This is a genomic window from Oceanobacillus sp. FSL W7-1293, from assembly GCF_037969815.1.
Taxonomy (GTDB): domain Bacteria; phylum Bacillota; class Bacilli; order Bacillales; family Amphibacillaceae; genus Oceanobacillus; species Oceanobacillus oncorhynchi.
The window spans coordinates 3506674-3564344 of sequence record NZ_CP150212.1 but is presented as its reverse complement, the minus strand read 5'-3'; the positions used below and the strand labels follow the sequence as shown (position 1 = coordinate 3564344).

58 protein-coding genes and 1 riboswitch (2 of these 59 only partly in view) are annotated in these 57671 nt (G+C 39.5%); of the genes, 48 read left to right on the top strand and 10 right to left on the bottom strand.

Annotated features, from left to right (window positions below; all coding sequences use genetic code 11):
- From cysI to MKY65_RS17335, 18 genes are all read left to right on the top strand, one after another.
- Nucleotides 1-679, top strand: partial view of an assimilatory sulfite reductase (NADPH) hemoprotein subunit gene (gene cysI, locus MKY65_RS17420; protein ID WP_339179026.1) — the end only. 1055 nt of this gene lie to the left of the window's left edge; 679 of the gene's 1734 nt are visible here — the last part of the coding sequence; the start codon falls outside the window, past its left edge; it ends in the stop codon at nucleotides 677-679.
- A 135-nt stretch (nucleotides 680-814) separates the two neighbouring features.
- On the top strand, nucleotides 815-2305 hold the full coding sequence (cobA, locus tag MKY65_RS17415) for a uroporphyrinogen-III C-methyltransferase (RefSeq protein ID WP_339179023.1): 1491 nt from the start codon (nucleotides 815-817) through the stop codon (nucleotides 2303-2305).
- An 86-nt stretch (nucleotides 2306-2391) separates the two neighbouring features.
- On the top strand, nucleotides 2392-3168 hold the full coding sequence (locus tag MKY65_RS17410) for a sirohydrochlorin chelatase (RefSeq protein WP_339179022.1): 777 nt from the start codon (nucleotides 2392-2394) through the stop codon (nucleotides 3166-3168).
- Nucleotides 3168-3782, top strand: a complete 615-nt coding sequence (locus MKY65_RS17405) for a bifunctional precorrin-2 dehydrogenase/sirohydrochlorin ferrochelatase (protein ID WP_339179020.1) — start codon at nucleotides 3168-3170, stop codon at nucleotides 3780-3782. Before MKY65_RS17410 ends, MKY65_RS17405 begins: the two co-directional genes overlap by 1 nt.
- 194 nt (nucleotides 3783-3976) lie before the next feature.
- On the top strand, nucleotides 3977-5854 hold the full coding sequence (locus MKY65_RS17400) for an anaerobic ribonucleoside triphosphate reductase (RefSeq protein WP_339179017.1): 1878 nt from the start codon (nucleotides 3977-3979) through the stop codon (nucleotides 5852-5854).
- Nucleotides 5851-6321, top strand: coding sequence for an anaerobic ribonucleoside-triphosphate reductase activating protein (nrdG, locus tag MKY65_RS17395; RefSeq protein WP_339179015.1), 471 nt, complete (start codon nucleotides 5851-5853; stop codon nucleotides 6319-6321). Before MKY65_RS17400 ends, nrdG begins: the two co-directional genes overlap by 4 nt.
- Nucleotides 6322-6705: 384 nt before the next feature.
- Nucleotides 6706-9342, top strand: a complete 2637-nt coding sequence (locus tag MKY65_RS17390; protein ID WP_339179012.1) for a cation-translocating P-type ATPase — start codon at nucleotides 6706-6708, stop codon at nucleotides 9340-9342.
- 226 nt (nucleotides 9343-9568) lie between these two features.
- Entirely contained in the window at nucleotides 9569-11881 is a 2313-nt protein-coding gene (locus MKY65_RS17385; RefSeq protein WP_339179010.1) for a polyprenyl synthetase family protein, read from the top strand.
- A 1018-nt stretch (nucleotides 11882-12899) separates the two neighbouring features.
- A complete protein-coding gene (locus tag MKY65_RS17380; protein ID WP_339179009.1) occupies nucleotides 12900-14513 on the top strand; it encodes an ATP-binding protein in 1614 nt (537 codons plus the stop codon).
- Entirely contained in the window at nucleotides 14510-15208 is a 699-nt protein-coding gene (locus MKY65_RS17375) for a response regulator (RefSeq protein WP_339179007.1), read from the top strand. Before MKY65_RS17380 ends, MKY65_RS17375 begins: the two co-directional genes overlap by 4 nt.
- Before the next feature lie 95 nt (nucleotides 15209-15303).
- The gene (locus MKY65_RS17370) at nucleotides 15304-17004 is read left to right on the top strand and encodes an SLC13 family permease (protein ID WP_339179005.1); all 1701 of its coding nucleotides are present in this window, start codon (nucleotides 15304-15306) and stop codon (nucleotides 17002-17004) included.
- Between the two features lie 670 nt (nucleotides 17005-17674).
- Complete coding sequence (locus MKY65_RS17365) at nucleotides 17675-18004, top strand: helix-turn-helix domain-containing protein (protein WP_339179002.1); 330 nt, start codon at nucleotides 17675-17677, stop codon at nucleotides 18002-18004.
- A gap of 183 nt (nucleotides 18005-18187) precedes the next feature.
- Entirely contained in the window at nucleotides 18188-19024 is an 837-nt protein-coding gene (locus MKY65_RS17360) for an ABC transporter ATP-binding protein (RefSeq protein ID WP_339179000.1), read from the top strand.
- Between the two features lie 47 nt (nucleotides 19025-19071).
- Nucleotides 19072-19776 carry a hypothetical protein gene (locus MKY65_RS17355; RefSeq protein ID WP_339178999.1) on the top strand — a complete coding sequence of 235 codons (705 nt, stop codon included), beginning with the start codon at nucleotides 19072-19074 and terminating at the stop codon, nucleotides 19774-19776.
- A gap of 72 nt (nucleotides 19777-19848) precedes the next feature.
- On the top strand, nucleotides 19849-20157 hold the full coding sequence (locus MKY65_RS17350; protein ID WP_339178997.1) for a hypothetical protein: 309 nt from the start codon (nucleotides 19849-19851) through the stop codon (nucleotides 20155-20157).
- 195 nt (nucleotides 20158-20352) lie between these two features.
- Nucleotides 20353-22254: a heavy metal translocating P-type ATPase gene (locus MKY65_RS17345; RefSeq protein ID WP_339178995.1), complete on the top strand. Its 1902-nt coding sequence runs from the start codon at nucleotides 20353-20355 to the stop codon at nucleotides 22252-22254.
- 32 nt (nucleotides 22255-22286) lie between these two features.
- Complete coding sequence (locus MKY65_RS17340) at nucleotides 22287-22514, top strand: cation transporter (protein WP_339178994.1); 228 nt, start codon at nucleotides 22287-22289, stop codon at nucleotides 22512-22514.
- Between the two features lie 72 nt (nucleotides 22515-22586).
- Nucleotides 22587-23252, top strand: a complete 666-nt coding sequence (locus MKY65_RS17335; RefSeq protein WP_339178991.1) for a Crp/Fnr family transcriptional regulator — start codon at nucleotides 22587-22589, stop codon at nucleotides 23250-23252.
- A gap of 15 nt (nucleotides 23253-23267) precedes the next feature.
- Here MKY65_RS17335 and MKY65_RS17330 read toward each other — a convergent pair whose 3' ends face one another.
- From MKY65_RS17330 to MKY65_RS17320, 3 genes are all read right to left on the bottom strand, one after another.
- Nucleotides 23268-23834, bottom strand: coding sequence for a GNAT family protein (locus tag MKY65_RS17330; protein WP_339178989.1), 567 nt, complete (start codon nucleotides 23832-23834; stop codon nucleotides 23268-23270).
- A 141-nt stretch (nucleotides 23835-23975) separates the two neighbouring features.
- A complete protein-coding gene (locus tag MKY65_RS17325) occupies nucleotides 23976-24944 on the bottom strand; it encodes a bile acid:sodium symporter family protein (protein ID WP_339178987.1) in 969 nt (322 codons plus the stop codon).
- 343 nt (nucleotides 24945-25287) lie between these two features.
- Nucleotides 25288-26235: an NlpC/P60 family protein gene (locus MKY65_RS17320; protein ID WP_339178984.1), complete on the bottom strand. Its 948-nt coding sequence runs from the start codon at nucleotides 26233-26235 to the stop codon at nucleotides 25288-25290.
- A gap of 574 nt (nucleotides 26236-26809) precedes the next feature.
- Between MKY65_RS17320 and MKY65_RS17315 the strand changes: the two genes are divergently transcribed.
- From MKY65_RS17315 to MKY65_RS17245, 15 genes are all read left to right on the top strand, one after another.
- Entirely contained in the window at nucleotides 26810-27319 is a 510-nt protein-coding gene (locus MKY65_RS17315; RefSeq protein ID WP_339178982.1) for a hypothetical protein, read from the top strand.
- Between the two features lie 11 nt (nucleotides 27320-27330).
- On the top strand, nucleotides 27331-28359 hold the full coding sequence (locus MKY65_RS17310; RefSeq protein ID WP_339178981.1) for a TFIIB-type zinc ribbon-containing protein: 1029 nt from the start codon (nucleotides 27331-27333) through the stop codon (nucleotides 28357-28359).
- Nucleotides 28356-29141, top strand: coding sequence for a TPM domain-containing protein (locus MKY65_RS17305; protein ID WP_339178979.1), 786 nt, complete (start codon nucleotides 28356-28358; stop codon nucleotides 29139-29141). Before MKY65_RS17310 ends, MKY65_RS17305 begins: the two co-directional genes overlap by 4 nt.
- Before the next feature lie 48 nt (nucleotides 29142-29189).
- Nucleotides 29190-30236 carry an SPFH domain-containing protein gene (locus MKY65_RS17300; RefSeq protein ID WP_339185290.1) on the top strand — a complete coding sequence of 349 codons (1047 nt, stop codon included), beginning with the start codon at nucleotides 29190-29192 and terminating at the stop codon, nucleotides 30234-30236.
- A gap of 285 nt (nucleotides 30237-30521) precedes the next feature.
- Nucleotides 30522-31328, top strand: coding sequence for an AraC family transcriptional regulator (locus tag MKY65_RS17295; RefSeq protein ID WP_193063634.1), 807 nt, complete (start codon nucleotides 30522-30524; stop codon nucleotides 31326-31328).
- 271 nt (nucleotides 31329-31599) lie between these two features.
- Nucleotides 31600-32379 carry a TIM barrel protein gene (locus MKY65_RS17290; RefSeq protein ID WP_212928784.1) on the top strand — a complete coding sequence of 260 codons (780 nt, stop codon included), beginning with the start codon at nucleotides 31600-31602 and terminating at the stop codon, nucleotides 32377-32379.
- A 163-nt stretch (nucleotides 32380-32542) separates the two neighbouring features.
- The gene (locus MKY65_RS17285; protein WP_339185288.1) at nucleotides 32543-33244 is read left to right on the top strand and encodes a GntR family transcriptional regulator; all 702 of its coding nucleotides are present in this window, start codon (nucleotides 32543-32545) and stop codon (nucleotides 33242-33244) included.
- A gap of 14 nt (nucleotides 33245-33258) precedes the next feature.
- Entirely contained in the window at nucleotides 33259-33684 is a 426-nt protein-coding gene (locus MKY65_RS17280) for a PTS sugar transporter subunit IIA (protein WP_339178975.1), read from the top strand.
- Nucleotides 33685-33696: 12 nt separating this feature from the next.
- Nucleotides 33697-34479, top strand: coding sequence for a PTS sugar transporter subunit IIC (locus tag MKY65_RS17275; protein ID WP_193063640.1), 783 nt, complete (start codon nucleotides 33697-33699; stop codon nucleotides 34477-34479).
- Nucleotides 34472-35269 carry a PTS system mannose/fructose/sorbose family transporter subunit IID gene (locus MKY65_RS17270; protein ID WP_339178973.1) on the top strand — a complete coding sequence of 266 codons (798 nt, stop codon included), beginning with the start codon at nucleotides 34472-34474 and terminating at the stop codon, nucleotides 35267-35269. The genes MKY65_RS17275 and MKY65_RS17270 overlap by 8 nt, the downstream gene beginning before the upstream one ends.
- A gap of 12 nt (nucleotides 35270-35281) precedes the next feature.
- The gene (locus MKY65_RS17265) at nucleotides 35282-35773 is read left to right on the top strand and encodes a PTS sugar transporter subunit IIB (RefSeq protein ID WP_212928786.1); all 492 of its coding nucleotides are present in this window, start codon (nucleotides 35282-35284) and stop codon (nucleotides 35771-35773) included.
- Between the two features lie 18 nt (nucleotides 35774-35791).
- The gene (locus tag MKY65_RS17260) at nucleotides 35792-36508 is read left to right on the top strand and encodes an SIS domain-containing protein (RefSeq protein WP_339178969.1); all 717 of its coding nucleotides are present in this window, start codon (nucleotides 35792-35794) and stop codon (nucleotides 36506-36508) included.
- A 112-nt stretch (nucleotides 36509-36620) separates the two neighbouring features.
- Nucleotides 36621-37370 carry an SIS domain-containing protein gene (locus MKY65_RS17255; RefSeq protein ID WP_339178967.1) on the top strand — a complete coding sequence of 250 codons (750 nt, stop codon included), beginning with the start codon at nucleotides 36621-36623 and terminating at the stop codon, nucleotides 37368-37370.
- Between the two features lie 126 nt (nucleotides 37371-37496).
- Complete coding sequence (locus tag MKY65_RS17250; protein ID WP_339178965.1) at nucleotides 37497-38159, top strand: DUF6198 family protein; 663 nt, start codon at nucleotides 37497-37499, stop codon at nucleotides 38157-38159.
- A gap of 6 nt (nucleotides 38160-38165) precedes the next feature.
- On the top strand, nucleotides 38166-39164 hold the full coding sequence (locus tag MKY65_RS17245; RefSeq protein ID WP_339178962.1) for a hydroxyacid dehydrogenase: 999 nt from the start codon (nucleotides 38166-38168) through the stop codon (nucleotides 39162-39164).
- Nucleotides 39165-39267: 103 nt separating this feature from the next.
- Here the strand turns inward: MKY65_RS17245 and MKY65_RS17240 are convergent, their stop codons facing one another.
- Nucleotides 39268-40299, bottom strand: coding sequence for an aldose epimerase family protein (locus MKY65_RS17240; protein ID WP_339178960.1), 1032 nt, complete (start codon nucleotides 40297-40299; stop codon nucleotides 39268-39270).
- A gap of 484 nt (nucleotides 40300-40783) precedes the next feature.
- Here MKY65_RS17240 and MKY65_RS17235 point away from each other — a divergent pair, with 484 nt between their 5' ends.
- From MKY65_RS17235 to MKY65_RS17205, 7 genes are all read left to right on the top strand, one after another.
- Nucleotides 40784-41008 (top strand): hypothetical protein, encoded by a 225-nt coding sequence (locus tag MKY65_RS17235; RefSeq protein WP_339178958.1) that lies wholly within the window; start codon nucleotides 40784-40786, stop codon nucleotides 41006-41008.
- A gap of 89 nt (nucleotides 41009-41097) precedes the next feature.
- A complete protein-coding gene (locus tag MKY65_RS17230) occupies nucleotides 41098-42492 on the top strand; it encodes a bifunctional UDP-sugar hydrolase/5'-nucleotidase (protein WP_339178956.1) in 1395 nt (464 codons plus the stop codon).
- Nucleotides 42493-42622: 130 nt separating this feature from the next.
- Entirely contained in the window at nucleotides 42623-42931 is a 309-nt protein-coding gene (locus tag MKY65_RS17225) for a DUF1805 domain-containing protein (RefSeq protein ID WP_040979011.1), read from the top strand.
- 144 nt (nucleotides 42932-43075) lie between these two features.
- Entirely contained in the window at nucleotides 43076-43873 is a 798-nt protein-coding gene (gene yunB, locus MKY65_RS17220) for a sporulation protein YunB (protein ID WP_339178953.1), read from the top strand.
- Between the two features lie 63 nt (nucleotides 43874-43936).
- A riboswitch (Lysine riboswitch) is annotated at nucleotides 43937-44112 on the top strand.
- Between the two features lie 273 nt (nucleotides 44113-44385).
- Nucleotides 44386-45948, top strand: coding sequence for a Na+/H+ antiporter NhaC family protein (locus MKY65_RS17215; protein ID WP_339178950.1), 1563 nt, complete (start codon nucleotides 44386-44388; stop codon nucleotides 45946-45948).
- Between the two features lie 280 nt (nucleotides 45949-46228).
- Nucleotides 46229-47752, top strand: a complete 1524-nt coding sequence (locus tag MKY65_RS17210; RefSeq protein WP_339178947.1) for a sodium-dependent transporter — start codon at nucleotides 46229-46231, stop codon at nucleotides 47750-47752.
- Between the two features lie 14 nt (nucleotides 47753-47766).
- The gene (locus MKY65_RS17205; RefSeq protein WP_339178945.1) at nucleotides 47767-47868 is read left to right on the top strand and encodes a methionine/alanine import family NSS transporter small subunit; all 102 of its coding nucleotides are present in this window, start codon (nucleotides 47767-47769) and stop codon (nucleotides 47866-47868) included.
- Nucleotides 47869-47957: 89 nt separating this feature from the next.
- On the opposite strand, the gene MKY65_RS17200 is transcribed toward MKY65_RS17205, so the two are convergent.
- Together MKY65_RS17200 and MKY65_RS17195 are read right to left on the bottom strand one after the other, a co-directional pair.
- A complete protein-coding gene (locus tag MKY65_RS17200; protein WP_339178942.1) occupies nucleotides 47958-48878 on the bottom strand; it encodes a M23 family metallopeptidase in 921 nt (306 codons plus the stop codon).
- Between the two features lie 81 nt (nucleotides 48879-48959).
- Nucleotides 48960-49505 (bottom strand): YhcN/YlaJ family sporulation lipoprotein, encoded by a 546-nt coding sequence (locus MKY65_RS17195; protein ID WP_339178940.1) that lies wholly within the window; start codon nucleotides 49503-49505, stop codon nucleotides 48960-48962.
- Between the two features lie 144 nt (nucleotides 49506-49649).
- Between MKY65_RS17195 and MKY65_RS17190 the strand changes: the two genes are divergently transcribed.
- The gene (locus MKY65_RS17190) at nucleotides 49650-49925 is read left to right on the top strand and encodes a YutD family protein (RefSeq protein ID WP_339178937.1); all 276 of its coding nucleotides are present in this window, start codon (nucleotides 49650-49652) and stop codon (nucleotides 49923-49925) included.
- A 71-nt stretch (nucleotides 49926-49996) separates the two neighbouring features.
- On the opposite strand, the gene MKY65_RS17185 is transcribed toward MKY65_RS17190, so the two are convergent.
- Together MKY65_RS17185 and MKY65_RS17180 are read right to left on the bottom strand one after the other, a co-directional pair.
- Nucleotides 49997-50245 (bottom strand): hypothetical protein, encoded by a 249-nt coding sequence (locus tag MKY65_RS17185; RefSeq protein WP_339178934.1) that lies wholly within the window; start codon nucleotides 50243-50245, stop codon nucleotides 49997-49999.
- A 62-nt stretch (nucleotides 50246-50307) separates the two neighbouring features.
- Nucleotides 50308-51738, bottom strand: a complete 1431-nt coding sequence (locus tag MKY65_RS17180) for an amidase (RefSeq protein WP_339178931.1) — start codon at nucleotides 51736-51738, stop codon at nucleotides 50308-50310.
- A gap of 184 nt (nucleotides 51739-51922) precedes the next feature.
- Between MKY65_RS17180 and MKY65_RS17175 the strand changes: the two genes are divergently transcribed.
- The 3 genes from MKY65_RS17175 to MKY65_RS17165 all read left to right on the top strand — a co-directional run bounded on the left by MKY65_RS17175 (nucleotide 51923) and on the right by MKY65_RS17165 (nucleotide 53855).
- Nucleotides 51923-52360, top strand: coding sequence for a DUF86 domain-containing protein (locus MKY65_RS17175; protein WP_339178928.1), 438 nt, complete (start codon nucleotides 51923-51925; stop codon nucleotides 52358-52360).
- 30 nt (nucleotides 52361-52390) lie between these two features.
- Nucleotides 52391-53026, top strand: coding sequence for a methanogen output domain 1-containing protein (locus MKY65_RS17170; protein WP_339178926.1), 636 nt, complete (start codon nucleotides 52391-52393; stop codon nucleotides 53024-53026).
- 61 nt (nucleotides 53027-53087) lie between these two features.
- Complete coding sequence (locus MKY65_RS17165) at nucleotides 53088-53855, top strand: TIGR01457 family HAD-type hydrolase (RefSeq protein WP_339178923.1); 768 nt, start codon at nucleotides 53088-53090, stop codon at nucleotides 53853-53855.
- Nucleotides 53856-53923: 68 nt separating this feature from the next.
- On the opposite strand, the gene MKY65_RS17160 is transcribed toward MKY65_RS17165, so the two are convergent.
- Complete coding sequence (locus tag MKY65_RS17160) at nucleotides 53924-54442, bottom strand: phosphatidylglycerophosphatase A (RefSeq protein ID WP_042530643.1); 519 nt, start codon at nucleotides 54440-54442, stop codon at nucleotides 53924-53926.
- An 86-nt stretch (nucleotides 54443-54528) separates the two neighbouring features.
- Between MKY65_RS17160 and MKY65_RS17155 the strand changes: the two genes are divergently transcribed.
- Nucleotides 54529-55494 carry a hypothetical protein gene (locus MKY65_RS17155; protein WP_339178921.1) on the top strand — a complete coding sequence of 322 codons (966 nt, stop codon included), beginning with the start codon at nucleotides 54529-54531 and terminating at the stop codon, nucleotides 55492-55494.
- 43 nt (nucleotides 55495-55537) lie between these two features.
- On the top strand, nucleotides 55538-56503 hold the full coding sequence (locus tag MKY65_RS17150; protein ID WP_339178918.1) for a D-glycerate dehydrogenase: 966 nt from the start codon (nucleotides 55538-55540) through the stop codon (nucleotides 56501-56503).
- A gap of 77 nt (nucleotides 56504-56580) precedes the next feature.
- Here the strand turns inward: MKY65_RS17150 and MKY65_RS17145 are convergent, their stop codons facing one another.
- The gene (locus MKY65_RS17145; RefSeq protein WP_040979025.1) at nucleotides 56581-56805 is read right to left on the bottom strand and encodes a NifU family protein; all 225 of its coding nucleotides are present in this window, start codon (nucleotides 56803-56805) and stop codon (nucleotides 56581-56583) included.
- A 178-nt stretch (nucleotides 56806-56983) separates the two neighbouring features.
- On the opposite strand from MKY65_RS17145, the gene MKY65_RS17140 reads away from it, so the two are divergent.
- Together MKY65_RS17140 and dapF are read left to right on the top strand one after the other, a co-directional pair.
- Nucleotides 56984-57310, top strand: a complete 327-nt coding sequence (locus tag MKY65_RS17140) for a YuzD family protein (RefSeq protein ID WP_339178915.1) — start codon at nucleotides 56984-56986, stop codon at nucleotides 57308-57310.
- A gap of 20 nt (nucleotides 57311-57330) precedes the next feature.
- Nucleotides 57331-57671 carry the 5' portion of a diaminopimelate epimerase gene (gene dapF, locus MKY65_RS17135; RefSeq protein WP_339178913.1) on the top strand. 514 nt of this gene lie beyond the right edge of the window, so 341 of the gene's 855 nt are visible here — the first part of the coding sequence; it begins with the start codon at nucleotides 57331-57333; the stop codon falls past the right edge of the window.

Below are 57671 nucleotides of genomic sequence, written 5' to 3'. Positions count from 1 at the left end.
TGGCTGGGTGAAAGGGACGAAGAATCGCTGGAACTTTACGCTTTTTATTCAAAATGGACGTATTCAGGATAAAGAAGACTATCAGCTGATGACGGGACTGCGGGAAATTGCCAAAATTCATACCGGAGATTTTCGTTTAACTGCGAATCAAAACCTGGTGATTGGAAATGTCACCAGTCAGAAGAAAAAGGAGATCATCGCACTTATCGAGCAGTATGGACTGTCAGATGGAAAAGAGCAATCTGCATTACGCCGTAATTCCATGGCTTGTGTTGCTTTTCCGACCTGCGGCTTGGCGATGGCTGAATCAGAGCGTTATTTGCCTTCCTTGATTGAGAAACTGGAAACGCTGCTGGAAGAAGAAGGGCTTCGTGACGAAGAAATTGTCATTCGGATGTCTGGCTGCCCGAACGGATGCTCACGAGCAGCATTAGGAGAAATTGGCTTTATTGGGAAAGCCCCAGGAAAATATAATATGTATTTAGGAGCAGGATTTGCCGGACAGCGTTTAAGCAAGATTTACCGGGAAAGCATTGGAGAAAAAGAAATTTTAGAAACGCTGCAGCCGATTATCCGGCATTATGCAAAAGAACGTCTGGATGGCGAACACTTCGGTGATTTTGTAGTTCGAAAAGAGTATGTGAAGGCTGTTACTTCTGGAGTAAACTTTCATGATTAGTTGAAAACGTTAAAGAAGAGACAGGGCTGCGGTTATTGCCCTGCTCTTCTTTAACTTTAAGAAAAGCAGAGCTGTTGACTTGAATAGCCGATTTGATACGAAAAAGCTTAGAAATGGATGAAATGAGGGTGACGAATGATGACAAAACCAGGATGTGTGTATTTAGTCGGAGCTGGTCCTGGAGATATTGGGTTAGTGACTTTAAAAGGTTATACGTATTTGCAGCAGGCAGAAGTTGTTTTATACGATAGGCTGGTTAACCCTCTCTTACTGGAATATGCTTCGCCGCAAGCAGAATTTATATATTGTGGTAAAATGCCTAAAAAACATATACTGCGTCAGGAAGCGATTAATGATTTATTAGTAAAGCACGGCTTAGAAGGAAAGAACGTGGTACGTTTGAAAGGCGGCGACCCAAGCGTATTCGGCCGGGTGGGCGAAGAAGCAGCTGCACTGGAACAGGCCGGTGTGCCTTACGAGATTGTTCCAGGGATAACGGCGGGAATCGGAGCTGCTGCTTATGCAGGTGTCCCTGTTACACATCGTGAGCATAGCTTATCCTTTGCTGTTATTACAGGTCATGATAAGTCGCCTTCAGGTGAACCGCTGATTGACTGGCATGCTTTAGCGAACGGGATCGATACCATTGCGTTCTATATGGGATTGGGGAATCTACCTTATATTTCAGAACAGCTCATCTCGCATGGGCGGTCTTCTAATACGCCAGTCTTATTAATTCAATGGGGGACGACCGGAAAACAGAGAACGCTGCAGGGGAGTCTTGCAAACATTGTACAGAAAGCCAAAGCAGCACAGTTTAAAAATCCAGCTATCATTTTAGTAGGAGATGTAAGCACACTGAAAAAAGGAGAGAGCTGGTTTGAAAGCAAGCCGCTGTTTAGTCAGCATCTGCTGCTCGGTCGGGCAAATGAAGAGCCGAGTAAAATTGGACAGCATTTACGAGAAAAGGGGGCAGAAGTTTTTGAATTTCCGCGGATGCAAAAGAAAAAGCATCTGTTGAAAAAAGCCGATATTCCGGCAAACCGGGATCTTCTTTTTTTATCACCGGCAAGTGTGGACATTTTCTTCGAGTCCCTGCAGGCAAATAAAATCGATATTCGAAGGATTCAAGGCGAATTCTATGGAATTTCTAAAAAAACAGTAAAGGCCATAGAATCCTATCATTGTTTTGGAAAAGAAATAGCAGAACGGAGCCCCGACGCTTCCCCGCTGGTAATATTAGGAGACCCGGAAGGCTTCCATCGAAAAGAGCAGCGTTATCCATTCGTATTTGAGCCTGATTTCATTGCTACGCATAGCTTTATTCGTGTGCAGCAGACGGAGCAAACGTTCAGCCGTCTTCAGGAGGAGGAGCGGATCGAAACAATCATTTTTCCTAATGCGCGTTCTGTAAAAACAGTGACGGAAGGGTTTCAAGCTTGTGGAGAAACGCCAGAAAACATTAGTACCTATGCACGTGTGATTTGTTTTGGAGAAAAATCAAAGCAGGCTGCTGTCAACGCAGGTTATGCAGTTTCGGAGGTATTATCGGAACCAACCGAAGAAGCTCTGCAGGAAGTTCTTTTGCAAAAAGAAGCTCCGCTGGCTGCTGCGGCCTTTTCTTAAAGCTTATATCAGCTTTGCAATCAATAGCGTTCTTTAAATGGAAGTTTGCTAGACTTGAAAGAGAAATAGAGAAAGGGGAATACAGGATGCAGGCTATTTTATATATCGGGCATGGAAGCCGGGTACAACGAGGGAATGAAGAGCTGCTGGCTTTTGTAGACAGAGCAAAGAAAAAAAATCCGCAGATTCAGATACAGGAGGCCTGCTTTATCGAACTTGCTTCGCCGTCCATCCAAACGGGCATCGACAGCTGTGTCCGGCAGGGAGCAGCACAGATTGCAGTGGTACCGGTTCTATTGCTTGCAGCAGGGCATGCAAAGCTGGATATCCCAAAAGAAATAGAGCAGGCAGAAAAACGCTATCCAGACGTTACCTTTACCTATGGAAAGGTGATGGGAGTAGATCCGGCAATCATTGATTTACTTAGCAAACGTCTGGAAATGGGAGGATTGAAGCAAACCGGTAAGCCGCCTGTGTATGAAGAACGCGAACCTGCTTCTGTGTTACTTGTCGGGCGGGGCAGCAGTGATCCGGATGCCAATAGCGACCTTGCCAAAATGGCACGCTTATTATGGGAAGCAGCTCCGGTAAACGAAGTAAATACATGTTACCTGGCAGCAACCCGTCCTACATTGGATGAGGGGCTGGAGCAATTGCTTAAAAGTCCTAATTCGGTGGTGTATGTTGTTCCCTATTTGTTATTCTCCGGTGTATTAATGAGGGAGCTGCGCCAAAAGTTGGATGAACTCTCTGAACGGACAGATAAACAATTTATTCTTTGTCCGTATTTGGGTTTTGATGATCAGCTCGTTACAGTCCTAGTCGACCGGGTCGAAGCATTGCTGAAAGGAAAAGTCAGCTGATGCACATGCCGCTCTTTTTAGAGGTAAAGAATCAGACCGTCATTGCAGTCGGCGGAGGAGCTGTTGCAGCGAGAAAAGTACGTCATTTTTTAGATGCTGGAGCAGCTATCACCATCATCGCGCCAAAACTACATCCATTTTTGCAGCAGCTTTATCAAAAAGGAAAAATCAAGTGGCAGGAAAGAGAGGTTCACGAGGGAGAACAATTTGATTGTCTATTCCTTTTATTAATGACAGATAAGAAAGAACTGAATCTCTCCCTTTATGAAAACAAACAGGCGCAGCAGTTGGTTTATGTTGCCAATGATGCATGGAAAAGTGATGTGTCCTTTCCTGCTGTTCTTCAAAGGGGAGCGTTAAGCATTGCGTTGTCCACCGGCGGCGCGAGTCCAATTTACGCAAAACAGTTAAAAAATAAGCTGGCGGATCAGCTGCCAGCAGAAATAGAAGCTGATCTTATCTTTCTTGATCAGGCAAGAAAAAGAATCCTCCACCTGCCTTTCACACCGGAGCAAAAAAAGCAGATTCTGCAGAAAATCACAGAAGAAGGATTCCTGCGGCAGGATAATCGGCAGCAGCTTCTGGAAGGAATGCTTGAATCGGTTCAAAAATGACTTAAAAAATTCATAATCGGGATAGAGAATGAGAAGAAAAAGTGGTAAAAGTCATAAAATATCCATTTGAACTCCTTTCTAACCTCCTTTACTATTGAACTATATATAGTTTTACTTTGTTTTTAAACATACTATATATAGTTTTTTGGATGCGTTGAAACGTATTTGCAGAGACGAAGAAGGAGGAATAGGAGATGGCGGAAGTAATGACTGCTCCTGAAAGTACAGAAGCAGATTTAATGCAGGATTTTCAAGAGATTGTATCCAGCACCAATCAGGATTTAATACAGGAGAATGCCAATGTGGACGGGAAATCACCATGCGGGCAGATGAACAAGTTTGCCAGTGAAAGTGCAAAGCTTTATGCGAAGGAAAAGATGTTGAGCCGGGAAGCGAAGCAGGCAATGGAGGATAATTATATTCATATTCATGATTTAGATTATATGCCCACAGGGACAGCGACCTGCTGCCAAATTCCTTTAGGAAAATTGTTGGAAAAAGGGTTTAACACGGGGCATGGACATATGCGCTCCCCGCAAAGCATCATGAGTGCGATGGCATTAGCGGCAATCGTCTTTCAAAGCAATCAAAATCAGCAGCATGGTGGACAGAGCTTCCAGGCGTTTGATTATGATTTAGCCCCCTTTGTGAAGAAATCCTATCAAAAACGGCTGCATAGATTACAGCAATATCAGCTTCTCCTTGCTCCACAGGAATTGGAGAAGTTAGCTTGGGAGGAAACGGACCGGGAATGCTACCAGGCCTGTGAAGCGTTTATTCATAATTTGAACAGCCTCCATTCCAGAAGCGGCGGTCAGGTTCCATTTACGTCAATCAATTATGGAACAGATACAAGCAGAGAAGGAAGACTGATTATAAAAAATCTTCTTTTAGCTACACAGGCTGGTTTAGGAAAAGGGGAGACACCAATTTTTCCGATTCAAATTTTTAAAATGAAAAAAGACGTTAATTTTTATAAAGCGGATCCAAACTATGATTTGTATCAGCTGGCTCTGGAAACAACAGCAAAAAGGCTTTTTCCAAACTTCAGTTTTATCGATGCGCCATTCAACTTCGTTTATTATGAGGAAGGAAACCCGGATTCGGAAGTAGCTTATATGGGCTGCCGTACGCGTATTATGGCTAATCGTCATGGAGAAGAAAATAGTCTCGGGCGCGGCAATATCTCCTTTACCAGTATTAATTTAGTGAAAATAGCGCTGATCTCATCAACCGTCGAGGCATTTATGGCGAAATTAGAGGTCTATACGGAAATGGTCATTCGTCAATTGTATGAACGGTATGTATTTCAGGCGAATAAACTTGTGAATAACTTCACTTTTTTGCATGGAGAGGGCGTCTGGACAGGCAGTGACGAACTAAATCCAGAGGATACATTGGAAGAGGTATTGAAGCAGGGGAGTTTAAGTGTCGGTTTTATTGGCCTGGCGGAGTGTTTAAAAGCATTGACAGGCAAGCATCATGGAGAATCAGAACAGGCGCAGGAGCTGGGAGAAGAGATTGTTGCCTTTTTACGGAAGAAGTGTGACGAGGCTGCAGAAGATTATGATTTGAACTATTCGCTGATTGCAACACCGGCAGAAGGGCTGAGCGGCCGATTTGTGAAGCAGGATCGCAAGGATTTTGGGATGAGAGAAGGCATTACAGACAGAGATTATTATACAAATTCGTTTCATATCCCTGTGTACTATCCGATTCGAGCTGTGGAGAAAATAAAACGGGAAGCCATCTATCACCCGTATACCAATGCCGGTCATATCACTTATATTGAAGTAGATGGAGATGTCAGCAAAAATATAAAAGCTATCGATACTCTTGTGAAAACCATGGCTGAAAGCGGTATTGGCTATGGCAGTGTAAACCATCCGGTCGACCGCTGTAAAAGCTGCGGCTATACCGGAACGATCGATAACGCATGTCCAAGCTGTCAAATCGCGGATGAAAGACAATTTGACCGGATTCGCCGTATTACCGGCTATCTGGTAGGAACGATGGATAAATGGAATACAGCAAAAGCATCGGAAGAACGGGACAGGGTGAGGCATGTATGATGGAAACAGCACGGATTTTATCCATTTATCATGATTCGGTCGTCGACGGAGAGGGATTACGTACGGTTATTTTCTTTGCCGGCTGTCCCCATTACTGCAAGGGATGCCATAATCCAAGGTCGTGGAATATACGAAATGGCAGGGAGATGAATGTGCAGCAGATTGTCGAGGAGGCATGGAATCCATTGACAGATATTACGTTAAGCGGCGGAGATCCATTTTACCAGGCAGAAGCTGCAGCAAGTGTTTCCAGACAATTGAAGGAGCTGGGGAAAAATATATGGGCGTACACAGGATGGACAATAGAAGAGCTGCGTGAGAACAAAGATCCGCATCAGCTGGAGCTTCTTAACTATGTAGATGTGCTGGTGGACGGACCATTTAGATTAGCTGAGCGGGATTTAACCTTATCCTTTCGCGGCAGCCGGAATCAGCGGATTATTGAGATGGGGAATGAGCGGAAGTAATAACGGCAGAAAAACTGACCAGAGACAAGGTCAGTTTTTTTGATGGACAAAAAACAGGCTGTTGCAAAGTCTCTATTGACTTTTGGCAGATTACGGTATATCTAAGCAAGCATGAAAGGAAAAAGAAGTATATAATAGCTTCCATAGCAGCAGGATAAGTTAAATCATTTAAAAAAACAAAAAATATGTAGATTTTGTAAAGATTCCTTCTTTCCTGCAGTAATAAGGTTTCAATTGAATAAAAAAAGGCAATAGCTCAAGATAAAGAAAAACCTTTCATTGCTGTATTATGTTAAAAATGGGGATGGAATGTGTTGAAGAATGCAAAATAAACAATAAATGCACTCTATAATTGAAAAATGAACAAGCAGGGAGATTTTGAAAATGGAAATGTATCAAAAAAAAGCTGCAGATGTTTTGGAAGAATTAGAGGCTTCCCAACAGGGGCTATCAACCGAAGAAGCGGCATCCAGACTGGATCAATACGGATATAATGAGATAGCGGATAAAGAAAAAGTACCGACGTGGAAGCTTTTCTTAGAGACCTTCAAAGATCCGATGGTTATTGTCCTGTTAGCGGCGGCTGCAGTACAAATATTGATTGGAGAATGGGTAGAATCCATTATTATCTTTCTGGTTCTGCTGATTAACTCTGTAATCAGCGTGGTACAGACGAGAAAAGCGGAAAGCTCGCTGGAGGCATTACGGGATATGTCTGCCCCAGATGCGAATGTGATGCGGGATGGAACCGAAAAAACAATCGCTGCCAAAGAGCTTGTTCCCGGTGATATTGTCTACTTAGAAGCGGGAGACTATATACCTGCGGATGGACGTATGCTGGAAAGCGGCTCTTTACGAGTAAATGAAGGAATGCTTACCGGCGAATCGGAGGCGGTAGAAAAGAACACCGATATCATTGAGGACGAGGCTGCTTTAGGAGACAGACTAAATATGGTGTACAGCAGCTCTTTGGTTGTTTATGGACGGGGAACCTTTGTAGTTACCGGTACAGGAAACCAAACAGAGGTCGGTAAAATTGCCGATATGCTTTCTACTGCAGAGCAGAAAGAAACGCCATTACAACAGAAATTAAACAGTTTCAGCAAGAAGCTCGGTGTCGGCATTTTGATTTTATGTATTGCTATTTTTGCTGTTCAGGCAGCTCGTATCTGGTTTGGCGACAGTGAGGCAGATACAACCACTGCATTATTAAATGCGCTGATGTTCTCGGTAGCTATCGCAGTTGCTGCTATCCCTGAGGCGTTGCAATCGATTGTTACTATTGTCTTATCTGTCGGCACAAATAAAATGGCAAAGCAGCATGCCATTATTCGTAAGCTGCCAGCTGTAGAGACGCTTGGATCTACACGGATTATTTGTACAGACAAAACAGGGACACTGACCCAAAATAAAATGACCGTTACCGATGATTTTATCCCTTTTCATAAAAATGAACGTTTACCGGAGAATCCGGATGAATGGGATAAGTCCGAGAGATTTCTTATCTATATTGCAGCCCTTTGTAATGATTCGTATATTAATCAGGAGAACCAAGAGATTGGCGATCCGACGGAGGTTGCTTTAATTCAATTTGCGGATAAACATGCGCACAGTTATCAGGAATTACGAAAAAAATATCCACGGGAAGCAGAACTGCCCTTTGATTCTGACCGCAAGCTGATGTCCACTGTTCACTATATGGACGGGGAACGTCTGTTATTTGCCAAGGGCGGTCCAGATGTAATGTTTCATCGCGCAAGTCATGTGCTGCTGGATGGTGAGGAACAGCCATTGACCGATGATTTGCTGGAGCGGTTTGAAGGAGCCAATGAAGACTTCTCCAACCAGGCTCTGCGCGTATTGGCTTATGGTTATAAACGCTTGCCTGATAATCAGACAGATATTACGTATGAGGATGAGCGGGATTTTGTGTTAGTCGGGCTGACTGCGATGATGGACCCGCCAAGGGAAGCGGTGTACGGATCGATTGAAGAAGCAAAAGCAGCCGGGATCCGGACCATTATGATTACCGGCGATCATAAAACTACTGCACAGGCAATTGGGCGGGATATCGGCTTAATGGAAAATGATGATATTGCAATCACAGGAAAAGATCTCGATAAGATGTCAGAGGAAGAATTAGAGGACAAAATTGAGCAGATTTCCGTTTACGCCCGCGTATCACCTGAAAATAAAATAAGAATTGTCCGAGCCTGGCAGCAAAGAGGTGCTGTAACAGCCATGACGGGTGACGGAGTGAATGACGCGCCTGCTTTAAAACAGGCGGATATCGGTATTGCAATGGGAAGCGGAACAGATGTATCCAAGGATTCGTCGGCAATGATTCTGACCGATGATAATTTTGTATCTATTGTTAATGCTGTTCAGGTCGGGAGAACCGTATTTGATAATATTAAAAAAGCAATAGGTTATTTATTTGCCGGGAATCTTGGAGCCATCCTCGCGATTCTGTATGCTGTTATCTTCAATCTGCCGAATCCATTTACAGCGTTGCAGCTCTTGTTTATTAATTTAGTCAATGACTCGCTGCCTGCAATTGCGTTAGGTGTGGAAAAATCAGAGGCAGGCGTGATGAAGCGGAAACCGCGCCCGGTTAACGAAGGTATATTTGCCGGCGGTACGCTGCGAACTGTTTTGACAAGAGGGATTTTAATTGCTGCTGCTGTTGTTATTTCTTTCTATATTGGTCTGTCCCATTCCAATGAAATGGGTGTGGCGATGGCATTTACGACGTTGATTATGTCACGTACCCTGCAGACCTTTGCCGCACGTTCGAATACACAGACATCGATTAAAATTGGCTTCTTCTCTAATAAATATGTGATAGGAGCAGTTGTAATCGGGTTTGCTTTATATGGGATAACGCTGCTTCCTTTTGCAAGAGAGGTGTTTAACATACCTGCTTCCTTTAGTTTCCAGGAATGGGGAATTGCAACAGGACTGGCAGCTGCCGCTGTGGTTTGTATGGAAATAGCAAAAAAGATTTTTCATAGAGCATAAACGAAATGAATAGAAATAAGTTAAAGTGTGTATTCAAAAAGTCCTTTTTAACGGGCTTTTTGAATAACCTCTTAAAAAAATATGCCGTTTTACTTGGGATTTTTAGGTCAGGTAAACGGCATATTTTTAACCAATGTAAAGATTTTGTTAAGTTTTACTTGCATCATTATTGTGTACGGAACATCGTGGTATACTTAATTACTTAACAAAAAAATGAGGACGGAACATGCAGATGGACAAAGATTATTTTCAGACAAAGCAAGAGCAGGCAAAAGCATATTTTCAAACGCTGCAGGCTCAAATACAAGAAGAGAATTTTGCGTCAGCCTTGATAGAGACGCTTCATCAATATCAACAAGATAAAAAGAAAACATGGGTAAATATAGATCATTGGAAGCAGCAGCCAAGCAAATTATTTATTTCTTATTTAGCGAAATCAGGCCAGCTTGATGCTTATTTGCATCGAAGTATTTCGTACATTTATTTTCGTGACCTGGGAAGGGATATTACCTCTGAAGCAATGCAGAACAGAATAACTGCTGTCACAGAAGGCGTCAAAAATTACTTGAATCAGAAGGAGCAGCGAGTGCCGTTCCATCTGACAGAGCTTTACCAAATGGCACAAAAAGAATCGCTGGAAGAAGTATTCTTCTGGGTGTCGGATAAACTTAAACGTGTCTCCGCGATACTTCCGGATGGTTTGGATAAAAAAGAAGCGAAACGAAAAATAATGAAGATTATTGCTGGTGTCGTTATGCATGAATTGGAAGAATTGGATGGAGAACTGTCCAAAGATCGGAGGAGGCAGCTGTTAGATCAGGCTGTTCGTACAGGATATTATTATGGATTGACCTATCCGCTGATTGATGATGTGCTGGATGCGGATATGTTAACGGCATCGGAGAAGAAGACTTTCGCTTATTTTATCCGGCAGACGTTATTCACAGGGGAGGTGCTTCCAGTAAAAGCTGACGATTGGCAGAAGAATCATTGGGAATTCATTTCTGCTGTGCATCAGGAGCTGTCGGAAGCATTTCATTATTTAAAGTCCTGCCAGCCGGAGGAGAATAGACAACTTTTCCTGGAAAATGCGTATTTATTTTTCGAAGCACAGGAACTGGACAGGCAAAAGCATTTGGATAATGACAGGTATACCAATGAAGACCTGTATACATCTGTTATTTTAAAATCGGCTTCCTCCAGACTGATTATCCGTTCGTTTAAGCCTTTTTCAGAGGTTGAGAACATCGAAGCAAATATGTTTCATTACGGGATGTATAACCAGCTTGCGGATGATTTAACAGATTTAGATGAAGACCTGACGAATAGGAATGTCACGCCGTATACGTATTTTGTGACGTATCGTGAACAGAATTCTAATTTAATCAATCCCTTTGCCATGTATTGGTCTGTTATTTATTATTTTATTCATAAGCTCTATCCGGGAAAGCCGGAGATAAGAGATGTTATTTTGGACAGGGCAATAAACGGTTTAAAACGGCTAAAGGCAAGATTGGGAAAAGAACGCTATCAGAAATTGATGCAGCAGTTTTCCTTTGATCCGAATTTTGACAAAGCTTTAGAGAAAACAGTACATCGTACGCACAACGTAGCATTCTTTGATAAATGGATCCGTGATCAATTTTTAGATACATTAAAACAAAATCAGCAATTAAAGAACCAGTTTGTATCGAAAATGAAAGGAATCAAAGAACAAGTAGAAGAACAGCTTCCCTTTGAGTCAGCGAAAAATTCGTTAGAAGAAGCGGCAAACGACAGCCTGTCAGGCAATGCCAAGCGTTTACGCCCGATGATGACGTGGGTTCTGGCAAAAGAAGGGCTTCGTCTTCCAGACCATTTGGTCCTGCCCTTAGTAAAATCAATAGAATATATGCATACCGCCTCGCTTATTTTTGATGATTTGCCGTCACAGGATAATGCACCTGAAAGAAGAGGCAAGCAGACGCTGCATGAGAAATATAATCATGCGACGGCGGAGCTGACTGGACTTTGGTTAACACAGCGCGCTGTAGAAGAGCAGGCTGTAATCAAACATCAAGAACCTGGCAGGCTGCTGGAGCTTATTGCTTATTCCACCCGGACCACCCAAAACATGTGTCAGGGACAATTTTTGGATTTGCAGGCAAAAGGAAAGCAATTAACGCTGGATGAGCTGAGAGAATTATCGGTTTATAAGACCTCCTTTGGTTTTGAAGCGGCCTTGATGATGCCGATGATTATGGCTGGAGAATCGGACGAGCGGAAACAGGCAGTCCAGCGTTTCTCGTACCACGCAGGCATTGCCTTTCAAATCAAGGACGATTTATTAGATATAACGGGGGATGCGAAGCTGTTAGGCAAACAGCCGGGAAGAGACGAGCGAAATAACAGCTCGACGTTTGTGTCCATCCTTGGCCAGGAAGAAGCACAGAAAGAAATGTGGAGGCACTACATGGCCGCCAGAAAAGAGTTAGCAACGCTGCCGGATATTGATTTCTTTTATCAGCTGTTAGATTATTTAATTTTGCGTAATCATTGAGCTTTCCCGCATTGCTATCTGCTTTGTAAATCTGGATGATCTTTACACACGATTTATTGTATGTGAAGATTATCCGGATTTTTTTAAAGAGTAAGAAAGAAAAAAATGCTGAATATATCCGCTCCAACGGATTTCATGGGGTAAGTAATCGCAACCCCAGAAATACACTCTGCTTCCCGTAGCGGACATCTCTTTGGCAAGAACACCGAAGTTTTAAAGAACAAGCGGTATTCTTGGTTTTTTTAGGAATTTTTATTAAAAATAGGAGAGAAATAAAAGCAATTGGATTTTGAAAAGTTGTGCGATACAATGTGATTGGATTGGAAATAAATGAGAATGAAAGTGGTATATACCGAAGTATTAGAAAAGGAGGAACTATCAATCAATGCAATGATTAAAACACTTTTTGCTATATCCTTACAGTATAGCCTTTGCTGAAATGAAAAAAGATAAACAACTGCTTACAGAGGGGAAAATTCGTAAAAAAGACCTTGGCCCAATTCTATATTTAAATTATGCATTTTTAGTTATATATACGGTCATGAACCTGCTGTCTGTGCTCTATGTAGTTAGTGGTATCTTTGATCATCCTTTTGGTTTTTTAGGAATCCTATGGACAGGACTCTGGATTTGGATAATCAGCATTTTTTATCGGAAAATATTTTTGAACAGGAAAAAGAGATATCTGCAAGGTTTAGGGGTAGAACTTTAGTATATCAAATCAAAAAATCTCTTGTTATATCTCCTGTGAAAAAATACATCAAGCTCTTATTACATAGTTAGTTCTTTTAACAATTTGAATGAACAGTGCCTATTTTCATAGCGTATCGAATTTTAACAGAAAGCAATGAAAAATATAGCTGATTTACGTTCGTACTTTCGAATCTGTGTTATTATTTTTAAATATACGAACAGTTATGGAGTGTGCTGGGAAAGCCGCACTCCTTGATATGAATAAAAATTGTACAATTGTAAAAAGAGAAGCAGTTTTGCTGAACAGGGAGGAGGACGAGCTGGTATGCGAAAAAAAGACATGCCGTTCATGCTTCAAATGCTGCTGTTCACCAGCGGATTGATTTGCTTGACACTGCTTGTTACAGGGCTGCTTATCGGTTATAATCAAGCAGCAGATACAAAGGAAGCGCTTGCTGATAAAGCGAGCTTGAGTGCAAGTCATTTTGCCCGCATGCCTGTCGTTGCAGATGCACTCGCAAAAGGGGAGGCTGATGAAGAGCTCCGCGCTATTGCAGCCGAGGTTCGCGAGAATAATGATCTGCAATATATCGTGTTGATGAATATGGAAGGAATCCGGCTGATGCATCCTGTTCCAGAGCGGATTGGAGAACATTTTGTCGGCGGGGATATCGATGAAGTATTTGAAGGAAAAAGCTATACGTCTGAGGCAGTTGGCACCTTAGGACCGTCGATGCGCGCTTTTGAACCAGTTTATAATCAAGAAGGGATGCAGATAGGAGCGATTTCTGTCGGGATTTCCACAGAAGTTACCAATCAGGCTGTATGGGATAGTGTAAAGATAACTATTTACGGAACAGCTGTAAGTCTTCTTCTCGGTTTAGCAGGCTCTTACCTTTTAGCAAGAAGGCTGAAGAAAACGTTGTTTAATCTGGAGCCTCAGGAGATTGCCTATATGATGGAGGAACGGGAAGCAATGCTTGACAGCGTGAGTGAAGGAGTTATCGCAATCAATGCAGACGGTCACATCATTATTGCGAATCCATCCGCAGAAATAATGCTGGAGCGTGCCGGGCATTATGGAAATATTATTGGGCAGAAAATAAGTGCAATCTGGCCTGAACTGTCACTGGAAGTATTCGTAAACGGGGAAAAGGCTGTGTACGATAAAGCTGTCCGCTTCGGTGAGTTAGAAATGATCACGAACAGTGTTTCCTTTCAAGTGGATAAACATAATGTCGGGGCACTTGTCACTTTCCGGGATCGAAATGAGCTGGACGCCATGATGAAGAAGCTTTCTGGAGTAGAGTCCTATGCTCATACGCTGCGGATGCAAACGCATGAGTTTATGAATAAGCTTCATATTATCGGAGCAATGGTCTATACCGAATCCTATGAGGAGCTTGCGGAATATGTAGATAGTCTTTCCATGATCTATCAGCGGGAAACGGGAATCATTTCCGCTCATATTGATGATGTTGCTATTGCAGGATATTTATTGACCAAATTGGAACGCCTGGAACAGCTTCAAATCGATGTAGATATACAAGGAGAAAATAAATGGCCCAGCCTTTCTGATCCAACAGCTGTTGACCGCTGGATTACGATTATTGGAAATAGCCTGGAAAATGCAGTCGAGGCGATGGTCGGTCAGGAAGAAAAAAAGGTCACATTGATTTTTGATGTTTTTGACGGAGAGTTATTCTATGAAATCCGTGATAATGGAGAAGGTTTTGATGTCGAGGATTTACCTTCTATTCTGGAAAAAGGCTACTCGACAAAAGGATTGAACCGCGGCTACGGGATGACGATTATGATTAATGCAGTTAAAGCAGGCAATGGAAATTATCATATTCAATCTGAGATTGGCGCAGGTGTTTGTTTACAAATTACGATGCCATATGAATGGAACGACAAAGAGGGGAATAATTCACAATGATACGGATAGCTATTATTGAAGATGAACCGCTTATTGCTAAATTTCATCAGAAGTATATTGAAAAAATTGATGGATTTTGCTGTACAGGGAGTGTGGAAACGGTCGAGGAGGGTATTGAGCTGGCAAGACAGCCTGATGTTGATTTGATTTTACTCGATGTTTATTTACAGGAGAAAAATGGGCTGGATGTATTAAAACAAATCCGTTCAGAAGAAATCAATGTGGACATAATTTTAATCACATCTGCCAATGATCAGCAATCATTACAAACAGGCTATCGCTATGGGGTCGTAGATTATCTTTTGAAGCCATTTACCTTCGAACGCTTCCAAGAGTCCCTTTTACGTTACAAGCAGACCGTAAAAATGACAGAAGGAAAGGTACATCAGGCAGAGGTGGACCGTTTATTCCATCCTCGTGAACAGACAGTATTAAAACCAGATGACTTACCCAAAGGAATTACAAAAGAAACATGTCGAAATATATTAACAGTCATGATGGAGCATGAGGATTGGCTATCAGCAGCAGATTTAAGTGCTTATGCAAATATTTCCCATGTATCCTTGCGTAAATATTTACGTTTTTTTGAGGAAAAAAGATTACTTGAAAAAAATGTGATTTATCATAGCTTTGGACGTCCGCTGCAGCAGTATAAACTTTCACAAACAGGAAAAAACAATTTTCGTCAATTCTAGTTTCGGTTAGTTAAAAAATATATACAAACATAAGAAAATAGATGAAAATAGGAGTAATCACTTTTGGTAAGCGTTTTCAAATGAAGGGGAGGAGTATGAGAATGAACTATGTAACGTCAGCATGGAACGAACTTTGGAGACAGCATAAACGTACAAAGAATTTATTAAATATTTTTGCCATCCATAAAAATATTGCTGAAAAGGAAAAAAATGCGGAAGAAAGGAAGCAAGTTTCTGCAAAAGATAGTACGGTTCAGGGGCAACCTAAAAACACAGGTAACGAACCGCCGAAAACACCTTATTCGAAGGCACAAATGATTGGTTTAATTTTGGGACCGCTATTATTTGTTTTGACAATGCTGTTTTTTCAGCCGGAAGGATTATCTACTGAAGGGAAAGCAGTTCTCGCTTCAACGTTGTGGATTGCAACATGGTGGATTACAGAGGCACTGCCCATCCCGGCAACTTCTCTCCTTCCATTGATATTGATCCCGATTACTGGAGCAATGGAGGGTGGAGATGTAGCTTCTGCTTACGGAAATGATATTATTTTTCTATTTTTAGGCGGGTTTTTTATTGCAACAGCAATGGAAAAATGGGATTTGCATAAACGTATTGCCCTCTTTATTATTTCCGTGATCGGAACAAGTGTACAGCGGATTTTACTTGGTTTTATGGCGGCAACTGGTTTTCTTTCTATGTGGGTTTCCAATACTGCTGCTGTTATGATGATGATTCCAATGGGGCTGGCCATAACTGTGCAGGTAGCAAGTGTTTTAAAAGGAAAGCCGGAAGAAAAAGAATTACCAAAGTTTGAAAAAGCACTTATTTTCGGGATTGGTTATGCAGGGACGATTGGTGGTCTGGGAACATTGATTGGAACCCCTCCGAATATTATTCTGGCAGGTCAGCTGGATGAATTATTCGGTGTCAGCCTTTCTTTTGCAACTTGGATGCTGTTTGCCTTTCCAGTAGTGGTTTTTATGATTTTCTTTACATGGCTATATTTGGGTAAAGTAGCATTTAAAACAAGTATAAAGCAGCTGCCTGGAGGAAAAGAATTAATTCAAAATGAAAGAAATAAACTGGGGAAAACAGGCTATGAAGAGAAGATGGTCGCAGTAGTGTTTGTTTTTGCTGCATTTATGTGGATTACAAGAGACTTCCTGTGGACAGATGGAAATTTTAGCATTGTTAACGTTCCAGGGATTTCTGATGGGATGATTGCAGTAGTTGCAGCAATATTATTATTTGCCATTCCAGCAAAAAAAGAAGAACGTATTTTATCCTGGAAGGATTCTCGCGATATTCCATGGGGTGTACTTCTGCTATTTGGGGGCGGTTTGGCAATTGCCGCAGGCTTTACACAAACAGGTTTATCTGACTGGCTGGGGCAGCAGCTGACTGTTTTAGACGGTTTCCATTTAATTGTAATTATTTCAGCAGCAACCTTGATGATTATGGCTTTGACCGAGATTACATCTAATACAGCAACAGCGACAATGATTTTGCCGGTAGTGGGAGCATTGGCAGTTGCTTTAAATATTCATCCGTTTGCCCTGATGATTCCATGTGCGATGGCAGCAAACTGTGCTTTTATGCTGCCAGTCGGAACTCCGCCTAATGCCATTATTTTCGGGACAGGGAAGCTGAAGATTATTGAGATGATCAAAGCCGGATTCTGGGTCAATATTGTAGGAACCGTTATTATTATTCTGGCTGTGTATTATTTTGTTCCAATAGTTTGGGGAATTGATTTAACTTCTATTCCTAATGAATTCTTGGGAGGGAATTGACTGATTATGTTCATAAAAGCAGCATTTTCAGTTCTTACATGATGATAGACACTAACGAAAGCCTCTTTGAATGTCAATTCATGGAGGCTTTCGTTACTTTATATAGCTTCAAAGATGAAATAATCTTGATTTAGCTCGCCTGTAAATCTCCCACTGGTTAAACCTTCCTCTTATATACTAACCTAAGAACGATTTCTGCGATGTCTTTCTTTCCCGCCTTTCATGGCATTTAATTCTTCTTTATTCTTTTTCTTCTTCTTTTTTCCTTTATCTACACTCATTCAAATACCTCCCTCCATTTTGGTAGTATGAGCTAAATATCAGAAAAAATGTAACTGCAGTAGTCTACACGCTTACAAAAGAGAATGAATGGATGAGTTGTATATTTTTCATTTTAATCTACAAAATAGAAAGGGAGTTCATGACAACAATGGAAATGAAAAAATACAGTAACAGTCTTCATCTCAAGGAATGCAGTTGAACTAACAGCATACTCGAAGCCTATTACAAATAAAGATGAAAAACACATACATCCAGCTTGAAGAGATTGCATTATCTATAGTGTAGTGAGTATTTCTTTCACAAGTTTATATGAAAAGATCACATTTAAAAACAATAGTACTCCTCGCCAATATTATGATATAATTTTCAGAAAAAGTAGGTGAAGAGCTTGATTGGTGAAAAAATCAAACAAATACGTAAAGAAAAGCGAATATCATTATCAGAACTTGCTGAAAAGGCAGGAGTAGCAAAATCCTATTTAAGCTCTATCGAGCGTAACCTTCAAACAAACCCTTCCATCCAATTTATCGGGAAAATCAGCCAAGTTTTAGAGGTATCTGTGAAAGATTTGATAATTGAAAACAATTCAATAGACGAAACCGAGTTAGATAGTGAATGGGTGAAGATTGTGAAAGAAGCAATGGAATCTGGTGTTTCAAAAGAACATTTTAGAGAATATCTAGAATTTAATAAATGGAGGCAAGAAAAAGGTAATTAAGTCAGTAAATCTTTCAGCAGTTGTGATGGAATTTATCAAGAGTTATTCTTTGTATTCAATTGTTAGAAAATAGACAACTAAAATGATAAAATCAATTGGACATATATCATTTAGCAAAGGAACTATAAAAGGATAGAATTGAGTATGTCAGTATATACCAAATGTTTTGGCAGGGAGAATCACATGAAACAACTTATTGAACTAAGACATATTAACAAAAAATACGGAAAGAAAACTATTTTATACGACATGTCACTTAGCATGAACGAAAAGCAAATAATTGCAATATTAGGCGGAAATGGCAGCGGAAAGAGCACCTTTTTACGTATTGCTGCAGGGGTAGAACGACCGGATTCAGGGCAGATCGTATATGCTGATAAGAATATACGGACAGGGTATGTACCAGAACGGTTCCCAAACTATCTTCGTTTTACACCAAATGAATATTTGCATTATACCGGAAGGATAAGCGGTATTTCGGAGGACGGGATCAAGCAGCGTATTTCATCATTATTGCATCGGTTTCAATTGGATAAATGGAGTGACCGGCGAATTAGCACGCTATCTAAAGGAAATATCCAAAAGGTAGGTATTATTCAAGCCATCCTTCCGCAGCCGGAGCTGCTGATTTTAGATGAACCGTTATCCGGGCTCGATTTTCCCGCGCAGCAGGAATTAATTTTGATTCTAGGTGAATTAAGGGAACGAGGAACAAGCATTCTATTAACCTATCATGAAGCTCCTGTTTTCGAAGAGATTGTTGACCAAACCTATTACATAAAAGCTGGGCGTTTAACAGAAGAGAGAATTCAGGAAAAAGATGCTGTTAAGCTCATTGAAGTGAAGGGTTTAAAGGATAAAGATGTGCAGGAATGGAACGAAATATTACATAAAGAAAGAAGAGAGAATAGCATGCTGCTATATGTTAACTCAGAAAATAGCGATCAGATTCTGTCCAGGATTCTTAAATTGCAGGGTAGGGTGGAGTATGTCGGCAACATCGATTTTAATAAGGAATGAAGAACAAAATGTGTGCTTGTTCGTTTTACATATAAGGAGAGATTTATTTGAAAGAAGTCATTAAATACAGCTTGCATGATTATATCCGTTCTCATAAATATTTTCCGCCGGTCTCCACCTTTATTGTGTTAATCGCTGTTTTTTATACATATAAGCCGAATCCAATTGTCGATAGCTATGCGATTACGGCATTATTTTTGTTTGTGATCTCTGCATGGCTGTGCATGAGCGTCTTGTCTCTGGATTCACCAGTACAAAGACAGCTGCTGATTTTAAATTTGAGAAGCGGCTATCGGTACTATTTAGCAAAATTAGCAGCCGTTGGGCTGATTACTTTGTTATTGGCAGTGTTTGCTTTTTTTTATCCGATTATATTTCATCTATTTTCTGATTCTGTATCCATGACAGTTGGTTTCGTATCGATAGTGAATCATATCCTATTGGCTGCGCTCGGAATTTGTATAGCAGCCTTTTTCAGCAGCGTAATGATGGAAAGTGCCATCAATGCCTATGGCGGTTTAGCACTGACGGTCATTCTTTCCATTGCTGCACTTGGTATCGAGAATGCTTTACCGGCATCTCTCAAATATATGACATGGATTATTCCACCGGCCACGATTACTCAGCAGCCGCTATTTCAATGGGAGGAAGAAAATCTGGCCCATTTATCGGGCTTTCCCTTTTTATGGATATTGATTTATACTGGGATTATGATGCTGTTGTTTCTAGTGATGGCAAATAAAAGACGCTGATTCGCTAGGAAAATGAAAGCCGTTTGGATAAGCAACAGGAGACTTATAATATGGAAGCAGAGGAGGAGAATCTTGGCTGGTGTATTTTCTTTTTTGAGTGTAGTTCTATTCGCTTTTAATTTTTGGAAAAACAGAAAAGAGCTGAAAGCAACCTATTCAAAACTTCATTATGTTCAAATAATGGGTGTTATTATCTCCTACTTGGTAACGATTGCGATAGCATTTGTGCTAATATACTATGCTGGAAACTGGCTGGTCAGTTTTATCCCATTTGCATTTCTCCGTTTGGCTGCATTTTTTGTAATGATAGCTTTCGTCCTCTTTTTTAGTTTAGATTTCCTTCATAGAGTATTAACGAGGATAACAAAAGGAATTTTGTAGCTTTATGTTCACAACAGCCCATTGTTTTGGAATTATTCTGGTATATGTTATGTAAAGAAAGTATCTTTCGAGGTGCTTTTTTTATTTGTACAAATAATCATTTTCCAAAAGGATTTTTCCTATCTTGATAAGCATCAATTCTTTTCTTTTCCTTTCACGATAAAATGACAGTGTAATCGGAGAGGGGGAGAGAAAATGAAGCTGCAGCAATTTTTAATGAAACATAAGCATCCTGTTGTCCTTATCAGCGGAATGTTGATTGTTTCAGCATTTATTTCAAAATTTTTATTTGACTGGGATCCGGGATATTCCCTTGCAATGGCAATGGCTGCGATTATCGGTATTCCGCCGATATTTATCCAAGCCTATCAAGCACTGATAGTAAAAATAATCAGTATTGAACTGTTAGTATCCATTGCTGTTACTGGAGCGTTTATCATCGGTGAATTCAGTGAAGCTGCTATTGTTATTTTTCTATTTTTATTCGGAGGGTTATTGGAACAAAAGACATTGGAAAAAACACGCTCTGCCATTCGGGAACTTACTAAAATGGCTCCCGCCAGCGCTTTACGAATCAACGATAATAACATAGAAGAAATTCATATTGATGACGTGGCGAAAGGGGATCTGCTCCTTGTTAAGACAGGAGCTCAAATTCCTGTGGATGGTATCATTCAAGAAGGAAAAGGCTATATCAATGAAGCAAGTGTGACAGGTGAATCCATGTCAGCAGGGAAGGCAATCGGAGAGAAAGTGTTTGCCGGTACAATTTTAGAAAATGGTACGTTGAAGATAGAAGCTGAAAAAATTGGAGAAGACACGACCTTTGGAAAAATTATTGAACTCGTTGAAGAAGCACAGGATAATAAATCCGAAGCAGAACGTTTTATGGATCGGTTTGCCAAATATTATACGCCGATTGTATTGTTGCTTGCGTTTATTGTCGGTTTGATTTTTCAGAATGTCCATCTGGCAATTACAATTTTAATTTTAGGATGTCCGGGAGCACTGGTTATTGGTGTCCCAGTCTCCAATGTTGCCGGAATTGGCAATGGAGCAAAAAATGGCATTCTAATCAAGAGCGGAGAATTGATGGCTGCATTCAGCAAAGCAGATACGATGATATTTGATAAAACTGGAACATTAACTAGTGGCAAACCGGCAGTTTCTGAAGCGAAAGCATATACGGATGATTTGCAAGAAGCGCTTCGGTTAACTGCAAGTGTGGAGAGAGAATCGGAGCATCCATTGGGGCAAGCAATCTTAGAATATGTGGGGAAAACCGAATATGCAAAAATTGATAAAACAGAAGTTGTGAAAGGACAAGGAATTATTGCACATATCGGTTCAGAGGAAATAATGATTGGCAATCAGACCCTTATGGAGAACCATGCTGTTTGGATAAATAACCAGGCAAAACAGGATTTACTTCACCTTCAACAGTCCGGGAATTCTACCGTATTTGCAGCAATCAATCGTCAATTAACACTGCTGATTGGTATCAAAGACCAGGTTCGGCCAGATGCAAAAAGAACGTTGCGTATTTTAAAACAAATGGGGATTAAGCGTTTTGTAATGTTGACAGGAGATAATCAGACAACGGCAGAAATAGTAGGAAGTGAATTGGGGATAACGGAGGTTCATGGGGATTTTCTTCCAGAGGATAAGTCCAGCTTTATAAAACGGCTTCAAGAAGAAGGAAGAACGGTAGCTTTTATTGGAGATGGAGTGAATGACAGTCCTTCTATTGCTTTAGCTGATGCAGGAATTGCGATGGGAAGCGGGACGGATATAGCAGTGGAAACCTCTGATATTATCCTAATGCATTCTCATTTTAAAAAATTGATCCATGCCTTTGGTTTAACAAAGAAAACAACAGCCAATATGAAGGAAAACATCATCATTGCAGTGGGGACGGTGGTTTTTCTCCTCATCGGATTGATTTTTGGATATATCCACATGGCCAGCGGTATGCTGGTACATGAATTAAGTATTCTGGCAGTAGTTATCAACGGCATGCGTTTATTACGTTATCATACAAAAGATGAAAAACTTGATAGCTATCAAGTACAAAATAAAACATTAGAAGTACGATAGAAATATAAATAAAAGGAAAGAAGGAGTTATTTATGGAAAAAGTAACGATTCAATTAGAAAGCTTAACCTGTCCGTCATGCATTCAAAAAATCGAAAGTGCTGTTCAGAAGCAGCAAGGCGTGGCAAAGGTGAATGTCTTATTTCATGCGGGTAAGGTAAAAGCAGAAATTAATAATAAGGAAACAACTGCGGATAAATTATCAGAAGTCATCGAAAAGCTGGGCTATACAGTAGAAAATACAAAAGTACAAAGCGTATAATAGAGGAAAGACAATAACATGGCAGCTTTATCTGCTTAGATAAAGCTGCCATGTTGAAAAGGAGGAATCGCCGTGAGCCAAGAGCATTTATGTGTAGCTGCAGTACCGCTTTTTCAGCATTTAGATTTAGAAGATCAAAGGATAATTAACCGGTTGGTAAAGCACCATATTTTTGAAAAGGGTGAACATATTATTACGCCTGGTGAGAATCCGCAATTAGTTGTGATTGCACAGGGAAACATGAAGGTATATCAGCTTTCAGCGACTGGCCGCGAGCAATTATTAAGAGTTGTCGGACCGAACGGCTATGAAGGAGAAGGATTGCTGCTTGGAGCCCAAAATGAAAATTTATTTGGGGAAGCAATGCAGAAAACAGAAGTCTGCCTGCTAAAACAGGAGGATTTTCAAAAAATACTATTGCAATACCCGCAAATAAGCTTGAAGCTGTTAGAAATCAATGCCAAAAAATTGATGGAGGCAGAGCAGCAGGCACAATTTTTAATGATGGAAAAAGTAGAAAATCGTTTAATGACGTATCTTCTTGATTTATATAAAACTGCAGCATCCAAGCAAGTAGAGATTCCAATGAAGATGAAGGAACTGGCTTCTTTTTTGGGAACGACACCAGAAACACTATCTCGAAAATTAAAATGGCTGGAAGGGGAAGAGCTTATTCAGAGAAAGGGAAGTATGATAAAACTGCTTGATAAAAAGGAGTTGGAAAATCGTTTGTTGTAATCGAGAAGACAGGCCTTAAATTAGACCTGTCTTGTAGTCACTGTAATGTTGCTGCTCCCATTCCTCCCGCAGCATCCCCATGCGGATGGAATCATAATATTCACCTTGATAATACCGGACCTTGCGAATTCGTGCTTCCATTTGCATCCCGAGTTTTTCCGCTACCCGAATCATCCGCTCGTTGCCGGACCAAGTCGTTAAACCGATACGTACTAAAGGAAGCTGATTAAAAAGATGATTGATCCATAATTTCAAAGCACGGGTGCCGATTCCCTTTCCCCAGGATGCTGCCTCATGTAAAACAATACCAATCTCTATCCAGCAGGAGGGCTGGTGCTCCCAATAATAAGAAATCGTGCCAAGAATATGACCATCAAGCTCTACAGCCCAATAATTTTCAGAATCTACCCAATGTGCCTGTTCTGTTAAAAAAGATTCATATGATTTTGCCTGATGCGGAAAATAGGGAGCATCCCATTTTTTCCATTCTGGCTTTTCTTCCTTAAATATCAGCTCCCACAGACGCGGCAGATCCTTTTCTTCAATCGTACGAATGATTAGATTATTATCTGTATATTGCAATGGACGAATCTCCTTTTCCATTCATTTTTGTTGGATATCGCTTTTTTGAAAAATGATTGAAAAGGAAGGTGTGTCAACTTTCCAATCACCTGTATCCTCTGTTTCATTTTGAATCAGCTCCACGAGGATAGCCTCAGCAAATTAAGCTATTTCTCTCTTATTTCCTTTTTTACTATTATTCACCGGTATTTTTGACCAGATGGAGGCAAGGATAGACCCGCTGATTACATGCATCACAACGGCAATAGCACCTGGCAATGCAGCCAATGGCTGTGCAGCAAAATGGGCGCTCGCTAAGGTGGTGCCTAATCCAGCATTTTGAATGCCGACTTCGATGGATATTGCTCTTCTTGTCTCTTCATTGAGACGAAGCACTGTGGCAACTAAGAAGCCAAGCAAAAGTCCCGACCAATTATGCAAGAGAACTGTGACAAAAATAAGCGCTCCTGAAGATGCAATATTTTCTGTGTTTCCTGAAACGACTGCAGCCACTACTCCCGAAATAGCTATAACTGAAATCAGCGGCAAAATTTCTATACTTTTGTCAACGGCCACTGGGAAGAACCTTTGAAAGATAAGTCCTAACACAATGGGAACAATAATAACTTGAATGATAGAAATAAACATAGCAAACGGATTTACAGGAATCCATTGCCCAGCTAGAAGATACAAAAGCACTGGTGTCATAATTGGTGCCAGCATGGTAGAAACAGATGTCATCGTAACAGATAATGCTACATTTCCTTTAGCGAGATATACCATAACATTCGATGCAGTACCACCCGGAACAGATCCTACTAAGATAATTCCGGCTGCCAGAGCGGGCGGTAAATTTAAAAGCTTTGCAATTCCAAATGCAAGCAGCGGCATAATGGTGAATTGCAGAATAACGCCAATAATAACTGGTACAGGTTTTGTTAACATCAGCTTAAAATCGTTTGGTGTCATGGTGAGCCCCATTCCAAACATAACGATTCCAAGTAATATGGTCATATAATTGTTTAACCAATTAAAACCGCCGGGCATATAGAAGGCAGCAACAGCAACTAAAATGGTTATGAAAGCAAAATACTTATTCGAAAAATTACTGATGTGAATGAATAGTTTCATACTTCTACAATACTCCCTTACTTCAATATAATAGAATAGGATTCCGTATTTTATTTTGATGCACATTTTCTGAGTATGCATAGACAAGAAATAAACTTTAAGTTTGGATAGACGGAATAGAATGTACAAACTTTGCGATAAATAAATAATATTGGATTAGTCTGAAAATAATATTTATGTAAAATCTTCCTTTATCCCTTTTTTTCGGAAATCCTTCTAAGAAATTGTTGACAAGTATATCGTAAAAAATTTAAAAAGTCTATATAAAATTTTCAATGCTAGAAAAGAATAAAAAGCAGACATAAAAAAACAAGCGCCAGGTTGCGCTTGTTTTTTAAAACTATTAATTGAAAGATTTAGCTCCAAGATAATGTTGTTGCCAATAGTCAACGCTCATATCAGCTACAACCATTGCACCGCTGCCGCTGCTAGCGTGAATCATTTGGTTGTTGCCGATGTAAATTCCGCTGTGAGATGCGCCAGCTGTATCGTAAGTTCCTTCAAAGAATACAACGTCTCCAACGCTTGGAGAATCTACATGCACTCCGTCATTTGCCCACATTTGGCTGTGTGTACGGGAAACATCGATGCCTACTTGGTCAAACGTATAGTTGATCAATCCGCTGCTGTCTAATGCAGATGGATTTGACTCTCCCGGAGTATATGCTCCGAATTGATATGGGATACCTAAAGCACTTTCAGCTGCTGCAACGATGTCAGAACCGCTGACAGAACCAGTTTGTGTTCCTACATTGTCTTCGGATCCGGAATCATTCGAGACTTCCTCAATAACAATGTCATTCTCACTTGTTTCTTCTGTTGCTTCCTCTTCACCAGCTTCTGGCTCTGAAGCTTCTTCAGAGCTTGGAGCGGATTCAACAGGAGTACCTAGTGCATCTGAAGTAGCTGGTCCTACAATACCGTCTTCTTGCAAGCCTTGATCAGATTGGAAATCTCGTACGTCTTGTTCCGTAAGTTCTCCAAAAATACCATCTACGTTACTAGAAGAATAGCCTTGATCGTGCAATGAACTTTGTATATTTTCTACCTCTGAACCGGAATCACCTTGTTGAACAAGAGAAGAGTTAACTGTTGCAGAAGGTGTTTCTTCAGAAGATTGTTCCTCTTGAACTTCAGGGAGGCTGCTTTCTTCGTAGGTGATATCTCCTTCTGTTGATCCTTCACCCGCATTTGCTAATACACTGGAGCCTACTACCGGAGTGAGTGCTAACGTTGCAGCAAACGCAGTCGAAATAACATATTTTTTTGCATCAAGATTCAATGGTGCCAAAAGAATTCCTCCTTAAGAATGTTTGTATTATTTTGTTGAAAAACAGAAACCTATGTAGCAAGATTTCGCTCAAATCGTGGTATGGCCGTCTGTTAATCTCCTATTCTATGATGTATTGTATATAGGGGAGTACAAATTGATTGAAGCAGAAGATAACAGACTGAAACCAAACCAGACCTGATTCAGCTATATTTTCGCTGAACTTTTATTTTTTCACTATATACAAGGTAACATAGAGATATCACAAGAAGGTGTCCAAATTTTTAAAGGTCGGTAACAAATTATTAAAATATATTACATCAATCGACAGGTTTCGAATCAAGTTCTATCAACAATTTCAGATAAATTTACGGTTTTTTCATTTCATTTTCATTTCGAAAAGCTATTAATATTACAATCTTGTAAAAGAAATCGAAATTTTTAAAAAGGTTATTAGAATTTTAATGGAAAATAAGTTATCCTTATAAGGTAATTGATTATTTTGAAACGTCCTTACCGTTCTGAAAAGGCAGTGAAACCTTTTGTGGAGTTCAAACGTACAATTATTTAAGCGAGGCAGAAAGGATGATTCAGAATGCGTTTTTTTAAAGGCCTTTTTTCATCTGAAAGAGAAGCGAAGAAAAACAGACAAAACCTGCAAAAAAGCAGAAAAGAAATGGATAGAGTAATGCGGGAAATGCACGCCAAAATAGACACTATTCAACTAAACATTACCAGAACACAGGAAAAGCTAATAGAGCAGCAAGAACTGGCAGACAAGTTTGCCAGATATGAAGAAAGCTCGGAACAAGCAAATGAACAAAGCAGATTTCAAATGCAAAAAGAAGCGGCACAGAAAGAGATTGAAAAATTACAAAGCCAAAAATATGATTTTGAAACACAAATGGTCCCTTTCAAGCAAAGTTATGACCGAATGCGTCAAACATTTTCAGAAACCTTTGACCAGCTGGATGCTTTAGAGAGGGAGACCTCTGCGAAAGAAAATGAAGCGGAGATAATGAAATACACTACAGCACAAGAAGAGAAGATCCAGTTTGAGCTTGTTGAAGCTGAGGCGCTGCTTGAATTACGATCAGAAAAATGAGGTGAAGACGGATGCTAGTGCATTATAAATGTCCCAACTGCGGGGCGGATATGGAATTTGACAGTGCTTCTGGACATTTGGCCTGTGACAGCTGCGGGCATGAGGAGCATATCGATACGTATGATGATGTGAATATCACACAGTCCTTTGAAAAAGACGAGGCGAAGGAATATCATTGTGAGAATTGCGGTGCTATTGTTTTAACTGATGCAGATACGACGGCGACCTCATGCAGTTTTTGCGGGGCCGGGGTGGTGCTTGCTGACCGGTTATCCGGGGAGTTGGCACCTGCGAAAGTAATTCCATTTACCATCAGTAAAGAAGAAGCAATGGAAGCATTTAAAAAATGGTGTAAAAATGGCAGGTTGACACCTAAGGGCTTTATGACAGCGGACCGTGTGAAAAATATTACAGGAATGTATGTCCCATTTTGGATGTATGATTTAGATAATGATGTAGACGTGAAAGCAACAGGAACGAAAGTGCGAACGTATCGGCGCGGCGATTATCGTTATACGGAAACCAAGTATTATCGGGTGCATAGAGATATTGATATAAGTTATTTAAAAGTGCCGGTCGATGCATCAGAAAAAATGAATGATGAGCTGATGGATAAAATAGAGCCTTATGATTATAACAAGCTGGAGGATTTTAAAACGCCTTATCTAGCAGGATACTTAGCTGAAAAGTATAATTATACCGATGATGAATTATTTGACCGGGTGAAAGCAAAAATCCAAGGTTTTATGGATACGTATATTGCTTCCACCATCCGGGGATACAGCTCTGTAAGCTATCAACAGAAAAACATACGCACCAAGAAAGCAAATAGCTACTATGTCCTGCTGCCAGTCTGGATGGTATATTACGATTTTGACCAGCAGGAGCATACCTTTGCAATGAATGGGCAGACTGGAAAAATTGTCGGCAAGCCGCCGCTGAGTTATTCGAAGGCAGCGCTTTGGTTTTCCAGCATTGCTGGCGGATCCTTTGTTTTATTTAAAGCAATAGCGATGATGCTGGGCGGTGATTTACTATGAAGAAGTTTTTAATTACGGCTGGTATGCTTGTACTTATAACTTTCCTAATGCTGCCTGCAGTCTCTGCAGAGAAGCAGTATATCTATGATGATGCAAACATATTTACAGATAATGAACGGACGGATCTGGAGCAGAGAGCGGCAGAATATAGTGAAGAGAACGAGATTGATATTCTTATTTTGACGAAGGATGAGTCTGACGGGAGAGATATCCAAAAATATATCGATGACTTCTATGATGAGCAGGGTCCCGGGTATGATGGAGAACATGGAGATACGGTATTTATGGGGCTTGATTTTTCCGGACCTTCCGGAGAAAGAGATGTTGCGGTAAGCGGATTTTATAAGGGAGAAGAGTATGTTGGTCCTGAGCGTGCGCAGCAGCTTGCCGATGATTTAGTTCCTGATTTACGAAATAACGATTATTATGACGCCAGCTTATTATATTTTGAGAAGATAGAGCGATATATGGGTGTGAACCCGAGTATCAACCCGGACAGTATTTTTCTTCAAACTTGGTTCCAGTTGCTGGCTGCTGTTATAATTGGTGCAGTTATTGTAGGTTCCATGATTTTTAATATGGGCGGTCGTGTGACAACCAATGCAAGTACGTATCTCGATGCAGATAATTCAAGAATTAAAAGCAAGTCAGATAGATATTTACGTCAAACCGTTACGAAAACGAAAATACAGAAGAACAACAGCGGCGGAGGCCGGGGAGGCGGCAGTATAGGCAGAACTGGCGGCGGACATTCCCGTTCTTCCGGACGTGCAAAGTTTTAATAATAGATTGAATGAAGCTATTGAAATAAAGAAAGGATGAACAGAATGATGGGCTTTTTTAGAGGGCAATTAGCAAATGTGATTGAATGGGAATCATTTCGTGATGATATGATCTTTTGGAAATGGAATAACAACGAGGTAAAAAAAGGGAGTAAATTAATTGTTCGCCCGGGCCAGGATGCTATTTTTTTCAACCAGGGAAAAATTGAAGGGGTTTTTAAAGAAGAGGGCGAATATGAAATTGAATCAGACATTATTCCTTTTTTATCTACCTTAAAAGGATTTAAATTTGGATTTAACAGCGGAATGCGTGTGGAAGTGCTGTTTGTCAATACAAAACAATTTACTGTAAAATGGGGCACAAAAAATGCGATAAACATACCTTCTCCACAGCTTCCTGGCGGTATACCGATCCGTGCTAATGGAACCTTTCAGTTTACAGTGAAAGATTATGTGAAGCTGATAGATAATATCGCAGGTGTCAGAGACAGTTTTCTGGTGGAAGACATTCGCCTGAGAATTACTGCTGTTTTAGATCAATTATTAATGAAGTGGATTACCAGAGAAGGAAAGGATATGTTTAATCTTCAGGCGAATTCCTTTGAAATCGGCGAGGGTATCAAAGAGGATTTAGATAAGCAAGTCAATCAGGATGGTTTTGAGATTAAAGGTTTTCAAATCATGAGCTTTAATTATCCAAAAGAAATCCAGGATATGATTACAAAAACTGCTTCGCATGGCATGATCGGTGATATGGGACGGTATAAAGATGTCGCTATGACGGATGCGATTGCTTCCGGGAAATCAGATGGCGGCAATTCCGCAACAGATATGGCCGGAATGATGATGGGAATGCAGATGGCAAAGGAAATGATGAACGGTACGAATGACCAAAATACAGCAAATCAACAGCAGCAGTCCAATCAAGGCGGGCAGCAAAATCAAGGTCAGCAGCAACAGCAATCCGGGGCTCAGCAATCTTCTACAGGGAATGAAGGAGAGGGAAGCGGATCAATTCCAAACTTCTGTCCGAATTGCGGAAGTAAAACACAGGGAATGAATTTCTGCGGGAATTGTGGACATAAGCTGGTTTAAATACGAAAAATAGATTAAAAATAAGGGTGCTGTCTTGGAGGAGATAGTATCCTTATTTTTTAGATGGACGATATGAAATGACATGCTATAAAATAAATGTAGTAAAAGAACAGAAATGTTAGATGAGAAAATCAAGAAAAAATAATTAATGCTAAACATGATTTTAAAGTAGTTATTATGTTTTAGCGTAACGTTAAAAGTCTATTTTGTTTACAAGTATTTAACAAAAAATGTATTACATCTAAGAATTAATTAAAGAAAGCACACACCAAAGGAGCAGTTATAATGGGATATCGTATTCGTTTAAAAGAAAATAAACATTCGAATAGAAATCTTGTAAAGAAACACCATCATAAGGTTCACCAGATTCTTTATGCTCTCGAAAATACAGGAGAGATTACATTTAATAATCAAAAAAACACTTTTTTTCAAGATAGTCTGGCATTTATCCCGCCATATTCAGACCACTCTATTACATCAGAGGGGAAAATGACAGTACTTGTGCTTGAGTTTGATGTGCTCCATTTGGATTCGGATATTCAAAAGGTTTTAGAAATGCAGGATTTTAGCAATCCGAGGTTAATTGATTTAAGTCCATTTGAAGCAGGAAATGTAAGACAGTTACTTCGCAGGATGCTTTATGAGCAAGCACAAGGGGATTTGATTAATGTAGTAGCTGTAAAAATCTATCTGGAAGAATTATTGCTGATTTTATTTCGAAGTCAAAAAGAATTAAATATTACGGATGCAAATGTGCTTCGGGCTGAACGTTTAAAAGATTACCTCGAAACACGATATTTTGAAATTAGAGATGCCAATGATTATTCTCAAAAGCTTGGGATAAGTACCAGACATATCAATACGATTTTTAAAGATCAATATGATATGACACCGATGAAATATTTAAATGAAGTAAGAATGGAAATTGCCAAAAAATTACTCATGGAAACCAATAATGATATTGCATCTATTTGTTTTGAAGTAGGTTTTGAAGCAATTTCTACCTTCTATAGAAAATTTAAAGCGTATACGAATATCTCTCCTCAGAAATTCAGGAATAAATATCAATATACAAAGGAGTCAGATAGCTGAAAGAATATGCTGATATTTAGTATATTCTTTTTTTAGTTTATTTAAAAAAAGAAGGTATACACCTTCAAAAGTTTATTTCCGAAATTGAGAATTTTATTCCGCCTTTAATAAGACAGCTAAAAAAATTTTTCGTATGATAAGCGTAAGTTGTTAAAAGAAAGCTATTAAAAAACAGCATACAAATAGAAGCGATTTAGATGCTATAAAACGGTAAGTTATTTTTTCTAGTGGACTAACAGGAAAGAAAAATAAATTTGAGAGGAGGAAAAGGATGTTTCAAATAGGCTTATGTTCTGTAACCTTTAGAAACTTATCTGTAGAAGAAATAATAGAAGCTGCTAAAAATACGGATATACAAGGAATAGAATGGGGCGGCGATATTCATGTTCCGCCTGGTGACTTAGAACATGCTGCGTATGCTGCTAATATAACCCGGCAAGCAGAAATAGATATTATCTCTTATGGTTCCTATTATCGTCTAGGGGTAAAGGAACAACCATTTTCTTTTGAAGCTATCTTAGATACTGCTGAAAAATTGACGGCTCCTGCCATACGAGTATGGGCTGGAAATATTGGATCAAGCGAAGCAACAGAAAGACAATGGGAAAAAGTGATAGAGGATGCCAAACGAATTGCTGATTTAGCAGAAAAACAAGGAATTCATATTAATCTAGAGTATCATGGCCGAACTTTAACAGATACGGCAGATAGTGCCATACGGCTAATGAAGAAAATTAATCATTCAAACGTTTCCTTATACTGGCAGCCCTCGCCATTTGAAACAGTGAATAAGAATGTGAAGAGTATTGATACCGTAAGACAATGGCTTAGCCATGTTCATGTTTTTCATTGGCAGCTTGTTGAAAATAACGTCATTGTGTATCCTTTTTCAGCAGGTATTTCTGATTGGGAAAAGTACTTACAACAACTAGAAAAGCAACAAGGAATGCGTTATTTAATGATGGAATTTGTGAAAGAAGATAGTATCGAACAATTAAAGAATGATGTAAAAGTGCTTCAATCAATAATTACATCATATTCCGCCAAGTAAAGGACAAACATCAATTTAAATACTAGCTTATTGCAAAATGAAATGCCTGGATTGATTGCAAGGTGTAGGGAATTGGATGGATATCAACTTTATGAAAACAATGCTATTATTTTTTTATTTTAACTTAATATATTAACTGATTAACTAGTTAGGAGGTTATCTTATTTCTATTCCAAAATATCTGCAAATCAAGCAAAGTCTTCTTTACAAGATTAATAACGGAAAGTTTCTTCCAGGAGATAAGTTTTACAGTGAAGCGGAGTTGAAAAGAGAATACAATGTAAGCGGTATTACTGTAATTAAGGCTTTACAGGAGCTGACACAGGAAGGTTATCTTGTACGTTATCAAGGCAAAGGGACTTACGTTTCCAAAGGGAAAAAAGCAAAAGTAGTGCGTTTTTCTGATCAGGAAAAATATCAAGGGAAGCAAGAATCTGTCCGAGTACTAAATGTAGAAAGAATGACAGATCCACGAATAGCTAAAGAATTAAATATTAACAAAGAGGAACCATTTTACTTAATCAAGCGCGTACGCATGATTGATGATGTGCCGTTGCTTGTCCAATACTCTTATGTTTTATCTGAATTTATTAAGGAAGATATTGGAGAGTTAGAAGCATTTTCCTCAATTTATGAAAAAATAAAACATGATTTTGAAATTAATCTTTTCCAGGCAGATTCGACAGAAATAACAGAAATTTGTTTCCCGACGCCGTCTGAGGAAAGTAAGCTGCTTGAGATTGAAGGCGATAAACCAACTGCGTTCATACGCAGATACACGTACTTACTGGAAAAAAGAGTGGTGGAATATATTGAAACGTATAAGCGTTGGGAGTATTTCAGCAATAAAATAGAACCTTTATAAAAGGAGTTGGACAAATGAATATTTTGTTAGTATCTCACCATGGAGTAGCTGGTGGTCTAAAAAAAGCAGTTGATATGATTACCGGAGAACAAGAAGAGCTTTCTATTATCGAACTTACCGAAGCTGGTGTTCAGGATTTTTCCTCAAAATTGGAATCTTATTTGGAACAATGGAAGCGTTCTAATAAAAAAATAGTGATTCTTGCTGATTTAAAAGGGGGAACGCCCTACAACCAGGCGGTAGCGCTGACACATAAATTAGGGATGGAACAAAACGCCTTTGTTATTAGCGGAGTTAATCTGCCGCTAGTCTTGGAAACACTCTTTTTAGATGAAACTGATTTTATGATTTCTGACCTTAATAGGGTTATTGAATCTTCAAGAAGTGCAATTTTTAAAGCGGATCCACTTGAATTGAATAATAATGATTTAGATGAATAGGGGGTAGTAAGGATGGAGATTGTCTGGTGGCAAGTATTATTAATAACGCTGTATGCAGCATTTGCAATTTATGATGGAAACAACACAACAATGGGATTTGTTAAGCCGACAATGGCAGGTTTTTTTGCCGGGCTGATTCTTGGAGATATGCAAACAGGATTGATTGTCGGAGGGACGTTGAATTTACTGGTGCTTGGAGTTGGAAATTTCGGCGGTGCATCGATTCCAGATTATATGACGGGTGCATTGATTGGTACAGCTTTTGCTATCTTTTCAGGCGAAGGAGCTGAGTTTGGGATATCCTTAGCGATCCCGATTGGCTTGTTAATGGTTCAGCTCGATGTTCTTGCCCGATTTACAAACACGTATTTTCAAAACAGGGCAGAGACCTTTATCAAACAAGGGAACCTTGATAAAGCTGCCAGGATGGGGTTATGGGGATTGCTTCCTACTTCTCTGTCTAGAATGATACCCGTGTTTTTAGCACTTGTATTTGGTGCAAGGTTTGTAGAATCTATCGTGAACTATATGCCTGATTGGCTGATGAGTGGTTTGAGTGTAGCTGGCGGAATGCTTCCTGCACTAGGTATAGCCATATTATTACGATATTTACCTGTAAAGGAAAATATCCCTTATCTTATTATTGGATTTGTCGTAGCAGCATATTTAAGTATGTCTGTATTAGGAGCTGCACTTGTTGGACTAGCTCTGGCAATTTTAGGATATCAGCGGTTCACTAAAAATAATGATAACAATGATCCTGCGGTAGCTAATGGAGGGATGGGCGATGAGTAAACGAAAGATGGATCGTGAGTTAAAGAAAGTATTTTGGAGATGGTTTTTCTTTGGACAAGCAAGCTGGAACTATCAAAAGTTTCAAGGCTTAGGATATTATTTCAGTATTTTGCCGTTACTTAAGAATTTATATAAGGATCCCGAAGAACGCAAAACAGTTGCCATGACACATATGCAATTTTTTAACACGAATAATACGATGGCCCCTTTAATATTAGGTGTAAATACAGCTCTTGAAAGAGAGAAAAGAATCAAATCAATGGAAGCAGTCGCTTCATTAAAAACAGGTATGATGGGACCGCTGGCCGGGATTGGTGATACGCTTTTCTTTGTTATACCTACTACCATCATAGGTTCCATTGCTTCCTATTTAGCACTTGAAGGAAACCCAATCGGTTTGATTCTTTGGATTGTGTTTGGATTTATTCGTCTTGGTGCCATGCGTTTCTTTGTTTGGTCCGGATACCAAGAAGGTGTGAGACTCGTAACCGAAATAGGCGGCAGGTTAAAGAATCTTACAAAAGCTGCTAATATCCTTGGAATTACCGTTGTAGGTGCGCTTATCCCAACGGTGGTTACAGCAACTTTTGGATATGAGTTCCAGCAAGGGGAAGTTACACTTTCTATACAAGAGCTTGCTGATCAAATTTTGCCATCCCTAGGTCCAGTTCTTGTTGTTGCAGTCACTTATTGGATGCTGGGTAAGAAAAAGTTAAATTCAACACGCGTTGTCTTTATTCTAATGGCACTTGGGATTATTGCTTATAATTTAAAAATATTTACAATATAAGGAGAGATAGAAATGGAAGGAATTGTACATGTAAGAGTTGACGATAGATTAATTCATGGACAGGTAGCTACTCGATGGTCTACTGGTTTAAGGGTAAACAGAATTATGGTAATAGATGATATCATTGCTGCCAGTGATCATGAGAAAGCGGTATTAAGAATGGCAGCACCATCAGGAGTAAATACATCTATTTTGCCATTTGAAAAAGCAGCCGCAAATATTAAAGCAGGCAACTATCAGGGACAGCGTGTTTTACTGGTTGTTAAATCACCAGAAATCCTAGTCCGTCTGCAGGAGGAAGGATTGGAGCTGCCACAGGTCAATATCGGAAATCTTTCCAATCGTTTTGATACAGTGCAAATCAAAAAATCAGTAAGTCTCTCAGCAGATGAAGAGAAAGCGATCCAAACACTTCTTAACAGCGGGGTGAAGGTGACAGCTCAAATGGTGCCAGATGACCCGGAAACAAGCATTGAAGTATTTTTGAATAAAGCCAAGCGATAAGTAAGAGGAGTGAATGCAGTGAACTATGTCGACCAATTTTATGCGAAAATAGATTATATTTTAAAGAAAATACGAACAGAGCAACGGGAGAATATTGAAAGAGCAGCCGATATCCTGACAGAAACGGTTGAACGGGGAGGTATTATTCAATCTTTTGGCTCGGGACATTCTTTCGCAGCTGCCATTGAAGTTGCTGGCCGGGCAGGAGGATTCGTTAACTCCAAGGCTATCAAAGAGTTTTACGGAACCAATGGCTGGTTTGAGGTAATTGAAGGGGTTGGTGATGCGTTTATTCGTTTAGTCGACCAGCAGGATGAGGATTGTTTTATTTTTATATCCAATTCTGGGAAAAACCCTTTGCACATTGACATGGCTAAATATATAAAAGAAAAAGGGAATAAGCTGATTGTTGTTACAAATTTAAAAGATTCTCAAAATGCGAAAAGCCTGCACTCAAGCGGAAAAAAATTATATGAATTTGCCGATGTGGTCCTGGATAACTGTGGAGACCCTGGAGACTGCGGAATAGATATACCGGAATATGGAATGAAAACAGGTCCTACATCTTCTATTTCAGCAGCTTACTTACTTGATAGTGTTGTTTTACAAGCAATCGAAAATCTAGTGAAAAAAGGTATCGAACCGCCGATAATGAAAAGCGCCAACGTGGAAGGCGGCCGAGAATACAATGAGTCATTAATCGAAAAATATAAAGATAGAATGCATCGCGTTTAAACTAGAATGATTATCTCCATTTAAGAGAAAGGAAGGGCTGCCTCTTAAATGGAGAATAACCAATGGATAAGAAGGCCGTTTCAAACTTTAAACCAATTATTCAAGGGGGATTATGATGATAAAGAAGTATTATCAAAAAGTACAAGAGCAGCTTGAAAATACGTTTAATAAAGAAACAAACGTTATGCAGAAAGTGAGTGAAGTAATCGCAGATAAAATAAATGATGGCGGAGTTGTTTATTTATTCGGATGTGGTCATTCTCATATTTTAACAGAGGAAGTATTCTATCGTGCAGGAGGACTTGCACCGATTTATCCTATATTGATTGACGAATTGATGCTTCATCAAGGCGGGGCAGCATCTTCTCAAAAAGAAAGAAAAAATAGATATGTTCGTCCATTATTAGCGGAATATTCTATTACTAAGAAGGATGTGCTAATTGTCATTTCTACTTCAGGCATCAACCCAGTTCCAATAGATGTCGCATTATATGGAAAAGAAAATGGAGCTGTCACGGTGGCATTAACCAGTACGGCATATGCTGAACAGCAGCCTTCCAGACATGAAGACGGGTTATACTTGAAAGATGTCTGCGAGTATACAATAGATAATCATGTTCAGGTTGGAGACGCAATGTTAAGTAATTCTGACACAGGTATTCGTTTTGCCCCATCGTCCTCTGTGATTGGCATTTCGATTCTTCAAGCTATTTTAGCAGAAGTCACTGATTTACTTATCAAAACAGGGCAAGTTCCACCAGTATTTCTAAGTGGAAATATTACGGGTTCAGATGAACACAATAAAAAATTACTAGAAAATTACGGAGAAAAAGTACCGCTGCTTATTAAAAATATGGAATGAGATCGTCCAGGGCAGGGAGAGAAACGTCCATAAAATAGGATTTTATTTTTCCATCGCTAACTATCTATGTTCAAAAAAATAAAAAGGCAGCTATTAAAACATCGGAATATTTATGGAAAGAAGTGTATGTATTTGGCACAATCCAATCTATTAAAATCTTATGGACTGTTTTTACTGAGTCTTTTCATTATGGGACTCGGCATTAGTCTGGTAACACTTGCACATCTCGGTACAACTCCTATTACGAGTCCGCCATATGCATTTAGTCTATTCTTACCTATTAGTTTTGGAATGCTGACGATGCTGTTTAATCTTCTTTTTGTCTTAATCGAAATAATAATGATGGGCAAAAATTTTCCCAGAGTTCAGTATTTGCAATTACTAGTAGGGCCAATATTAGGAATAGCTATTGATTTTTGGTCTTATCTCCTTATTTATATCCCGCAACCTTATTACTGGGTTCAATTAAATATGGTTGCCATTGGCTGTGTTATTATTGCATTTAGCACGGTGATACAGTTGAAGGCACAAGTGGTAAATAATCCGGCTGAAGGAATTGTAAAAGTGATTTCTTACAAAACTTCACAGGAGTTTGGAAAGGTAAAGCTTTATTTTGATATAAGTTTGGTATGCTTAGCAATGTTTATTTCGTTTATCGTATTTGGTTCTGTTCAGGGTGTTCGTGAAGGAACCATTATATCAGCTTTGATTATTGGACCGCTTATTAAACTGTTTCAGAAACAAAAAACAAGCAGCAGTATTTCTGCAATGCGTCGGTCAAAGGAGTGAAAACATATGAAAAAAGGTCTGTTTATAATGGACGAAAATTTGTTTGAAAAAGTCTATACACCTGATATACAAAGAGAGATTTCGCAATATATTGATATTATTGGAAAACCATTGACCAAATACAATTATCAAGAAGAAGGTAATTTATTAAAAGAAGCAGAGGTTATTTTCTCTGGATGGGGTGCTCCGGTATTTGATCAATCGTTTTTAGAAAAAACGCCATCTTTAGAAGCCATCTTTTATGCAGCTGGAACAATGAAGAAATTATTATCAGACGAGATATGGGAAAGAGACATAAAAGTTACCACAGCTAACCAGGCAAATGCCATTCCAGTAGCAGAATTTACATTAAGTGAAATTCTATTTTCTTTAAAAAACGGCTGGCAGCTATCCAGACGGCTAAAAGAGGAAAAAAATTATATTAATGGTATGTATCAGCCGCTAAACGGCAATTATCAAGCAACGGCAGGTATTATTTCTTTGAGTCAAATCGGCAGGAAAGTAACGGATTTATTACGGCATTTTGACTTGAATGTATTAGCTTATGATCCATTTGTAAACGAAGATGAAGCTAGTAATTTAAATGTAGAGCTTTGTTCTTTAGAAGCTATTTTTAAACATGCAGATGTTGTTTCATTACATAGCCCGCTTTTGCCCGAAACAAAAGGAATGATTAGAAAAGAGCATTTTCAGTCCATGAAGCAAAATGCAACATTTATTAATACAGCTAGAGGTGCCATTGTTCGAGAAGATGAGATGATAGAAGTTTTACAAGAACGTACAGATATTACAGCTGTTTTAGATGTGACTTATCCAGAACCGCCAGCGGAACAATCCAAATTATACACTCTGCCTAACGTTGTTTTAACACCGCATATAGCAGGAAGTTCTGGTAATGAGAGGGCTCGTTTAGGGGCTTTCATGCTGGAAGAAGCAAAGCGCTTTACGGCAGGTGAGCCGCTTCAATACAAAATAACGAAACAATCATATAGGAATATGGCTTAACTTCAGAAGGGAAACGAGTCATCTTCCAAAAAAAAGCGGATCCTGTTCAATCGGATTAGCTTTTTTTTGGAAGGTTATTTCGTGCATTGATAAAATCAGAAAGCTAATTCGTTCCAAATGTAAAGGTAGTTGATTTGTTATAAACATCGCCTGCTTTTACAACGATGGACGGCAGTCTATCTTGATAGAGGGCTAAAGGTGTATTGGAAGTCTCAAAACAAACCCCATAATGAGCTGGGACAGTCCCGTTTTCTAATAGATATCCTTGTGAACCCTGATTCGCAGTATACATCGTCATACCAGGCTGATTCGTTTCTATAGATAGGGTTCGCCCGCAAGTAGGTTCATAAATTTCTATTCTGTTTTTAGCGTTCCTAAATAAAAAATAATGATCATACCCACTGGCTAAAGCTAATTGTTCAGATTCAGATAATGAATGCAACCCTTCTCCCAAGCGAGCTCCATATCGAAAATCGAATGCGGTATTTGACGTATCCAGAAGCTTTCCGGTAGGCAGCAGATTTTTATCCAATTCTATGATGGTGCTGTCCGGCATAGTGACATGATGTTGATAAATAGAATTTTGCACATTTCCGGTTAAATTAAAATAACTATGATTTGTTAAAGAAAGGGCGGTTGTTGCATCTGGAACGGCTTGATAATGTATAGACAATTCGTTCTTGCTGGTAAGACGATAAGTGATAGAGACATCCAAATTACCAGGGTACCCGCCTGCAAAAGTGACATCATTCGTTGTTAATTGTAATTCGATTGCCGATTCTGTTTTGTTCACTTGTGTATCCCACAGAATTTGATGAAAGCCGTTTGTTCCGCCATGCAGATGATGGTTACCTTCATTTTTTTCCAGCTGCCAGCTCTGCTGATTAATCTTAAATCGCCCGTCAGGTATTCGTCCAGAAACTCTTCCAATCAAAGCACCTAAATACAATGGATTATTTTCATAATCATGATAATCCTTAAAAGTCCATACAATATTTTCTGTGTTTCCATTTCGATCTGGTGCATATAATTTTGTGATGATTCCTCCATAATTCAGAATACTCATTTCAATCGTATCATTGGTTAATGTGTATTCTTTCCAGCCGTTTACGACTTCTTTTACTTGAATATCCATTTTCTCACCTTCAGTTTGAAAAACACCGCAATGTGTTTTAGATTAGTTGTAATCGTAAAGTCTTTGATGCTTTTATTGTAGAGAAGTAATCTTAAAAATTAATAAGATACCAACTAAGATAATTAAATTAATTAACAAACTAATTTAATTTTAACTTTGGAAGATTGCTTTGGCAATAGGGAAAGAGTATATTTGGAGGAAACCCTTTCGTAAACCTATTTAAAAAAACGTTTTATCTTGCACTTTAAGAAAGTATAAAGAATTTAAAGGTATAAAGTATAAGCGCAGTGCTTTTGATGGGGCGAGTAATCGCAGTCCCAACTAAGGTTGTCACCTAAAGGCTTGATGACAACCAAGTTTTCTTTAGAAACATGGATTCTTCTATATAAAATAAAATCAATGCGTTTGTAAAAAGCTCCTTCGCTTTCATCTATCCAGCAATGTGATATGATTACAGTAGAAAGTTGGTTTGCTGGTGGTATTCGTGATTCTTTTTTTTCGGCAGTTAAAAGGAAAAAAGCCGCGAAATGTAGATGCTTCTGAAAAAGAATTTCGCCAGGCGGAAATGGGAACGGAAATATATACATATAAATTTCAAATCATACCTGCTGTTGCGCTTGGCAACATAGAGAGGGCATATGTACTTTTCTTTATACCGGGGGAATGGATTGGGGCAAACTGGGTGCGTTCACCAATCAAAAAATTTTAAGTTCGCTCTTAGAGCTGCTTTTGAGAATCTTATTAATTGTTATGGGGATTCGCATGATTTTACAAGGAATTGGTTAGGGGCGATGAAGTATGTCTGAAGAGAAAGTTTACTTTTACTATACAAATGATTTACATAGTCATTTTGAACAGTGGCCTAGAGTGACAGCATTTTTAAAAGAAAAACAGGGCCTGCGAAAAGAGAATAATGAAGCTGTCTTTACAATGGATATAGGAGATCATGTTGACCGGTCCCATCCAATTACAGAAGCTTCAAACGGGCTGGCCAATGTGGAACTGCTGAATGAAGCAGGCTATGATATCGTGACGCTGGGAAACAATGAGGGGATAACGCTTTCCCATCAAGAATTATATCAATTATATGATAAGGCCGATTTTCAAGTGGTCTGCAGCAATTTATTCAGCAGAGATGAATTGACGCCATTTTGGCTGAAGCGTACACATTCCTTTATGACGGAAAGCGGGATACGGATAGGTGTCTTAGGTTTAACAGCACCGTTTAATGCCTTTTACGACCTGCTTGGCTGGCATGTAGAAAATGAATTTGACATCATTGAACGCTATATAGAAGATTTGAAAAAAGAATCGGATATCATTGTGCTTCTTTCTCATTTAGGAATTTCCGTTGATCAGGAGATTTCCCGGCGTTATCCGGAAATTGATGTAATTATCGGCGGCCATACGCATCATCTGTTAAAAGAGGGCGATCTGGTAAATCAGACCTTGATTACAGCAGCTGGAAAGCATTGTTACTATATCGGCGAGGTAGAGATTATTTGGGATCATGAGAAGCAAAAAGTTATCTCAAAAGATGCAGCGGCAATCAGCCTGCAGGATACAGTAAAGGATTTGGAGACGGAAGAACATTTACAGCAATTATTAGAGCAGGCTAATCATTATCTGGGGCAGGCAGTAGCACGTGTTGAAAAACCGTTGGAAGTAAACTGGTTTTCAGAAACCCCTATTATTGATTCATTGACAAAGGTGCTAAGAAGATGGACCAATGCAGATATCGCCATGCTGAATGCTGGCGTGTTGTTAGATTCGCTTCCTGCCGGGGCAATCACAAAAGGGGATATTCACCGAATTTGCCCTCATCCAATCAATCCTGTCCTTGTGGATTTAAAGGGGGATCAAATCATAGAAACGGTCAGAGCGGCATTATCTCCTGCTTTTACAGAATTAAAATTAAAGGGTTTTGGTTTCCGCGGGGAAATCTTAGGGAAAATGATTTTTTCAGGCATTCAGGTCGAGACTGCATTCCATCGAAATGGAGAGGTGTATGTAAAGCGGGTATATACAGAAGATGGTTACCCCGTTCACCCTGACAAGGTATACTATGTTGCTACTGCAGATACTTTTACTTTTGGCCAGCTCCTGCCGGAAATTGCCCGTTCTGCAAAAAAACAATATTTTGTCCCGGAATTTTTGCGTGACTTATTAGTGTATGCAGTTAAACAGCATTGATTCATTTTCCATTCTATGACGGAGAACCGTCGGTAAAATCTCCCGCTGAGTGAAGTTCCGTTTTATTTGTGACGTTCTTTTGCCCCTCTGCATACACTTATCACGAGAGAAAAACAGAGGGGGCATTTTTATGATTACGGTAGAACCTCTTGAGGTGGATGGAATTATTTTTACAGCAGTAAGTGTGGAATTGCCGCAAACAACCTTATTAACAATCAGCAATGATGTAGGGTATATTATGTGTGCAGCGCTCGATGTGGATATTTTTAATGAAATACCTAAGCTGAAAGAAAGAAACGTTATCGCCGGCCGGGCAATGGGAGTAAGAACCATTGATCAATTGCTGAACGCTCCGTTGCAGAAAATAACAGATGCATCGAAGGAGCACGGCTGGGAAGTCGGGATGACCGGAAAAGAAGCATTGCTTAAAATATCATAATACAAGAAAAGACACTTCTTTTGTTCGTACTGACTTATAGTACAGAACGAAAGAAGTGTTTTTTTGTAGGTAAAACCAATCTGTTTTCCTTTGTTCTAATTCCCTTCCATAATTGCATAAATTATTACGAAGGGGGTTGTTGCATTGAAATTTAAAAAACGATATCGATTTCGAAAGCGAACGGGAAGAAAAAGAAGAATGCCTCCCTCTCGGCGCTCCATTCTGATGCTGACGTTAATTTTATTCTTTGCAGTGGTGGGCTTCAGTTTTTATTTAATTAACGTCAAAATTGAACCGATTGTTATTGATATTGCCAAACGAAAAGCGGATGAATTTGCTACGAGAGCGATTAACTCCGCTGTGTATTATGTAGAGGAATATGGATTTGAGGATATGCTGAATATCACCTATGACAATGAAGGAAATTTGGTAACGTATAATCGAAATCCTGCAGTTATCAGTGAAATTAACAGGGTAGCTACGGACAGAGTAGAGGAGTTTTTTACGTATGTGAACCGGGGAGAACAGCTTGATTTTGAGCATAATCTGCATGAGCCCTATGACTATGAGGGCGGTGCTGATGGCAGGGTGCAGGTCGATCCTACGCTGATTGAAATTCCATTAGGACAAATAACAGGAAATTCTGTACTGGCCAATTTAGGTCCCAAAATTCCAATCAATATGGAAGTAGTTGGTGCAGTCCGGACAAATGTGGTCAGCGAAGAAGAAGAGTTTGGCATTAATGGAGCTTGGGTATCCCTGTATATTAACGTAGAAGCCGACGTGCAAATCATTGTACCATTTACATCTGAAGTAAGAACTGTACATACTGAACTCTATTTGGATGGGGGCGCAATAATGGGGAAAGTGCCCGATTTCTATGGCGGGGACGGAAATACTCCTGATATTGCCGTTCCAAAAGATGATTTGCAGAGCGACTGAATATGTAGTATAGTACAAATTAGTTGAGAAGCTATTTATAATTGAATAAAAACCTTATCAGATCGGTGAGGTAGAGGTGCAGATTAGATGAGTATCCGGCAGGAGAATGACAACGAAGATTGCTGGAAAAAGGATAGTTTGCCGAAGTGTATAAAGAGGTCATGCTTTATATTGCTGGCGTACTACTGAAAAAGTAATATGCTGTCATGTAATGATTTACATGGAGAACTACTGATCGAAATGGAGGATAACGTGAATTGGTGAAACAATGATAGGTTATTTTCTATCATTGTTTTTTTGCGTTTTTAGAGGGTAATTTGTATATGTTTTTACTGTGAAACAGTACTTGAGTATGATAGATATCCCTGTGCCTTACTTTCCTATTTCGAATCGGTTATATGCACGTAATTATTTCAAAAGGAACTGCAGTTTCCATTATTCATTACGCGTCGTTGACCTTATTCAAAATGTTTAAATACTCAGCTCGAAAATAAATCGTTGGAGGTCTTAACATGGAAGGTACGTTTTGGTCACTGATACCTGCAATTGTCATGCTGATATTAGTGTTGTTAACAAGAAAAGTTCTCATCTCAATAGGGACAGGGATTGTTGTGGGAGCATTATTATTAAATGATTTCCATATATGGGAAGCAATAAAAGAGGTATGGACGGTATTCTATACTATTTTTTATGCAGATGGCGCATTGGAAACGGGGAATTTATTATTAATCAGTTTTCTTCTCTTTCTGGGTGTGCTTACTGCGTTTCTCCAAGCTTCTGGCGGGGCTAAAGCTTTTGGAGATTGGATGCTGCGTCGGGTGAAAACACGTACCGGTGCGGAAATCATGACTGCTATAATTGGATTGATTATTTTTATAGATGACTATTTTAACAGTTTAGCAGTTGGACAGATTGCAAGACCTGTAACAGACAGGCAAAAAATTTCCCGGGCGAAACTGGCATATTACATTGATTCCAGTTCTGCTCCCGTTACCGTAATCGCACCTATATCAAGCTGGGGAGCCTATATTATTGGTATTTTAGGCGGGTTATTTGCAGCAAATGGAATTACAAATTTGCAGCCGATTGAAGCATTTATACAAATGATACCATTAAACTTTTACGCGATTGCTTCGATTGTTCTCGTGTTTATCGTGGCTTATTTTCATTTTGATATCGGTCCGATGCGTACGCACGAAAGAAGAGCAATGGAAAAAGGAGAATTGCTGGACCCGAAAAGAAATCAAGTATCTGGCGATTTAGGTGATATATTTAATCCGCATAAAGATGGAAAAGTATTTCATTTGATTATCCCAATTGTTGTCTTATTTATCGTTACAGTTATTTCTATGATTGGAACGGGGATAATGGAAACAGAAGAAAGTGCATCTATTATTGACGCCTTTGCAAATACGGATGTTAATTTGTCCTTAATTATAGGTGGTATTGCAGCAGTACTTACTTCTGTTATCTTTCACTTTATGCAAAGGAAACCGCGTTCTGATATGGGACATATTTTTATGGAAGGTTTTAAAACCATGATCCCGGCAATCAATATTCTTATTCTTGCCTGGATGATCGGCTCCATTATCAGTGCATTGGAGACAGGGAGTTATTTAGCAGGTCTGGTTAATAATTCATCCATTTCTGCGGGGCTGCTTCCGGCTATTTTATTCCTGATTGCAGGCTTAATGGCTTTAGCAACAGGTTCATCGTGGGGAACCTTTGGTATTATGCTTCCGATTGCTGCAGAAATTATGGTAAATACAGATATGGCTTTATTATTGCCTGCACTAGCAGCTGTACTTGCCGGGGCCGTATTTGGAGATCATTGTTCACCAATCTCAGATACAACTGTTTTATCGGCAACTGGAGCAGGAGCACACCATATCGACCATGTTATTACGCAGATGCCATATGCTTTGATAGCAGCGTTTACTGCTTTATTCGGTTTCTTCGTTATTGGACTGACCCATTCTACGTGGCTAGCTTTAGCTGTAACGCTTGTTCTTTTGGCCGGAATTGTCTGGATTACTCATTCCCTGATCAATAAAGATAAAAAGAAGGCATCTTAACAGAAGGCTTGGAATACATTTTAGTATTCCAAGCTTTTTATCACGCAACTAATCATTCAGTGGCAGAAAAGAAAAAAATCCCACTGAATGAAGTTTCGTTTTATGATGTAATAAGGGTATTGCAATTAAATCCTGCCATTACCATAATTAGATATTTGACAAAAATGTCAGAAAAGTTATAATACAAGTTAAATAGTCTGAAAGTAATGATTTTTGTTATTATTCTTATTTAATATGCTTTCGTTCTATTGTTATTCATTAAAAAAGGGGGTTATGATGAATGGAGAGTCGATCGCAATGGGGAACAAGAGCCGGGTTTATTTTAGCAGCTGTCGGGTCAGCAATCGGATTAGGAAATATATGGCGCTTTCCAGCTGTTGCTTATGAAAATGGGGGCGGTGCATTTTTTATTCCTTATTTATTTGCTTTACTGACTGCCGGTATTCCAATTTTAATTATGGAATTTACTATGGGTCAAAAGTATCGGGGTTCTGCACCTTTGACATTCCGAAAGATGAATAAGAAAACGGAGTTTATTGGATGGTGGGCAGTACTTGTTGCTTTTGTTATTTCAACATATTATTCCGTAATTATTGCCTGGGCAATATCCTATTCTATTTTTTCTTTTAATTTGTCTTGGGGAGAAGATACAGAAGGGTTTCTATTTGGTGAGCATCTGCAATTGGCGGAGATTCCTGGGGAAATAGGCGGGTTGGTACCCGGAGTAGTCATTCCGTTAGTGATTGTTTGGATATTGGTGCTGGGAATTTTATTCCGCGGTGTGAAAAAAGGTATAGAGGTTGCAAACCGGATTTTTATTCCTTTGCTTTTCATCGTATTTATTATTATTGTAATAAGAGCAGTCACGCTGCCCGGAGCGATGGATGGATTGAATGCCTTCTTTACACCTGATTTCAGTCAAATTTTGTCACCAAGTGTATGGATTGCAGCATATGGACAAATTTTCTTCAGTTTATCGATTGCTTTTGCAATTATGATTACGTATTCAAGTTATCTCCCTAAAAAATCTGATATTACCAATAATGCATTTATTGTTGGTTTTGGAAATTCCGGCTTTGAATTATTAGCGGGAATTGGGGTATTTGGAATATTAGGATTTATGGCATTTTCTGCCGGTGTCAGTGTGGATGATGTCGTAGCTGGCGGGGTCGGTCTTGCGTTTGTTGTCTTCCCGGCCATTATCAATGAATTGCCGGCATTTAATGGATTGTTCGGAGCGCTCTTCTTTATCTCTCTGACGCTTGCCGGAATTACATCTCTTATGTCCATTACAGAAGCGTATGTAGCAGCATTGGTAGATAAGTTTAAAATCACACGATCAAGAGCAGTTCTTTTTGGAGGCGGACTCGCGGCATTGATTTCCTTGTTATATGCTTCTAGAGGAGGCTTGTACTTCTTAGATAATGTCGATTATTTCATTAATCAGTTTGGAGTTGCCATGATTGGTCTTGTCGAAGTTGTCCTGATTGCCTGGATTCTTCGTAAAACCAATATGCTTAAAAATCATGCCAATGAAATTTCAGATATCCGTTTAGGTTCCTGGTGGACAATCAGCTTAGCTATGATTACACCAGTAGTTATGGGCTATATGATGTTTGGGCTGTTTAAGCAGAATTTATTAAGAGAGTTTGATACAGATACTGGGAACTACGAAAATTACTCTAATGCCTTTATCAATAATACAGGCTGGGCCGTAGTAGTAGGTGTGTTAGTTCTTGGAATTATCCTGGCAGCTTTGAAATGGAAGTCAGAAAATTCTCTATCTGATTATGAAGATAAATAGGGGGGAAGATGCGTATGGGTACTTCAGCTATCATTGTAATGATCATCGGTATTGTTGTTATATGGGGCGGGTTAGCAGCTAGTATTTGGAATGCTGTGCAAAAAAGTAAAGGGTAAGTGAAGTGTCATTCTGAATTCATTTTTAAAGGGTGTGTATCCTGTTTAACAACTGGGATACACACCTTTTTTCACGGATAGGGTTGTTATTAATTATTTTTCTCCATCCGTTCCCATTTCGAGATATAAGGGTAAGGATCAAATGAAAATTCACTGTATCCATTATCTTTGTACATGCCATAATGCAGGTGCGGCGGGAATTTTCCAGAAGTTCCAGGAGGGCCGTAACCAGTAGATCCGACGCTTCCTAACACGTCTCCTGGTTTTACTACCTGGCCTACTTTTACATCATCCTCATAGCCGCTCATATGTCCATAATAATGATAAATATTATAGATATCCCGTATACCGATACGCCAGCCTCCATATAAGTTCCATCCCATCATTTCGACCACCCCGTAGGTCGTTGAGCGGACTGGAACACCGTAAGATGCAAAAATATCGGTACCCTCATGAATACGCAAGCCCCCAAAACCGCGGCGATCTCCCCATGTACTGCGATAACTGTAATTATAATCTGTATCTAATGGAAAGGCGCGATCTGTCAGATTGATTTCGCCAAAATTTTGAAACACTTTGGCGGTGTTCATGATTGTCTGGACAGTCAAGTCACGTTTATAATGCTCCCAGAGTGCGATTTTAACATCATCCTTATGCAGACCATATGCTAAGATATGATTTGCCATCGTATAAAGGATATCCTCTGGATCATCAGGGTCAGCTTGATTATCTCCATTGCCGTCTTTACCAATTCCGCCAAATTGTCTGATAACTTCCTGCTCTGTTGATTTAGCTGCATTTCCCAGCCCAAACCATGCTGTCTCATCAAATTGTATGGAAATAACCTTTTCTTCTTCTGAGGAAGAGAGTGTGTTACGTTCGTAATTATCCATTGCAGCAAAATAATACCAAGGAACCTGGGTAAGGCTTTCTACCTTTTTGAATAGAGCCATGCGGTCTGTATATATTTGATCCTCTGATTCTGCATGGACAACAGCGGCGGTTTGCATAAAGGTAAGGAAACAGCACATGATCAGGACAGTAGTGCGAATTCTAGCCAGATAAATCACCTCCTTACGGGATAAGTTTTTTTAATCATCTTTCTTCATCGTGTCGACAATATCCTGTACCAGGGGCTCGGTATCTACATCTTCATTCTCCGTCACAGAATAATGCAGAGTTTCAATGTTTTGAATCAAGCTTCTGTTATTAGAAGCATGAATCGTATAATAGCCAGGCAGTACAGACATTGCTGTTTTTTCTGCATTATCAATTGCCATTTCCTTGGATAGATTATCTGAAGCTTCAAAAGCAATCAAAGCTTCTTCATCCGTTACAAGCGTGGCTACTTCTTTAAAATCAGGATTCTGTAATAAAATGCGGGTAATCATATCAGCCATCTCTTCCCGGTCCACATGAATTTCTTTTGGTTCCGATGTATTATCTTGCTTAAATTCATCCTGTGTATAGCGGACAAAACCAAGCTGATCACGGGACGGCGAGTTCGGGTTTGATTCCATCTCCGGGTTTCTGTTGTTTGGGTCTAATGGGTCAGAATCGGAGTTATTTTGATCCGTTGCACAAGCTGCAAGCGTCATAACAAAGCTTAATAAAATGATTCCAAATCCTTTTTTCATCTTGTAGGTCTCCTTTCCAAGAACTATTTCTTACATCTTAGTTTTGGAAAACAAGCGTAAATCATGCAGGTAATTTTTTCTGGTTTTTCTAACTGTTTCTGTGATAAACTAAGAATAATTGATAAGGAGTGTGACTATTCTCTTATGATCGAGTTAAATGGGAAAACATATGAATTAATTGAAGAAAATAAAGAAGGCTTTGAAGCAGAAGCTGTGAAGGAGCGCTATTCAGAGGTTTTATCAAAATATGATTTTATCGTAGGCGATTGGGCGTATGAACAGCTTCGTTTAAAAGGGTTTTATCATGATAATCATGCCAAAGCTCCAATAGATGCGAAAATCAGCTGCTTTCAGGATTATATTTATGAATACTGTAATTTCGGCTGTGCTTATTTTGTTTTGAAAAAGATTCAGAAATAAAAGAAGTTCAATCTATCTTCTTATGGCTAAGAAGACATTTTGAACTTCTTTTTTTATACAGCAGGAAAGCTTTAATTATCTTTTTCTCCGAGAGGATGGGCTCCGGGAGCTCTTCTTTGCAGCTTTTTATGCTGCTTTTTGTCTGCGTAGGTGAAGGCACTTGTGCGTTGCTGGCCTTCTTCCCAATCTGTTGATTTTCCAGAAACCAAGTCATGTTCACGAATATCAGATCCAAAAGGTCCTTCTGGAAATTCCTCTGGAATCAGTGCATCATGCTGTTTTTGAACGGTTGAAAGCTCTTGATAATCTTTTTTTGGCATCGTTATTCCCTCCTGTTAGTTTTTAGTTTGTACAGATGATAGGAAATAACGCCTTCTAATAATTACCTGTCTGTCACCTCTGCCAGCTTATACCCGCGAAAACGTTTCGTAAGTAATTTACCCAGACGGAAAATGGCATCCTCATTACCAATACTGCTGATAATTTGTACACCGATGGGCATGTTTTTCTCGTCTTCTCCGACTGGTATAGTCAGAGCAGGGAGTCCCCATACATTGGCATAGGCAGTATAAGGCATGTATTGCAAATAGGTTTTACGGATAGAGAAGATCTCTTTAAAAACCTGCCCGTGGTCTAATGCGGACTGATAATACACGGGCATTATCAGCAGTCTTTTATCTAAATATGTTTTTAACAGCTCGTCACCCTGCTGAATGATATCGATTATTTCCCGAACTCTTTTTTGCGAAGGTTTAAACATTTTTGCTCCAATAATGGCCCAAGATAAATATGGGTGGACATTCGTACGCTGCTTTAGTTTCTCTTTTAAAAAGGAACGTACTAATCCGGAGCGGTCATTATTAAAAGCTTCATCTTCAACCAATTTACTTCCATTAATCGACATGATTTCCTGCCATATTAAGGCACTGTCCCTAAAATAAGGCGGCATCACCTGCTGGACATTATAAATTCTTTCAAGAAAATTTTCCAGCTGCCCTAATAAATTTCCTGTTCTTGTGGAAAGCGGATAGCCTGGATTAGCTGGTAATATTTCTATTTTAAATTCCTGCAATGTCTGATGTTTGTAGTGGTTTGGAGATAAAATTTCATAAATAAGCTGCATATCCTCTACAGATTTCCCCATTGGTCCGACTGTCAGCATCCGATGCTGCAGTTCATGCTGTACAGACGGAAAATGGCCTTCTGTGGAAATGGTATCCTTCCCGGGTTTGAAACCGATAACTCCATTAAAATGAGATGGAAAACGAATGGAACCGCCAATATCTGAACCAATCCCGACAGCAGACCCGCCGGCAGCAAGCAGGGCACCTTCACCACCGCTGGAGCCTCCGGCGGTTTTGGTGACGTCCCAGGGATTATTTGTTCTGCCATATAACTTATTATCCGTTTCCTGACAGAAGCAAAGTGCAGGCGTATTTGTTTTTCCAAGTATAATAGCGCCCTCCTGCTTTAATTGCTGAACAACTTCTGCATCCTCTTGATAAATAAGGTCCTGACGGTGTTCTAAGCCTGCTGTAGTTTTCATTCCCTTCACATGAAAACACTCTTTGATGCTGATGGGAACTCCGTGTAATTTACCCAAAACCCCATTATTCTGCAGCAGTTCATCTGCTTCCTGCGCTTCTTGCAGCGCTTCAGTAAATCTTTCTTCAACAACTGCATTAATGGAAGGGTTAATCGCTTTGATTTGTTCAATAAAGGCTGTTACAGCATCTACAGAGGTTAGATGCTTCTTTTTAATTGCGGATGCTATACCCGTGGCATCCATTTTTAGAATATCTCGTTTTTCCATCCGGCATTTATCTCCTTCACACGTATTAGACTTACTATACCACGTTTTTTGAAAAAGAAGGCAAGATTCGCTTCTTAATTCTATACTTTATCAAGAAAGTTCGGTGAAAATACATTACGAATTATGATATGATAATAGTAGTACGGAAACATCCTTTAGTATAGACGTTTTTGGGGGAATCATAATGTATTTTGTAGATCAGGAAAAAATTAATCAGACATTGACATTTATGAATGAAATTTTAGATACGTTAAAGAATCATTCCTATCACAGACCAGTAGAATATCTTGCGTTGGAGCGCATGGCGCATGTCTTTATAGAGGGCGTGCTGGATGTAGGAAATATGATGATAGACGGTTTTATTATGAGGGATCCGGGTAGTTATGAGGATATTATTGACATCTTAACAGATGAAAATGTTATTCCTGCGGAGGAAGAAGCAGTATATAAATCTCTGATTCATTGGCGTAAACCTTTAGTACATGAATATCAGGCAATCGATCATCAAAGTCTGGAGCAGTTTTTTGAAAAACACACAGAGGTATTTACCTATTTTTCAAAGCGGATTCATACGTATCTGCAGAATGAACTTGGCGTAGCAAATGCTTTTTCAAATAAATAAAACGTATGTATAAAAAGGGAGGGCAAGCGGATGGGGAAACGTGTCTCGACAAAGGATAAGGTTATCCAGGTGTTGAAAGAAAAAGGGACGATAACAATGGATACTCTGATGGCCCATTTTACCATCTCAGAAACAGCTGTCCGGAAGCAGATTCATACGCTTGTGCAAGAGGGATTTATTGAGGTGCAGCAGCATAAAAAAGAGATTGGACGGCCGTATCATACTTATCGTTTAACAGAGAAAAGTCAAGAAAGTTTCCCTAATCGCTATAAAGAACTCTCCTTAGATCTGCTCCATGATTTAGAAGCATTACAGGGAAAAGAGCTGATCAGCGAGCTTCTAAAAAAACAGTCAGTGAAGGAAAAAGAGCAATTAAAGAAGCTTTTAGAATCCTGTTCTACAACGGAAGACAAAGTGGCTGCGTTAAAGGATTTTCAAAACCGGAGCGGCTATATGTTTCAGACAGAAGATAAAGGTGCGCAAGGCTTCCAATTAAATAATTTTCATTGCCCTTTTTTAGAAGTGGCAAGAGATTATCCTGTGATGTGCCAGCATGAAAAAGAAATGTATGAAGCCTTGTTTCCGAATCAGGAAATTAAGACAAAAGCGCTGCTGGTTGATGGAGATAAATGCTGTCAGTGGCGAATAGCTGCTAACTCAGAGTAAACGCCGGTCAGTCAAGCGTTTTAAAATAGGTATGATGTAATCGGGATAGAGAGGTAATAATGTGAAGAAATATAAAGGATATCTGATTGATTTAGACGGGACTGTTTACAAAGGGAATGAAGTTATTCCTGAAGCAATTCCTTTTGTAAAGCAATTAGCAGAAAAAAATATTCCTTATGTGTTTGTAACAAATAATTCTACAAAAAGCACTAGGGAAGTAGCTGAAAAGTTAAACAGATTAGGAATTCTGGCAAATCATAAACAGGTCGTTACCAGCAGCATGGCAACGGCGAAGTATCTGCAGGACCAATCTGTAAAAAACTGCTACTGTATCGGGCAAAGCGGTCTGAAGGACCCAATAAAAGAACATGGTATTCAATTGACGGACAGTACAGATGCGGATGCGGTTGTTGTAGGCCTGGACAAGGATATTACCTATGACAAGCTTGCTAAAGCATGCATAGCTATCCGCAAGGGTGCACAGTTTATTTCTACCAACCGGGACCACGCTATTCCAACTGAAGAAGGGATGGGGCCAGGTAACGGGGCTTTTACTGCTTTGATTCAGACAAGCACCCAGCAGGCGCCTGTCTTTATTGGCAAGCCGGATACGGTTATCATGAAAGAGGCATTGGATGTACTCGGTTTGCCGAAAGTGGATGTTGTAATGGTTGGAGATAATTACCAGACAGATATCCAGTCGGGAATCCATGCCGGCGTAGATACGTTATTTGTTTCTACCGGAGTGACTTCTAAAGAAGAGCTGGCAACCTTTGAGGAGCAGGCGACGTATATCATTGAAGATTTAGCAGAATGGACCTTTGAATAGTAAAAAAGCATTCATTCCCTATTTAATATGAGTATAGGGAATGAATGCTTTTTTTGTGTCTAATCTTTTTATCCGTCTAATTCTTCATGTTCGTTTTCCGCATCTCCATGAGCCAGACGACTGGAGGCTGCAGCTGCGACAGCGCCGACGATATCATCTAAAAATGTGTGGATTTCGCCGCTGCTTTTATCATTCAGTTTTTCTAAGATACCGGGTTTTTGTTTATCAATATATCCAAAATTAGTCAAGCCGATGGAACCGTAAACATTGACAATAGACAAGGCAATGACTTCATCAATTCCATATAAGCCTTCATCAATCTGGATTGTTTCCTGAAGCGGCTCGCTTAATAGCTTTTTCTCCGCCAGCATGTCTAATTCAATGCCTGTGATGACTGCATTTTGTACTTCTCTTTTCGTTAACACACGATTTACATTAAAACGGCAGGTATCCATCGTTAAATCGTTATGATATTTTGATTGCAGATAGTATACCAATTCTGCAATATCATCTATTTTGACACCACGTTCTTTTAAAAGCTGTCTTGCTCTTACTTCAAGTTCTGTTTTGCTTGTATACTTCGTCATTTAAAACACACCTTTTTTCGATTTAATATAATTGTATAGTCCTTTCCTTCATATAGTTAATATATACGATAAGGAGGAGTTTGTTGATGCCGATGTCAGAAATGCTCCGCAGTCAATACGCTATCCAGATGGAAGGGAAGCAATTCATCGAAGAGCGTGAGGGTTATCAAAAAGAACGCTATCACTATTTTACCATTCCTGCGACAAACAAGGAAATGATATTGATGGAACAAGCCACTTTGGCCTATTTTTTAAGAGAAAACGGATTATACAATGTAGCTTATCCCATTCGGAATATCAACGGAGATTGGTTTACCAATTACGGCAATGAGCTGTGGATGGTTCTTGTGTTAGAAGATGAGTCACAAATATCTCGTCAGGAAAGTCCTGGTAAAATGCTCGGTGATATTCACCGCATTGGGAGCAGTTTTCAGTACGAACCGAAGGCGATTTCAAGCTATGGGTTATGGAGAAAGCTATGGGAAGAAAAGCTGACTTTTTTTGAGGAAGAATTAACAAGACAGGCAAAGGAAGAAGGAGCGAGTAATTATTTATCTGAAGTGATGGATATTTTGCCATATATCGTAGGAATCAGTGAAAATGCTATTCAATATTTACGGGAAAGCGAAAAAGAGCAGCGCATCTTACAAACAGATCAGAGTACGGTTGCTTTTGCCAGATGGAATACATCTGAAAAGAAAATTATTTGGACGGATGAACTGGTATATGACCATCCGACGCGTGATATTGCCGAGTATATCCGAAATGCTTTTTTACAAAATAAATCAGAGACAGAAATTAACCAGTTCTTAAATGATTATCAAAACTATCAGCCGCTGTCTGTATTTGCCTGGAGGCTCATCTTTGCCAGGCTGTTCTATCCAATCCATCTTTATGATTTTTTAGAGGGAGCTTTCCAGTACCCAAATTCCCAAGCATTGGAGCAGTTATTAAAACATCAAGAAGTATATGAAAGAAGATTGGCGCGGTTTTATGAAACAGTGGGTGTTGATGTTTCGGATTGGCAGATACCTATGATAAGCTGGTTATAAGAAAAAATTCATTATTTCATCGCAGGAAGGAGCATACTCGTATATGTCCAAGCCAAAGGTTTATATTACGCGCAAGTTAGAGGAGAAATATATAAAAGCTTATCAGGAACAGCTGGAAATCAGGATGTGGGAAAAAGAGGAGGAGCCTGTACCTAGGGAGACGCTTTTGAAAGAGACTGCTGACGCAGATGCCTTATTTACCGTTCTAAGTGATTCTATTGATGAAGAACTTCTGTCTAAATCTCCTCAATTAAAAGTGGTTGCAAATATGGCTGTCGGTTACGATAACCTCGATTTGGAAGCATGTGAAAAGCATGATGTTATCGCAGCGAATACACCGGATGTTTTATCGGAAACAACCGCAGATTTAGGCTTTTCCTTATTGATGGCTGCTGCCAGACGAATTGTGGAAGCAGACACGTGGGTGAAGGAGGATAAGTGGCAGGCGTGGGCGCCATTTTTCTTTGCCGGATCAGATATTTATGGAAAAACCATCGGTATTGTGGGGATGGGAAGAATTGGAGAAGCAATAGCGAAACGGGCAGCAGGTTTTGATATGAATATTCAATATCATAACCGTTCCCGCAAAAAAGATGCGGAAGAACGATTGCAGGCAACGTATGTCAGCTTTGAAGAACTTTTGGAGACTTCTGATTTTGTTGTGACCGTAGTTCCGCATACGAAGGAAACGGATAAAATGTTTAACCGGGCTGCTTTTGAAAAAATGAAATCGAGTGCTATTTTTATTAATATCTCACGCGGAAAAGTAGTGGATGAGGATGCACTTGTCCATGCACTTAAATCAGGAGAAATCCAAGCAGCAGGATTAGACGTCTTTGAAGAAGAGCCAATTAGAGCAGATCACCCGCTTGTCGGTTTAAATAATACCGTATGTCTTCCGCATATCGGGTCTGCCAGTGTAGAAACAAGAAAAAAAATGGTCGAGTTATGCATGGATAATATCTTGGCAGTCGTCAGCGGAAAAGAAGCGATTACGCCAATTTCATAGAACGAAATTTGATTTTAAAAAAATAAAAAACGGAGCAGGATTTTGATATTGCCAAAAGCCTCTCCGTTTATATTTAATTAAAATACTTGTTCTATTTCTGTTACGCCAGGAACCTCTGCCATCAATGCACGCTCAATTCCTGCTTTTAATGTAATGGTTGAACTAGGGCAATTGCCGCATGCTCCCATGAGACGAAGTAAAACAACGCCATCATCGTCAACGTCAACTAACTCTACGTCCCCGCCATCACGTAATAAGAATGGACGAAGCTTGCTTAATACTTCTTGTACTTGCTCTTCCACAGTCACCTACTCCTTTCCCACAAATCTATTATAACGCGGTTAAGCATAAAAATCTATTTGAAAATGATTTTCAATTAGCTGGTTAATTTTATTTTATCTTTTTACGCTTATTTTGTAAAATAATTAATATGGAGGACAGGCGGGAGGAAAGAGATATTTGGAAGGGGAGGGTGTTAACATGCCGGCAATAACGATAACTGTCTATGGAAGTGAACAAATCTGCGCAAGCTGTGTCGGAGCACCAAGCTCCAAAGATACGTATGAGTGGCTTCAGGCAGCCATAGGGAGGAAATATACTTCTGACGGCGTTCAATATAATTATATCGATATCAATCAAACGCAATCAGACGCTGTTCAGCAAGCATATGTAGAGAAAATAATAGAAGAAGATCTTTTTTATCCAGTTGTATGGATCAATGATAAAATGGTAGCAGAAGGAATCCCGCGTTTAAAGCCAATTTATCAAGCATTGGAAGAACTGGGACTGGAAGAAATAGAAGGATGAGCAGAAGAGGGGAAGAGAAGATGAAAATACCTTTTACGAAAATGCATGGGCTGGGAAATAATTATATCTATATTGATCTTTTTCAAACAGAGCTGCCGGAAAACCGGCTGTCTGAATTAGCTATCAACATGTCAAATCAGAATACGGGCATTGGTTCGGATGGAATGATTTTGATTCATCCGGCAGAAAAAGCAGATGTAGGTATGCGTATCTTTAATAAAGACGGCTCAGAAGGAATGAATTGCGGGAATGGATTGCGCTGTACAGCTAAATATGCTTATGAAACAGGGATCGTGGATAAGAAAGAATTTACGATACAGACAAAAGCCAATATCGTTTGGGCTACTGTGAAAGAGAATAA

What these genes read in the sequence shown, in the direction of transcription:
- cobA (WP_339179023.1), top strand. Translation starts at nt 815, where the DNA reads ATGATGACAAAACCAGGATGTGTGTATTTAGTCGGAGCTGGTCCTGGA.
- MKY65_RS17380 (WP_339179009.1), top strand. Translation starts at nt 12,900, where the DNA reads ATGCGAAAAAAAGACATGCCGTTCATGCTTCAAATGCTGCTGTTCACC.
- MKY65_RS17180 (WP_339178931.1), bottom strand. Translation starts at nt 51,738, where the DNA reads ATGGAAAAACGAGATATTCTAAAAATGGATGCCACGGGTATAGCATCC.
- MKY65_RS17305 (WP_339178979.1), top strand. Translation starts at nt 28,356, where the DNA reads ATGAAGAAGTTTTTAATTACGGCTGGTATGCTTGTACTTATAACTTTC.
- MKY65_RS17185 (WP_339178934.1), bottom strand. Translation starts at nt 50,245, where the DNA reads ATGCCAAAAAAAGATTATCAAGAGCTTTCAACCGTTCAAAAACAGCAT.
- MKY65_RS17140 (WP_339178915.1), top strand. Translation starts at nt 56,984, where the DNA reads ATGCCGGCAATAACGATAACTGTCTATGGAAGTGAACAAATCTGCGCA.
- MKY65_RS17290 (WP_212928784.1), top strand. Translation starts at nt 31,600, where the DNA reads ATGTTTCAAATAGGCTTATGTTCTGTAACCTTTAGAAACTTATCTGTA.
- MKY65_RS17400 (WP_339179017.1), top strand. Translation starts at nt 3,977, where the DNA reads ATGGCGGAAGTAATGACTGCTCCTGAAAGTACAGAAGCAGATTTAATG.
- MKY65_RS17265 (WP_212928786.1), top strand. Translation starts at nt 35,282, where the DNA reads ATGGAAGGAATTGTACATGTAAGAGTTGACGATAGATTAATTCATGGA.
- MKY65_RS17250 (WP_339178965.1), top strand. Translation starts at nt 37,497, where the DNA reads ATGTATTTGGCACAATCCAATCTATTAAAATCTTATGGACTGTTTTTA.
- MKY65_RS17280 (WP_339178975.1), top strand. Translation starts at nt 33,259, where the DNA reads ATGAATATTTTGTTAGTATCTCACCATGGAGTAGCTGGTGGTCTAAAA.
- MKY65_RS17325 (WP_339178987.1), bottom strand. Translation starts at nt 24,944, where the DNA reads ATGAAACTATTCATTCACATCAGTAATTTTTCGAATAAGTATTTTGCT.
- MKY65_RS17375 (WP_339179007.1), top strand. Translation starts at nt 14,510, where the DNA reads ATGATACGGATAGCTATTATTGAAGATGAACCGCTTATTGCTAAATTT.
- MKY65_RS17200 (WP_339178942.1), bottom strand. Translation starts at nt 48,878, where the DNA reads ATGCAAACCGCCGCTGTTGTCCATGCAGAATCAGAGGATCAAATATAT.
- MKY65_RS17345 (WP_339178995.1), top strand. Translation starts at nt 20,353, where the DNA reads ATGAAGCTGCAGCAATTTTTAATGAAACATAAGCATCCTGTTGTCCTT.
- MKY65_RS17295 (WP_193063634.1), top strand. Translation starts at nt 30,522, where the DNA reads ATGGGATATCGTATTCGTTTAAAAGAAAATAAACATTCGAATAGAAAT.
- MKY65_RS17225 (WP_040979011.1), top strand. Translation starts at nt 42,623, where the DNA reads ATGATTACGGTAGAACCTCTTGAGGTGGATGGAATTATTTTTACAGCA.
- MKY65_RS17310 (WP_339178981.1), top strand. Translation starts at nt 27,331, where the DNA reads ATGCTAGTGCATTATAAATGTCCCAACTGCGGGGCGGATATGGAATTT.
- MKY65_RS17340 (WP_339178994.1), top strand. Translation starts at nt 22,287, where the DNA reads ATGGAAAAAGTAACGATTCAATTAGAAAGCTTAACCTGTCCGTCATGC.
- MKY65_RS17255 (WP_339178967.1), top strand. Translation starts at nt 36,621, where the DNA reads ATGATGATAAAGAAGTATTATCAAAAAGTACAAGAGCAGCTTGAAAAT.
- MKY65_RS17245 (WP_339178962.1), top strand. Translation starts at nt 38,166, where the DNA reads ATGAAAAAAGGTCTGTTTATAATGGACGAAAATTTGTTTGAAAAAGTC.
- MKY65_RS17275 (WP_193063640.1), top strand. Translation starts at nt 33,697, where the DNA reads ATGGAGATTGTCTGGTGGCAAGTATTATTAATAACGCTGTATGCAGCA.
- MKY65_RS17230 (WP_339178956.1), top strand. Translation starts at nt 41,098, where the DNA reads ATGTCTGAAGAGAAAGTTTACTTTTACTATACAAATGATTTACATAGT.
- MKY65_RS17205 (WP_339178945.1), top strand. Translation starts at nt 47,767, where the DNA reads ATGGGTACTTCAGCTATCATTGTAATGATCATCGGTATTGTTGTTATA.
- MKY65_RS17160 (WP_042530643.1), bottom strand. Translation starts at nt 54,442, where the DNA reads ATGACGAAGTATACAAGCAAAACAGAACTTGAAGTAAGAGCAAGACAG.
- MKY65_RS17300 (WP_339185290.1), top strand. Translation starts at nt 29,190, where the DNA reads ATGGGCTTTTTTAGAGGGCAATTAGCAAATGTGATTGAATGGGAATCA.
- MKY65_RS17360 (WP_339179000.1), top strand. Translation starts at nt 18,188, where the DNA reads ATGAAACAACTTATTGAACTAAGACATATTAACAAAAAATACGGAAAG.
- nrdG (WP_339179015.1), top strand. Translation starts at nt 5,851, where the DNA reads ATGATGGAAACAGCACGGATTTTATCCATTTATCATGATTCGGTCGTC.
- MKY65_RS17315 (WP_339178982.1), top strand. Translation starts at nt 26,810, where the DNA reads ATGCGTTTTTTTAAAGGCCTTTTTTCATCTGAAAGAGAAGCGAAGAAA.
- MKY65_RS17405 (WP_339179020.1), top strand. Translation starts at nt 3,168, where the DNA reads ATGCACATGCCGCTCTTTTTAGAGGTAAAGAATCAGACCGTCATTGCA.
- MKY65_RS17155 (WP_339178921.1), top strand. Translation starts at nt 54,529, where the DNA reads ATGCCGATGTCAGAAATGCTCCGCAGTCAATACGCTATCCAGATGGAA.
- MKY65_RS17195 (WP_339178940.1), bottom strand. Translation starts at nt 49,505, where the DNA reads ATGAAAAAAGGATTTGGAATCATTTTATTAAGCTTTGTTATGACGCTT.
- MKY65_RS17385 (WP_339179010.1), top strand. Translation starts at nt 9,569, where the DNA reads ATGCAGATGGACAAAGATTATTTTCAGACAAAGCAAGAGCAGGCAAAA.
- MKY65_RS17390 (WP_339179012.1), top strand. Translation starts at nt 6,706, where the DNA reads ATGGAAATGTATCAAAAAAAAGCTGCAGATGTTTTGGAAGAATTAGAG.
- MKY65_RS17210 (WP_339178947.1), top strand. Translation starts at nt 46,229, where the DNA reads ATGGAGAGTCGATCGCAATGGGGAACAAGAGCCGGGTTTATTTTAGCA.
- MKY65_RS17150 (WP_339178918.1), top strand. Translation starts at nt 55,538, where the DNA reads ATGTCCAAGCCAAAGGTTTATATTACGCGCAAGTTAGAGGAGAAATAT.
- MKY65_RS17190 (WP_339178937.1), top strand. Translation starts at nt 49,650, where the DNA reads ATGATCGAGTTAAATGGGAAAACATATGAATTAATTGAAGAAAATAAA.
- MKY65_RS17170 (WP_339178926.1), top strand. Translation starts at nt 52,391, where the DNA reads ATGGGGAAACGTGTCTCGACAAAGGATAAGGTTATCCAGGTGTTGAAA.
- MKY65_RS17270 (WP_339178973.1), top strand. Translation starts at nt 34,472, where the DNA reads ATGAGTAAACGAAAGATGGATCGTGAGTTAAAGAAAGTATTTTGGAGA.
- MKY65_RS17370 (WP_339179005.1), top strand. Translation starts at nt 15,304, where the DNA reads ATGAGAATGAACTATGTAACGTCAGCATGGAACGAACTTTGGAGACAG.
- MKY65_RS17240 (WP_339178960.1), bottom strand. Translation starts at nt 40,299, where the DNA reads ATGGATATTCAAGTAAAAGAAGTCGTAAACGGCTGGAAAGAATACACA.
- MKY65_RS17215 (WP_339178950.1), top strand. Translation starts at nt 44,386, where the DNA reads ATGGAAGGTACGTTTTGGTCACTGATACCTGCAATTGTCATGCTGATA.
- MKY65_RS17410 (WP_339179022.1), top strand. Translation starts at nt 2,392, where the DNA reads ATGCAGGCTATTTTATATATCGGGCATGGAAGCCGGGTACAACGAGGG.
- MKY65_RS17175 (WP_339178928.1), top strand. Translation starts at nt 51,923, where the DNA reads ATGTATTTTGTAGATCAGGAAAAAATTAATCAGACATTGACATTTATG.